The sequence below is a fragment of the Pseudomonas sp. 313 genome, from assembly GCF_000316965.1.
GTDB classification, from domain to species: Bacteria; Pseudomonadota; Gammaproteobacteria; order Pseudomonadales; family Pseudomonadaceae; genus Chryseomonas; species Chryseomonas benzopyrenica.
This window is the reverse complement of sequence record NZ_ANBZ01000037.1, coordinates 1-56301: the sequence shown is the minus strand read 5'-3', so window position 1 is coordinate 56301 and position 56301 is coordinate 1. Positions and strand designations below refer to the sequence as shown.

Below are 56301 nucleotides of genomic sequence, written 5' to 3'. Positions count from 1 at the left end.
CTGGCCGGACTTTCCGAAATCATCCATTCAAAGAACGATATGGGCGAATTCACACCGGACTTCACGTTTGAGATGAGCGAGTTTTACGGCTCGTACGGCGAGCGAAAGGACGCCCAAGGGAAAGCGTACTACGAGGCGATGAACGTCATGAGGGCAGACAAGGAGGGCCGCAAACGTGCTGCCGCAATGAACTACTCATTCTTCAACGCACCGCATGTCGCGCTGCTGTTCATGCCTTCCTTCGGTGACAATGTCCGCGTGGCTGGAGACATCGGAATGTACGGGCAAACGTTCCTGCTGTCGCTGGCGGCTCGTGGTCTCGGCGGTATTCCACAGACGTCGCTAGGCTTCTTCGCGGGAACAATCCGAGAGTATCTCGGTATCCCGGATGAGCTAAAAATGCTCTTCGGCATTTCCTTCGGCTACCCCGACGAAGAGGCGCCGGGGAATCGTATGAGAATGGACCGTGTCCCCGTTTCCGAGAGCGTCACCTTCCATCGCTGAGTGCTATGTACAGAGTCGCTTTTTGAGGGATGTCGTCTATTCCGAGCACCGGCAAAAAGTCCGAAACCAGTCACCACTATCACGAGGATAATCACTGTGAAGATCGGCATTCTGGGTACTGGCCATATAGGGAAAACACTGGTCCAAAAGCTGAGCGCGGTAGGTCATGACGTAAAGGTGGCCAACTCACGCGGACCTGAGACGGTAGATCCTGAACTGCTTGCATGTGGTGCCCGCGCCGCCACCTCGACCGGGGCGGTCGCTGACGTAGACGTCGTCATCCTGTCGATACCTCTCGCCGCGATCCCGAAGATTGCTTCGTTAGTATCGCGGCTTCCTGACGAAACTGTCGTAATCGACACGTCCAACTATTATCCGTTCCGAGACGAAAAGATCGAGGCTATCGAGGGCGGTCAGGTTGAAAGCGTCTGGGTTGCCGAACAGCTCGGTCGACCAATTGCCAAGGCATGGAATGCAATTGGCTCAGCTTCCTTCGCCAAGAAGAGCAAGCCGGAGGGAGCCTCTCACCGAATTGCGATCCCTGTTGCAGCTGACAGGGACAGGGATCGCGCCATCGCCATGGCCCTGGTTAATGATAGTGGCCTGGATGCCTACGACGCGGGCTCGCTCGCAGACTCCTGGCGTCAGCAGCCGGGCGCGCCGGTCTATTGTACGGACCTGACGCTTCCTGAGTTACGCCCGGCTCTAGACGCTGCCGAACGCGAAAGGCTGCCGAAGCGCCGGGACCTCGGAGTTGCCGTAATTCAGGAGCGGCTCGGCGACGGCACTACCAATCCGGATGAGGACTGGGGTGTACGTTTGCTCCGTGCCATCAACATGTAACGATGCCATTAAGGCGACTAGGACACTTTGTCGCCAACGGTAGCCAGATGGCGAGGGCACTGGGCCCCTGCCACCATCCGTGTGTCAGCCTCGCAAGCTGTTGGCGGATCACCCAAGCCGTCCGGCGGCTTCAGGCATCCAAGAGCAGCAAGAAACGACATGACCACTAGACAGATGCTCATCGGAATGGTTTTCGGTAATGGCTATGGCTCTCAGGCGGGAGCTTGGCGGTGGCCGGGCGTTGATGCCACGAACTTCACGAACTTCGATAACTTAGTCCGCTACGCCCAGCAAGCTGAGCGCGGCAAATTTCAGTTCCTGTTCATGCCTGACTTCCCAGCGTTGAAGGCCGACATCGCCACTGACGCGCAGCATGTCCACATGGAGCCTATGATGACGCTCGCAGCGGTCGCGCGCGGGACCGAGCGGATAGGGCTGGTAGCGACAGGATCGACGACTTTCACCGAACCCTTCAACCTTGCGCGTCAGTTCAAGGCACTCGACCTGATGAGCCGCGGGCGGGCGGGCTGGAACGCGGTACCGACGAGCGACCCGATGGTAGCCGCAAATTACGGACGCGACTTGCCGCCGCGTGCGGAAAAATACGAGCGGCTACACGAGGTTATTCAGCTCGTCCAAGCACTGTGGGGCAGCTGGGGTCGTGACGCCTGGCTCCACGACAAGGAGGCTGGCCTATTCGCGAACTTGTCCGAGATTCGGCCGGTTAACCTACGCGGGCAACATGTAAGCTCCACCGGTCCGCTCGTACTCCCTCCGTCCGAACAAGGACAACCGGTAATCTTCCAGGCAGGCGGCGGCGAGCAGGGACAGGAGGTCGCGGGGCGTTATGCCAGCGGTGTGATTGGTGCGGTCTTCACGATCGAGGAAGCACGCGACGAGCGTATGGCGTTGCGAGCAGCGGCCGAACGCGCGGGACGCGATCCTGACGAGGTCAAATTTTTTGCAGGCCTCATGACGACCATCGCAGCAGATCGCCGTGCAGGGCTGAATCGTCGCATCGCAATGAACGGAAACGTTCTTGCACAAAGCCTCGGCTATCTCGGTCGGTTGCTCGGGCTTCCGCTTAAGCATGCTCCCCTTGATGAGCCCCTGTCGCCTGAACAGCTCGCCCAAGCCAAGCCATCACCATATGATCCCCGTTCCGAAAACGCTTTAAAGATCGCCAAAGAAGGCTGGACGCTGCGTGACGTCCTGGCGCACGGTGTCATTGACTACCACCCGACGGTCGTAGGTCCACCGGTTGAAGTCGCCAACCACATGCAAAAGTGGTTCGAGGCCGAAGCTGTAGACGGTTTCTGGTTATGCCCGGACGTCTTTGAAGACGGGTTGCCCCCGCTTGTCGACGAAGTGATACCGCTTCTTCAGGATCGCGGCCTGTTTCATTGGGATTATGAGGGAACTACGCTCCGCGATCATCTTGATGTACCTGGTCAATACGGGCGCGATCCTCGTCTCTAATGCCGCTTGCAGCTACGAGGGAGGCAAGTTCGCTTCAAGACTAGCTGCAAAAATGCCGGGAGCAGAGGTCAGCGAGCTGTGCCCGTTTGACCTTCGGACGTCTGCTTTGGCCGACTTCTGCCAGTGCTGACCGGCAGCTTTGGGTCGGATAGCGACGGCCCCGCAGCCGTCGCCAGGTCATGCGGCTAAACCTCTGTCTGCTCGGCCATCTCCAGAGCGTCGTCTACCTCGATGCCAAGGTACCTGACAGTGCTTTCCAGCTTCGTATGGCCCAGTAAGAGCTGTACGGCCCTGAGGTTCTTGGTCCTGCGGTAGATCAGCGACGCCTTGGTTCGCCTCAGGGTATGGGTTCCGTACAAGGCTGGATCCAGACCAACCGCTGTCACCCAGGCTTTGACGATCCGTGCGCACTGTCGGGTGGACATATGCTCGGAGTGGGCAGGCCTACTTGGGAAGAGGAAGTTCTCGCTTCGAAGCTTGGCACGGCCTATCCAAGCCTCCACAGCTGAGCGTGTCTGCTCTGTGATCTCAAACTGCACCGGAAGGTGAGTTTTTAGCTGCATCACGATAGCTGTCGGTGAGACATGCCCCCGTGGGCTATGTCCCGCACGCGCAGCCTGGTGAGGTCACAGGCGCGCAGCTTGCTATCGATTGCCAGGTCAAATAGAGCCAAGTCCCTGGTTTTCTCCGCAAGCTGGAGTCTGACGCGGATAGCCCAGATATCCCTAATCCGGAGCGGGGCTTTCTGACCAACGAGCTTTCCCTTGTTCCAAGGCTCGTGACTAACGACTGCTATCGCTTTCATGGCTTGTTCTCCTCAGTTAGGGAGTACAAGCATGGGCCCGACCATGGGACGGAGCTATCCGACACATCGGCCGGACGCCGAGGCGGAAACGGCCAAAAAAACGGTCGTCCGATATAGGTGCTTTGCTTGCCAGCAGGACTCTGGGGACAACTCGAAAGGTGAACGGGTCCGCACCTTACCCCGCAACGCCTGCTTTCTAGCTAAGCCTTGTGGGGCAGAGCAATTTACAGCGGTAATCCAGCCTCACTTGCAGCACTAGGCAACGTCCAAATGACTGCGAGCTGTTTGACGCGATCTTGGGTAAGTCTCGTCCAGCATGGGGTTGCAGATTAATTGCCGCTATGACGCGCCAAGTCGGACATTCGAACTACTGCTTTCCGAGAATATGTGTCCGTCGTCGCCAGGTCGTGACCTTGCGTAAAAGACGAGAGAGTTGCTCGACCGAGTAAGGCTTGTTGAGCAGCTCGAAGCCGTACGTGCCATTTTGCGCCAGGACATGGCTGTAGCCGGAGGTAAGCAGCACCGGTAGGTCATGATGGTCCTCGCGGATTCGATGCGCGAGATCGATGCCACTCATGCCCGGCATCACTACATCCGAAAACACGACATCGAATCGCTCAGCATTTTTCCTGAGCTCTGCCAGCGCCTCTTCCGCATTGGCAGCCAATACAGTGACATAACCTAGGTCGGTCAGCGCCTGTACGGCAACGTTGCCTACGTCGGTATTGTCCTCAACGACGAGTACGCGGGTACCCTGACCGTCTACCAGGGCTTCTGGCTCCGCTGTACCGATGGTCGGCAGAAATCCTACTGCGTGAGGAAGATAAAGCGTAAAGGTGGTGCCACGACCTAACTCGCTTTTGACGTCAACCTCACCACCGGACTGCTTGGCAAATCCGAACACCTGAGAGAGACCTAGGCCCGTTCCGTGACCGATCTCCTTGGTAGTAAAGAAGGGCTCGAAGATCTGCGCAAGATGCTCGTCTGCAATGCCGCTACCAGTGTCACTGATCGAGACCGCAACATAGTCACCTTGAACGGATGGATGTCTCCGGATCGCCGGCATCATCTCAACCCTATTTACGCTGATGGTGAGCTGGCCCTCACCGTTCATGGCATCGCGAGCATTCACGACCATGTTGACTAGGGCGGTATCAAACTGGTTTAGGTCAGCGCTGATATAGGAGGTCTGGCCGGGAAGCTCAGTCACGATTCTAATGCGCTGGCCGATGAGGGTTCCCAGCATGCTCGTCAAGGCATGGACGCTGTCGCACACATCAAACATCTCAGGGTTGAGCTTCTGCCGGCGCGCGAACGCCAAGAGCTGGCTGGTCACCTTCGAGGCTCGATCCACCGTCTCCGAGATGGCCGCAATGTAGCGCGCGTTACGGTCAGGCGCGAGATTAGGGCGTTTGAGCAGGTCAGTGGAGGCTCTGATCACGGTAAGCAGGTTATTGAAGTCGTGAGCTACTCCCCCCGTGAGCTGACCTATCGCCTCAATCTTCTGCGATTGGCGTAGCGCTTCCTGGGTAAGTCCTAACTCGGTTTCTGCATGCACGCGCGCCGAGATATCACGGGCGTAGTGAAACGCGCCCAGAATGCGGCCTTGGAGATCACGCAAGGGCGAGTAGGAAAACTCCCAGTGACGTACGCCAAGACGGGCATCACCGAAGACTTCCGTAACCGTATAGGACTCCCCCATCAAAGCGCGTGTCATGAAGCTGCGCATCACCAATGCTTGATCGGGCGGGAGTAGGTCGGGAAACACATCGCCTATCTGCATCCGGTAGCCGAACATGCGATAAAACTCATCACTGTGCGCTTGGTTGAAGGCAATGAGGCGTAGCTCAGTGTCAAACGCACAAATGGGGTCAGTGGATGATTGGATGATGTCCCGTGACAGCTGCAGCTCCGCAGTGCGCTGTCGGACCTGCTGCTCTAGCGTCTCGTTTAGACGGCGCAAAGCTTCATCTGCGCGGACCCGCCCGGTGGCATCGGTGACATGGTGAACGACCGCCACCACTTCACCCTCTTTACCGATAACAGGGGCGTTGACCGGTTCCCACCAGCGCTCTTCGAAGCCTCCTGAATCAAGAGGAACATCGTACTTCTGATCTGGCATCCGATCCGGCGCTTTGGTAGCGATCGCGCGCTCAATAGAGGCGCGCAAGTTCGTGACACCCGTAGCCATGGGATCAGCGGGGTTGTCGGGCATAGCGTCAAACAAGCCGCTACCGACCAGCCTGGCTCGTGTTTGTAGGGTCGCCGCCAAGTAGGCGTCATTGACGTCAATAATGGTGAACCGCGGACTGTCAACGTCCACCACTAGCATGGGGGCCGGTGCTGTTGAGAAGAGCACCTGACGGTCAAGGGCAGCGGTTGAGTCCAGTGGCCCGCTTGGCGAGTAGGCGCTATGTTCAGACATGCTCTTGGCTGTGCTGCGTCGAGGGCATGTCGGTAACTAGGCGATCGACTTGGCGCTCATCGTGCTGCAAAAGCCGAAGGGCTGCCCGGACAACCTCGCTGGCGCTGGCGAATCGGCCAGAATGCAAGCATGCCCGTATCAAGGCATCTTGTTCCGGGGTGATAGAGACGGTGAGGGTTCGACGGATAGGCATTCGTTATCGTGCGTTTTAAGACACTTTCTTACAAGCAGGATATCGAGCGCTGGTCGGGGGAACAGGACCGTACAGCCTGCGACGGAGGAGTGGTGCTTTCGAAACCGTTCAGGCACCCAGATACCCCGTACAACTGATTAAGGCTGACCTCCTCGCCAATGGTGTTTCACGCACCAGCCTCGAAATGATCGCTAGAGATTGTGGGGTCACTCGTGGAGCAGTGTATTGGCATTTCCAAGACAAGGTGCAGCTGGTCCTTGAGATGCTCAATCGCATCCGCATTCCACTCGACGAAGTGACCCAGCAGTTGCATGTGAATGAGGAGGGCGATTGTCTCAGGAGGCTGTATGAACTGAGCGTCGAGTGCATGGAGAAGTTCGTGCAGCCGGGGCGGGAGCGTCGTGTTATGACGATCCTTGTGCACCGATGCGAATTCACTGCGGAACTGCATGAAGTTGAACAGCGTGAGAGTGCCTTGACCCGCGAATTTGTAGCGCTCGTCGAAAGCCTCTTCGACGGCCAACAGCAACGCCTGCAAGCCGGGGTGACGCCGAGAAACGCCAGCCTACAGCTGCATAGCCTGTTTTGCGGCACGCTGGCTAGCATCCTTCGTGACTAAGACATCTTTGCGCCGCTCATGGATGTGCGACTGATCTTCACGCTTTACTTCAGGTCGCTGGTAAAAGACTTGCCATAACGGGTGGCGAGCGGTGCGCCAGTGGCGCAAGCGACCGGCCTTGAAGCCTTGCCACCGCGGGTTGCGTCACCGAACTGCCCTGGAATTTAGTTTTCCGCCTTCGGGGGGCGTTCCAGTAGGGCGATCCCCCTTTTCGGGCAGCGACCCGCACAATTTCGGGACGCTACCGCGTTCAGGCTGGCGCGCTCCCGGTCGCTACTTGAAGCTAGGGGTGTAATATCACCGCCTGGCCGTCGGGTAGGCCACCCACCCCCACTACCGGAACCTGACCCTTGCCCATTCCGGCCTGTTGCAGCGCCATGACGGCGCCGATGGCCATCTCGTCGTTATTGGCGACGATGGCGTAGAAGCGGGTCCCAGCGGTCAACAAATTGCTAGTCAGGTCCATGCCCTTGCTGCGATCCCAATCGGCGTTCTGCTGGGCGACCAGCTTGGTGTCGGGGGAAGGCCTTGAGGGCTTCCTTGAGACCCTCGGAGCGGCCGCGGGTGGCGTTCTGGGTCAGCTCGCCCATGGTCACGGCGATGCTGCCCTTGCCGTTCAGCTGCTTGGCGATAAACTGCCCCTACGACTGCCCCGCCTGCAGATCGTCCGAAGCGACGGCGACCACTCCGGCGGGCAGCTTGGGATCGTCCGGGCGCCGGTTGACGTATACCAGCGGAACCTTCTCGATGGTGGCGGCGCGGGTGATGTTGACGGTGGCGGCGGCGGTGTCCACCGGCAGCACGATCACGGCGTCCACGTTCTGCGCCAGGAAGTTCTGCACTTGGTTCAGCTGGCGGACGACGTCGCCCTGGGCATCGACGAAGGCGCGCATCTCGGCCAGGTACGCGTCGCGCAGCAGTTCGGCGTCGGAGCGCTGGGTGGTCTGGCTGATTCCTGCGACACCGTAGCAGACCAGCTCGCTGGTCCGGGCATCCCCGGCGGTCAGCATCCTCGCGCTGCCGAACACCTCACCGCGCACGTCGCAGCTGTACACCGCTTGGAAGTTGGCCTCGGCGGTGGCAATGGCGCCATTGTCGTAGCGGATGGTGACGACGGCGGTATTCAGTAGGCCCTTGTCGCGGAAGTCCGGGCGCACCAGGGCGTCAGCGACCGCGTACACCTGGGTCGGCCGGGCGCCCGGATTGAAGAAGTTAAGGGTGTCGAAGTCGTGGATCAGGGTTTCCAGGAAGATGGTCGAGGGCTTCACCGCCGCCGGGTTATGGAGCGCCGGATTGCGGGTGAGCGAGCGCAGCAGCTGGGGGGGCCGACACGTCCCTGGGTGATCAGCTCACGGGCGGTTCGCAAGCTGGTGGCGAGTCGCCGGTTGAAACCCACCTGCAGGGCGACGCCAGCTTCAGCGCAGGCGGCGATGGCCCGGTCTGCCTCTTCCAGGATCACGGCCATGGGCTTTTCGCAGAACACCGTCTGGCCGGCCCGGGCGGCGGCCACCACCAGCTCGGTCGAGAGCTTCTACAATGACAGGGTTGTCGAAGACGCAGCATGCAGCCGCTCGATGTCCTGCCGGGGTGGAGCACCAAACAAACGTCGATATTCTCGGCTGAACTGCGACGGGCTTTCATAGCCAACCGCGAACCCTGCCTTGCCTGCTGTCGCGCCCCCTATCAGCATCAGGCGGCGTGCTTCCTGTAATCGCAACTGCTTCTGATATTCGAGGGGCGTCATGCCTGTGATGCCTTTAAAATGCGCGTGAAGCGAAGATGTACTCATGCCAGCCTCGACGGCAATATCTTCAATCCTGATCTGACTGTCGAAGCGCTGCCGAATTGCGCCAATGGCGCGACCTACCTGGTTGACATGGCTGCCGGCCATTGCGACGTGTCGCAGCATCGGCCCATGCGGGCCGATGAGTAGCCGGTAAAGGATCTCACGCTCAATGAGCGGAGCCAGCGCCCGGATTGTCTCAGGCCGGTCGAGGAGTCGAACAAGTCTGCAAACTGCTTCGATAAGATCCGGATCACTTGGGTACACCCCAATTGCTGGTAAGTCGACGCGGGGCGCTGTACCGCTTTCTGCCATCATCAGCTCTGTGAGAAGCGCGGGATCGAATCCGAGTTTGCAGCAGAGGTAGGGCAGGTCTGGACTGGCATCGGTGACGTGACACAACAGAGGCATGTCGACGGAAACCACCAAATAGTGCGCCGCGTCGTAGACCACACTACGCTCGCCCATCGAAACGCGGTTAGACCCTTGGGCTATCAGACATAGCCCGGCCTCATAGACGACAGGTGTCGGAACGCTAGGGCGATCTACATAGACCAACGACAAGCGTGGTATGGCTGTGGCGCAAAGGCCCGTATCAGGGGCATGGCGATAGATTGCCTGCGCGAGTTCCTTCATCCTATCCATGAAGCTACCTCTGAGCTCAAATCGACGCGCTAGCCAGTGCTGCTCGTAATCTTAGAGGATTGTGCAAAGATTTCGTAGGATCGCGCTACCGCGTTCAGAAAACTAAGTGACATTCTGATTCCGTCATTTGAAGACGGAGATAGCGAATCATGACCTCAAAAATCGATAAGGTTGTACTCATCACTGGCGCATCGAGTGGCATCGGCGAGGCTACGACGCGGGAGCTTGCGGCGGCGGGCGCTCGGCTTTTCATTGGTGCGCGTCGTGGCACACGGTTGAAGGCGCTCGCAGACGAGCTTGGGGATAGCGTTGCCTGGCGTGAGCTCGACGTGACTGATGCTGCTGCATTCGACGCGTTCGCCGAAGCCGCAAAGGAGCGCTTCGGTCGGATCGACGCCCTGGTCAACAATGCAGGCGTCATGCCGCTATCGATGCTCGCGGCGCTCAAGAGAGACGAGTGGAAGCGGATGATCGACGTGAATATTCACGGCGTTCTCAACGGCATAGCGGCCGTACTGCCTGGGTTCATCATGCAAAAGAACGGACATATCATTAACGTTGCGTCAGTTGCAGCACGCATGGTGATACCGTCGTCTTCTGTCTATTCCGCGACCAAACATGCTGTACGTGTGATAACCGAAGGGTTGCGCCAAGAGCATGACATGATTCGCACGACGATCATCTCGCCCGGACCTACCGTAACCGAGCTTGGCCATGACGTCACTGACCCCAATATTACCGCAATGATCAAAGCGTCAATGCCGCAGGGACTATCTCCTAATGTAATTGCACGAGCGATCCGCTATGCGCTAGAGCAGCCAGACGACGTCGATGTCAACGAGCTCGTCATACGTCCAACGGCCTGGGCAATGTAGGGTTGGAAAGAGGTTTGGCAGAGATCTTCATGAGTTCCGCCAGCCCACCGTTGTTCCTGACGTCAGGTTCGACGGTGTCTACGATCTGCCGCTCGATGAATCGACCGAAGCCCCGGCAAGTGCAGAGACGCTCGCTAGTGGCGAGGGAGGCGCGTTCGCGTTTGCAGTCTTTTCGATGGCTGTCATATCGAAGGCTTTGAAAATTAGCCCCTGTAAACTGAGATATCCATGCGCCGTACGAAGGAAGACGCTGAGAATATTCGGCAGACCATTCTGGATGCAGCTGAAGCGTTATTTTTCACCAATGGTGTATCGCGCACCAGCCTTGAAATGATCGCCAGAGATTGCGGAGTCACTCGAGGAGCAGTGTATTGGCACTTCAAGGACAAGGCCCAACTTCTCCGTGAGTTATTCGACCGAATCCGCATTCCGCTCGACAAAGTCAACCAGCAATTGCTTGCGGATGGAGAGGGCGACTGCTTGATGAGGCTGTACGAACTGTGCGTCGAATGCATGGAAAAGTTCGTTCAGCCGGGACGGGAGCGTCGGGTCATGACCATCCTTGTGCACCGCTACGAGCTAACTCAGGACATACATGAATTTGAGCAGCGGGAGAATGCCTTGACCCGTGAATTCGTAGCGCTCCTCGAACGCCTCTTCGACGGCCAACAGCAGCGCCTGCAGGTCGGGATCACACCGAGAAGTGCCAGCCTACAGCTGCATAGCTTCTTTTTCGGCACCTTGGCTAGCATCCTTCGTGACCGAGAGGTCTTCGAGCCGCTCCTGGATGTTCGGCTGACCTTCAACCTCTACTTCAGGTCGCTGGTGAAAGACTGGTCTTGAGGGCAAATGGCCGGGGCGACACCGGCCTGGCAGCGGCCGGTGTCGCCCGGTATTAGACAGCCGTAATTGTCGACCTTCCTATTGTTAGAGTCGATGCCGTGGTGTCGCGGGAAGTCTTCTTCCACCTTCTAAGGGCTCTCCTGCGGCGCGATCTGTTGCCGCCACCACCGACGCACATTCACTACCTGTCCGTAGTAAGCCGAGGGCTTCGTCGCGACCGCCCTGCTGCGTAACGGCGTGACGCCCAGCTTCCGCCAGATCGCATTGCCCGACGCCTCCTCGACGCCGGGGCGCTGCCGACCCTGCACGACCGCTACGGCATCTCCACCACCGCGGTCTGCCAGCAGATCAAGGCTTGGTTGTAAGAGGCCTGGTTGCGAGGTCGTCCAAGGCGCCGGCGCACGCCTAGCGGCCTCGCCTCGACGGGCCTTTTCTCCTCATCCAGTGCCTACCTCGGGCGCACTCGATGATGCCTGTGCCCAGCCGGCGAATCGGCATACCGTCGGCGTCGGGTAGGCGGTCCTAGGTGCTCTCCCTCGGCAGCTACAGCCTGCGGCTGACGCCAGAACCTAGACAGTGCCTATCGCTGTTGACGCCCAACTCCAGCAGCCAGAGCAACCTGCTCGGCTTGGCGCTGAATGACATGCCGCCCACTACCCATAGCTGCCGTTGGCGGAGAGCAGCTAGCGGCCAAAAGCGGAGATAGACAAGTGACTGCTACCGATCCTTCACATCCATTCAAATGCCAACGACGTACGTTGGTAAGCTGCCCACCGCTGCCCGAAGCCAGATAGCTGCGCTGCAGCAGTGCGTGCGAAAGGTGTGCTTATCACCGGCGTCTGAGGCTAAAAAAAACCCGCTCCGTGGAGCAACGGGCGGGCAAGAGCATTCGCTAGGTAGCTATGCGGGCTACCGAATGAAGTTATCACACGGCTATCAAACGCTTTCGTGGATGTAAATAGAAATTCACGGGGGATTGGTTTCGCGGGATCTGAAGTGGATTAATCGGTTTGTTCGTCGTCCGGGCCCATATCTATTCATATGGCGATCGCTCAGTTCGCGACGTCGATCACGACCTTGCCGACGTGGTTGCCGCTCTTTAGCCGCTGATAAGCTGCCTGGTAGTCCGCGAACGGGAAGGTCTGATCGAGGACCGGATGCATCTCGTGCAGAGCCATGGCCCGCAGCAGTGCCTCGAAGTTCGCCCTCGGCCCGATCGCCGTTCCCGCTACGTGAAGGCTGCGCGAGAGAATATCGATCGGCGGGAGGCCGCCGCCGAAGCCGCTGGTGAAGCCAACCAGCGTGATGTCGCCGCCCTTGCGGGTTGCCGCCGCCGACTTCACGATCGTCTTCTCGCCTGCGATGTCGATGGTCTTGTCGACGCCTCGGCCGTCTGTGAGGGCGAGGATTTCCTTGTCCCAGTCGGGATGGGTTCGGTAGTTGACCACGGCCGCGGCTCCTAGCGCCTTGAGACGTTCCGCCTTCTCATCGGACGATGTGATCGCGAGGACCTTCGCGCCGAACATCGTCGCCACTTGGAGCGAGAAGAGCGCAACGCCCCCTGTGCCCTGAACCAGCACCGTCTCACCCGCTTGGAGGGGCGACGACAGGTTGAGCCCGGTCCAGGCGGTGACAGCGGCGCACGGTAGAGACGCTGCTTCGGCGTAGGACATGTAGTCCGGCAGGTGAACGATAGCGTTCTCGTGGACCTTGATCTGCTCGGCCAGCCAACCGTCGGTAGTCATGCCGAGGCTGTGGAGCTGATACTCCGGACGCGGGGGTCCGCCGATCCAGTGCGGGTGGCATGAGGCACTGACGCGATCGCCCACCTTCGTGCGCGTCACGGCTTCACCGATCGCGACGACCTCGCCCGCTCCATCCGAAAGGGGCGTGCCGTTCGGCTTGGTCGGCCCGCCATACTCGCCATCAAGGATGGCCTGGTCGCGGTAGTTGAGGGAGGCCGTCTGAACCTTGATCACCACATCATAAGGCCCTGGCGTCGGCACGGCCTCGTCGTGCAGTTCCAGGCCCGGCTTGTCGCCGGATGTCCATCGAACAACCTTCATCGTCCTCGTCATCGTCATCGTCCTCGCTGGTTCGGCGTAGCCGTCCTCGTTCTGAGGGTAGAACGGGCATCAGCTCGTTCGGGCTGTAGCCGCAAAATTGCTTTGGGGGCAAAATTAGAGGTAGCTATAGGTATATGCAAGAACCTACCGATAGGTTTGTTACCCACCAAAAGGTAAGTTAAGTGAAACGAGATTGGAGATGCGAAGACCCTCAGCAGCAGCTCGTATGGGCGGCTGCAACGAGCGAGACCCTGCGGGTTCTTGAGGGAAAGTGGAAGATAGTCATCATCGTCCAGCTCTTCGCAGCTAAGGCGCCGGTGCGATTCTCAGAACTGGAAAAGCGGGTTGAGGGCGTGAGTCAAAAGATGCTGATCCAGCAACTTAAGGAACTGGAGAAAAACGGGATCATCACGCGGACGGTCTACCCGCAAGTTCCACCCAAGGTGGAGTATGCGCTAAGCGAGCTAGGGCTCGCGCTTGGCCCGTCGATCGAGGCGTTGATCGATTGGGCCTTCTTGAAGTGCGAAGCCAGTCGCGGTGCACTGCTGGAAGGATAGATGCCGACCTTTCGGCCCTTGCGTATGGAAGGCTGCTTTCCAACGTTCATCGCTGGTATTTGAATGGCTGTGAAAGATCGGTAGCAGTCGCTTGTCGACGTCCGCTTCTGGCCGGTAGCTGCCCACCGCCAACGACAGCTTTGGGTCGGTAGCGGTCGCTTGTCGACATGCGTTTCTGGCCGCCAGCAGCCATACAATGATCACATCACGGTATTCATTTTCTAGGACCGGTGAACTGAGCGTGTCGCGTAAGCGAGTATGTCTCTATCGGCTTTCCGTAGGCTTCAGGGGTGTAGGGTCAAGCCCATACTCATCGGCCTAACCTAAACTTCTTCAAGCTTCTACATGAAGTGGCATGAGTGCCTACGTAAACCCAAGCGAGGCAAGGTGTTGCGGGATTACAGTTGTGAGCGGACGTGGCTGAACCAGAGATCGCTGCCTGGACAAGAGCCCGCGTCGCACCTGATACCCCTGCGAGTCAAACCGCCAATACCTCAGCCAAATGCTCCCCTTCCAACCAACCCCTGATATCACTCGCCCGCATGGGCTTGGCGAACAGATAACCCTGCGCCCTGGTACAACCAAGATTCTTCAGCGCACCCAGTTCCGCAGCGGTTTCCACCCCTTCCACGATGCATTCCAGCTGCATGTCCTGGCACAGGGCGATCAGGGATTTGACGATCTTGAAGCTGGCCGGGTCGAGGTGGAGGTTGGTGACGAAGGTGCGGTCCACCTTGAGTTTGGTCAGCGGCAGCGCGTGGATCTGGCTCAGGCTGGAATAGCCGGTGCCGAAGTCGTCGAGGGAGATGCCACAGCCCAGTGCGCGAAAGCGGCTGATGGCGCGCTGGGTCTGGGGCAGGTCCTGGATGGCGGCGGTTTCGGTGATTTCCAAGTCGAGGCAGGCCGGGTCGAAGCCGCTGCGCTTGATCAGTTCGACGATCTGCTGGGCCGCGTCTTCCGAGCCGCAGTCGTGGGCGGAGAGGTTGAAGGCCAGGCGGATGCCCGTGGGCCAGCGCACGGCCGCGTTCAGGGCCTTGCTCAGCAGGGGCAGGGTGAGGCGATTGACCATGCCGACGCGCTCGGCGGTGGCGATGAAATCACCCGGTGGCACGTTGCCCAGCTCCGGGCTTTCCCAGCGGGCGAGGGCCTCGAAGGCTACGGTCTGCTTGCTGTGGAGGTCCACGATGGGCTGGAAGACCATGTAGAACTCGCGCTCCAGGTCGGCTCGGCGCAGGGCCTGTTCGGTCAGGCCTTCGCGATTGAGTTGCTGGCGATGGGCGGTGCTGAACAGGCAGGCCGTGCCGGGGCGGTGGCGCTTGCTCTGGTACAGGGCGTAGTCGGCGTGCTCATAGACGTCCGTGGCGGAAAAGGCCTGGTCCGGAAAGGTCGCGAGGCCCAGCGAGCCACTGATCTGGATGGGCAGGTCCACCAGCAGGAAGGGCTCGCGCAGGCTGGCGCAGACCCTTTCGCCAAAGGCCCGCAGCTGCTCATCGTTCAAGACCCCGGTGATGATGAGGCTGAATTCGTCGCCGCCCAGGCGGGCCAGGTGCACGTCCTCGTCGAGCAGTCCGCTCAGGCGCTGGCCGACCTGATAGAGCAGTCGGTCGCCCACGCTGTGGCCATAGAGATCGTTGACCGGCTTGAAGCCGTCCAGATCGATCAGGCCCACGGCGAGACGGGTTCCCTGCGCGCGCGCATCGGCCAGCAGGCTATCGAGGCGGGCAAAGAACTGCCGTCGATTGGCGAGGCCGGTCAGGCTGTCCTGATTGGCCAGTTTGAGGTTTTCCTCGCTGAGCTTGGCTGTTTGCGCCTGCATGTTCACCAGCCGGGTGAAGTCCCCGTACTGCGCCTTGAGGATGACCAGCATGGCGATGGACACCAGCAGGACGTCGATCGCCGTGGCCACGAAGGTGCCGATGGTAGTGGAAGCGAAGAACACCACGAAGGCGGTGTTGACCACGGCGGTGGTGGCCAGGGCCGCTGGCAGCAGGTGCATCATGCAGAAGATGCAGCCGATCACGGTGATCGCCATGTAGAAGCCCACATGCGCCTGGGTATAGCTGTCGCCATAGGGAAACAGCGCCAGCGCCCAGGCGGTGAAGGCCGAGGCCACGATGGGCGCGAGCCTGTTGGTGCGCTTCAGGGCCGAGAGCATCTGCGCCGGATTGCGCGGCTGATTGCGCGTGCGGAACCATTCGGCCGCCCGGATCACGCCGAACAGCGTCATGAGCAACGGGCAATACACCACCAGCCAGCGCGGCGCGACGGCATAGTGGGTGCCGGCCAGCATCAGGGTGTTGGTCAGCAGGATGAAGTACATCATCGGCAGCTGGCGCGACAGCGCGAGGTATTGCGCCTTGACCAGGCCGGGATTGTCCTTGGGCACGGACATCAGGGCGCGCACGCCGAGCAGGACTCTCTTCATCGGGCAATGCTCTGAAAATACGACCAGGTAACCAACTGCACGGAATATCCTTTCCAGCCTGGGCGGCGCAGGGCTAAGGCTGCGCTCATGGGGAGGCTGTCGGCTGGCGCCGGCTTTTCTGCAGTCTTCGCGACTAATGGCACTTGGCCGGAGTTGCGGGCCTTTACCTTTCCAGGGCCGATACATTGCTGTGAAGCCTTTGGCGAAGGCCGGCTTTCCACGCCTGCGCGGTCTTCGCTTACCGTCAGGAAGCTGCACCTTCCTCGCGCGAAGCCCTGGACGCAGCCAATTGCCCGGGTGTTGCAGCGCCGGGTTCCACGGCACGTCTGCGTGGTACCCAGGCGACGACCGCATCGATGAAGGCACGCACCTGAGGCGGCAGGAAGGTACGGTCGGGATAGACCAGCGCGATATGCAGTTCAGTGCCGACGACGTCGGCTAGGACCTGCTGGAGCGCGCCACGCTCCAGGTCTCGCGCTACCAGGTCTTGGGGAAGAAGCGCGATGCCAAGCCCGGCTACGGCAGCCTCGCACAGCAGGGTGATGTCGTTCGAGAAGAAGGTGCCTTCCACATGAAGCTTGCTTCCGGAGGTCATGGGCCAGTGAGTGTCCGGGAGCTCGCCACGCGTGAAGCCGAGCAGGCAGTGGTGATGCTTGAGATCGTGGTGAGTGCGCGGTACGCCGCGAGCGGCCAGGTAAGCAGGCGCCGCAATGGCGATCATTCGGTCGCGCAAGAGGGTGCGGGCGATCAAGCCGGGCTCGAGCTGGCTGCTGGCCCTGAGCGCGACATCGTAGTCACCGCGAAGCAGGTCGACGTGATGGTTTGACGTGTGGATATGGACGCGTAGCTCGGGATAGCGCGCCGCGAATTCGCAGAGCATGGCATGGAAGCCAAAACCCGGGATGGGCGGCGTCGAGACGCGCAGATCACCGCGCACTACGTCGTCTGTCCTGCGCACGCTCTGCTCGGCAAGACGCACCGCCTCGAGTGCGATGCAGGCCTCCCGATAGAACACCTCGCCCACCTCGGTAAGGACCAGACTGCGCGTGGTGCGAAGCAGCAGGCGAGCGCCAAGACGTTCCTCGAGGCGGGCAAGACGTCTGCTCACGGTGGCCCGCGGAATGCACAATTCGGCCGCGGCGCGCGAAAGGGATTTGGCCTCGACCGTCTTGGTGAAGGCGACGAGTTCGGCTGTTTCTATTGGCTCGCTCATATGGATCAAATCATAGCAAGTGATGCCATTTTTTGGAGAGTTGATGCATCGGTCAGCCAAACGCAAGATGGCGTTCGAGTCACCCTGACAAGCGCGCTTGGCATCCGGCTAGGCGCCTGATCAAGATCGAACGAGGTAAAGGATGTCTAGCGAAAAGCAGCTGATCGCCGTATTCGGTGCGAGCGGAAACCAAGGTGGAGGGGTCGTGCGGGCCTTGAGCCAAGGCGGGCAATTCAGGGTGCGTGCGCTCTCGCGTGACCCGGCCAAGTACGAGGGACCCGCTGACGAAGTGGTCGCCGCGGATCTGGAGCGGCCCGAGACGCTTGCCGCGGCGCTCGAAGGGGCCTATGGCGTCTTTCTCGTCACCAACTTCTGGCAAGCCGGCACCGATGAAATCAAGCAGGCCGGGGCGGCGGTCCAGGCCGCCAAAGCCGCCGGCGTGCAGCATCTGATCTGGTCCACCCTGCCGGATGTCGAGGCCATCAGCGGCGGCGAATTCAAGGTGCCTCAGTTCACCGGGAAGGCGAAGGTTGACTCGATCGTCAGGAAGGCTGGGTTTTCGCGGCATACCTTCGTCATTCCACCGGCGTACTACCAGAACTTCGTAGGGCCGTACGGGCCGCAAACGCAGCCGGACGGAAGCCTGGGTTGGACGCTGCCTATCGATCCAGCGGTGCGTTGCCTGCACATGGGTGACATAGACGAGCTGGGCGACATCGTGGCGGGCGCCTTCGCGCATCCGGAAGAAACGGGCGACGGTGCCTACCTTCCGCTGGTGGGCGACTTCATGAGCTTCAACGACCTGGTCGACACCTTCAATGGCCTGGGGCTCAAGGTGACCTTCACCCAGGTTCCTCGCGAGGCCTATGCAGGCTTCTTTCCCGGAGCCGACGCCCTGGGCGAGACGCTGGCCTACTATCAGACCTACACCTACCTTGGACCGGGCTCCCACGACGCCGGGATCGCGCTGGCGAACAGGGTGGCGGGTAAGACACCGATGCCCTTTGCCGTCTGGGCGCGGGACAGGCTCCGCTTCGCCGTCGTGCCCTCGGCCTGAATCCTCGCGTTTCTCGACTGAGGCAGAGGACGGCGATAGCTGGACGCGCGAACTGGTGCTGGCTATTGGCACAGAGCGTACGACTCCGGGCGATAGGGTGCCTCGATGGTGCCAAGGCTTATGCCAGACGTTTGCCGATCAGGAGAACTGGCGTATCGCGGCGGTAGTGGCTGTCGTCCTTATCGCGAGCGGCGTCGTGCCCTCTCGACCGCACCAGAAGCGGCGCCTGCGTGTTGAGCGTCCGGAATCTTCTGGCCGGTTCGATACAGCTGATCGATCCTTGTGGACGATTGATCAGGGGTACGAGCGATTCCCGCGGAGCCTAGAGCCGCACCCGCAAAAGCCCGCCATCAGGCGGACTTTTTCCTGTCCGGGATGCTCAACCCAGCTTGGTCAGCAAGGCATCCGCCGCGGCTTCCGAACTGGCCGGATTCTGGCCGGTGACCAGGTTGCCGTCCTCGACCACGAACTCGCCCCAGTCCGGCCCTTTTTCGTAGCGGGCGCCGAGCTTCTTCAGCTCGTCTTCCACCAGGAAGGGCACCACGTCGGTGAGTTGCACCCCGGCTTCTTCGCTGTTGGTGAAGCCGGTAACGGTGCGACCCTTTACCAGCGGGGTGCCGTCGGCGGCCTTGACGTGGCGCAGCACACCAGGGGCGTGGCAGACCAGGCCGAAGGGCTTGTTGGACTGGGCGAAGGCTTCGAGCAGGGCGATGGAGTCGCGGGATTCGGCGAGGTCCCAGAGCGGGCCGTGGCCGCCGGGATAGAAGAGGCCGTCGTAGTCGTCGGCGTGCACTTCAGCGAGCTTGACGGTGCCAGCCAGCGCCTTTTGCGCCTCGGGATCGGTCTTGAACCGCTCGGTGGACTCGGTCTGGGCGTCGGGGGCGTCGCTCTTGGGATCCAGCGGCGGTTGGCCACCGGCGGGGGAGGCTAGGGTGATCTCGGCACCGGCATCCTTGAACACGTAGTAGGGGGCAGCGAATTCTTCCAGCCAGAAGCCGGTTTTCTTGCCGGTGTCGCCGAGCTGGTCGTGGGAGGTCAGGACCATCAGGATCTTCATCGCGCGTTCCTCGTGTTCGGAAGGGTATCGCTAGACAGACCCTGGGTTCCTGCTGTGAGTGCCCGGCTCTTGTGGTAAGCCACGAATACCTCACAGAAGCAGCCGGCGAGCCGCCCGGTTGGGGCGGCCGTGGCGTTCAGGGGCGATCAACCCCAGCCAAGCGTGCCGCCCGGCTCATAGCGCTCACGAGCGGAAACGGTGCTGGCGACGTCATCGAGGTTATGAACGCCTACCAGTTTGATCAGCGAGTCCAGGTTGTCGACCTGGCCTTCGTAGCCGGCGTCACGGAAGACATAGGTGTCCTGGCCATAGTGGAAGACGGCGGCATTGACCAGACCGGTGGTGGACTGGGTCACGGTGTTGAGCGCGGCGAACAGGCTAGTGGCCTTCGCCAGGGCGGCGTCCTGGATGGTGACCACGGCTTTCTCGTCGTACACCGCGAAGCCGAAGATGATGTGGTCATCGTTCGCGTTGTAGTCGGTGACCGTCACATGGTTGGCGGCCAGGGAACGGTTGGCGGCGGCGCTGCTGCTGCCATCGAAGTTGACCAGACTGGGATCGAGGGTGAGGTAATCGGGCCCTTCGCCCAGGGTAATGGTGGCCCCGTGGCCGTAGCTGCCGCTCAGGTTGGCGTTGTGGGCGGCCACGCCCTTGGTGAACAGCAGGTCGACGTAATCGTTGCCAGCGCCGGCGTTGATGATGACGTCTGCCTGCTGAATATGGGCGCTGATATGGTCGCCACCGGCGCCGGTATCGACGGTGATGGCCTTGACCCGTGAGTGGGCGAGAGAGGTGACGCTTTCCAGTTCCGCGGCGGCGATGGTGCTGACGCTCACCGAGTCACGGCCGCTGCCGGTGATCACGCTCTTCAGGAAGGCGCTCTGGCTGGCATAGGTGTAGTCATGGCCTTCGGTGTAGCCATGCAGGAAGTCAATCGACAGGCCGGCGGTGGACGTGGAACCGTCGAAGGTCTGCAGGCCATCGAAGTTGTCCAGCGTGATGAGATCGCTCTCGTTGAACTGATTGGTCGACACGTCGGTGAGGCTGACGGTGAGCTTGGCGATGGACGAGTCGAGGCTGCTGTCGCTGGCGGTGGCGCCACGGGTATGGCCGTCGAGGCGGGTGACCTGGTCTTCGTAGTGACCGGTCAAGGTCAGCTCGTTCAGGGTCGAGGCGGCCGCGTAGTGGGGGCCCTTGGCATCGAAGGTCTTGGCGAAGCCAACGTATTCGGGCGCGGTATTGATGTCGAGGGTGAGCCGGGGCTGGCTCTGGAAGGCGTAGTAGGTGACGCCGTCAGAGGTACCGGCAGCCTTGGCGGGCGCGGCGGCCAGGGGCGCCTTGGCGAGGGCAGCGGTGAACAGCGGGGCGGTGGTGTCCAGGGGGTTCTTGTAGGTCATGGCGGTCATCCTTAATGCATGTCAGGCCGAGCGCTCGCTGGACACGTTCTCGCGCAGGGCAAGACGTTTCATACAGCTGAACGTCACGCCGACAGTGCCTAGCTTTCCACGTAGCTACAGCGAACCACGCCGCAATTTCATCGGGCCACTAGTGGCACGCCGCCAAACGGTAGTGCGCTAAAAGTTCAATAGACTGACGACTAGAACGACCAACAGCGCGATCAGCACCGGCGACCAGTGGGTCCGCAAGAGCAGCGCCAGGGCCAGTGCGGCGAGGGCGACATCCAGCAGGCCGCGGATGGCCCCCGTCCAGACCGGATCGTAGAGCGCCGCCAGCAGCAGGCCGACCACGCCGGCGTTGAGCCCAGTGAGGGCGCGCTGCCAGCCGGGGTTCTGGCGCAGGGTCTGCCAGAAGGGCAGGGCGGCGAGCAGGACGAGGGCGCCGGGCAGAAAGATCAGCAGGGTCCAGAGCAGGCCGTTGAGCCAGGCGGGCAAGGCTGAGGGCACCAGGGCGCCAAGGTAGGCGGCAAAGGTAAACAAGGGGCCCGGTACCGCTTGGGCCAGGCCATAGCCGGCCATGACCTGGCCATCGCTGACCAGGCCGCTGGGCACCACCACCGCCTGCAGCAGTGGCAACACCACATGGCCACCACCGAAGACCAGGGCGCCGGCGCGATAGACACCCTCGGCCAGGTTGCTCCAGGCGGGCAACAGCAGCAGCGGCAACAGGAACAGCAGCAGGGCGACCACCCCCAGGCGCCGGGAGGTTCCCGTTTGCAGGCCCAGGGCCGGCGGCGTGGCGGTCGGCGCCAGTACCAGGCGACCGACCAGGGCGGCCAGGCCCAGCCCCAGCAGTTGCCCCGCCGAACCGGGCAGCCAGAGCGCCAGGCCGGCGGCGACCAGCGCCAGGACGCGACGCGGGGTATCCGAGCACAGGCTGCGGCCCATGCTCCAGACCGCCTGGGCCACCACCGCCACGGCAAAGACCTTGAGGCCATGCACCGCCGCCGAGTCGGCCAGCCCAGGATAGTGGGCCAGGCCCAGGGCGAAGAGGATCAGCAGCAGGGCCGAAGGCAGGGTGAAGCCGAGCCAAGCTGCCAGTAGGCCCCAGCCCCCGGCGCGGCCCAGGCCCAGGGCCATGCCGACCTGGCTGCTGGTCGGACCGGGCAAGAGCTGGCAGAGCGCGACCAGCTCGGCATAGGCGGGCTCGTCCAGCCATTGGCGGCGGGCGACGAAGGCCTGGCGGAAATAGCCCAGGTGGGCGATGGGGCCGCCAAAGCTGGTGCAGCCCAGGCGCAGAAAGATCAGGAAGACCTGCCAGGCGCTGTCCTTATCGCGGGCAATGTCGCGCATGGCGGCCTCGATCAGCCGCGCGGCGCGGCAGGCGGTATCACTACCTCGCCGTCTTCCTTGACGAAAGGCGCGCGCTGCGGCTCGGGCAGGATCTCCAGCACCTGCTCCGAGGGCCTGCAGAGCCGGGTGCCCAGGGGCGTCACGACGATGGGTCTGTTGATCAGGATGGGATGGCGCAGCATGGCGGCGATCAGCGCCGCGTCGTCCAGTTGCGGATCGTCCAGCCCCAGCTCGGCATAGGGCGTGCCTTTCTGGCGCAGCAGGTCGCGCACGGGCATGCGCAGGTCCGCGATCAGCCGTTCCAGCTGCGCCCGGTTGGGCGGTGTCTCCAGATAGTGGATCACCGTCGGCTCGACGCCGCTGTTGCGAATCAGGCCCAGCACGTTGCGCGAGGTGCCGCAGGCGGGATTGTGATAGATCGTGATGTCGCTGTTCATGGACGGTCTCGACGGGAGGAAAGGGCGCCGCGTTCGTACCAACCGCGTGAGCCGTTCACCAGGCGCACGACCAGCAGCATCAGCGGTACCTCGATGAGGACTCCCACCACGGTAGCCAGGGCGGCGCCCGAGTGGAAGCCGAACAGGCTGATGGCGGCGGCCACCGCCAGTTCGAAGAAGTTGCTGGCGCCGATCAGCGCCGACGGACAGGCGACGCTGTGGCTCTCGCCCACCAGGCGATTCAGCCAATAGGCCAGCGCCGAATTGAACAGCACCTGGATCAGGATGGGCACGGCCAGCAGGGCGATCACCAGCGGCTGCGCCAGGATGGCCTCGCCCTGGAAGGCGAACAGCAGCACCAGGGTGGCCAGCAAGGCGCCCATCGAGAAGGGTCCCAGGCGGGCCAGGGTGCGCTCGAAGGCAGCCTGGCCCTGGCGCAGCAGCGCGCGTCGCCAGAGCTGGGCGAGGATCACCGGCAGCACCAGATAGAGGATCACCGAAAGCAGCAGGGTGGCCCAGGGCACCGCGATCGACGACAGCCCCAGCAGCAGGCCGACGATGGGGGCGAAGGCGAACACCATGAGGGTGTCGTTCAGCGCGACCTGGGACAGGGTGAACAGCGGATCGCCCTGGGTGAGGCGACTCCAGACGAAGACCATGGCGGTGCAGGGCGCCGCCGCCAGCAGGATGAGCCCGGCGATATAGCTATCCAGCTGGTCGCTCGGCAGCCAGGGGGCGAAAACTTCCCGAATGAACAGCCAGGCGAGCAGCGCCATGGAGAAGGGCTTGACCGCCCAGTTGACGAACAGGGTGACGCCGATCCCGCGCCAGTGCTGGCGCACCTGGCCGAGGGCGCTGAAATCCACCTTGAGCAGCATCGGCACGATCATCACCCAGATCAGCAGGCCGACCGGCAGATTGACCTGGGCCACCTCGATCCGGCCGATAGAGCGGAACAGATCCGGCGCCCATTGGCCGAGGGTGATGCCGGCGAGGATGCAGAGCGCCACCCAGAGGCTGAGGTAACGCTCGAAGGTGTTCATGGCGGGTACTGCCGGTGGGCAGGCGTGGGGACTATGCATGGCGGGCCTGGTCTTGCGGTCGGTGGATGGGGGTTGGTCGAGGATCAGCAGGAACAGCGCAAGGGTTCGCTGACCACGCAGTCGCCGCCGGCGCAGCAGTGCTCGGTCAGGTAGCCGAGCAGGGCGTTCATCTGGTCATAGGCCGCGCGATAGATGAGGTTGCGACCCTGCTGTTCCACCGAGACCAGGCCGGCGGTGGCCAGCTCCTTGAGGTGGAAGGAAAGGTTGCTGCGGCTCACTTCGAGCTGGTCGGCCAACTGGCTGGGGGTGAGGCCATCCGTGCCCGCCACCACCAGGGCGCGAAAGACCCTCAGGCGCTGGGCGTGAGCGAGGGCGGCGAGGGCGGATACGGCACTGTCTTCATGCATGATTCGATAATTCAAGGATCGTTGAACCATTGAATGTTAAGGCGTGTTCGTTGCCAAGTCGAGTCTCTCGATCAGCGGCGCAACCGCCGCAGCGCTTCCAGTACCTGCTGCAACGGACGGCTCAGGGGTTTGTCACGGCGCAGCACCAGGGCCAGGGTGCGCGTCAGCGGCGGCGCCAGCGGCTGGACCCTCAGGCCCTGGCGATGGTGTTCGGTGGCCACGGCGATACCGGGCACCAGGCTGTAGCCGAGACCGGCGGCCACCAGTTCCTTGAGGGCTTCGATGCTGCCCAGCTCCATCACCGGTCGGCTGGGCTGGCCCGCGCGGCGAAACCAGTCGTCGATCAGCAGCCGGGTGCTGCTGCCGGTCTCGAAGGCCAGCAGCGGCGCTTCGGCCAGCGCCGCCGGCGCCAGCGCGCCCTTGGGCAGCGGACTGGCAGGTGGGAGCAGGGCGACGAAGGCATCCTCCAGCAGCGGCTCCACCTGCAGGTTGCGGCCACTGGCGGGCAGGGTGACCAGCCCCAGGTCGAGGCGGTTGTCCTCCACCGCGCGCAAGACGTCCAGGGTGTTGCCGGTGCTGACGCGCACATCCAGCTGGGGAAAACGCTGGCGCAACTGGCCCAGCAGCGGCGGCAGGAGATGGATGCAGGCGGTGGCGCCGGTGCCGATGGCGACCCGTCCGCTGACCGTCTCGCCATGGCTGGCCAGGGCCTGCAGGGCCTGGTCCACCGCCGTCTGGATATGGTCGGCGTGTTCCAGCAGCAGACTGCCGGCGGCGGTGGGCTTGAGACCGCGCCCCAGGCGCTCCAGCAACTTGAGCCCCAGGCGCCGCTCCAGCTGGCGAATCTGCAGGCTGACCGCCGGCTGGCTCAGCCCCAGGCGATCGGCCGCGGCGGAAAAGCTGCCGGTGGCGACCACCTGGACGAAGGTCTGCAGTTGGGTGAGGTTGAGGTCGGCCATGCCAAGGTTTCGCTTATACCGGGGATAATCGAGCATAGCTTTATCTTTGGCTGGGCGTCCCGGCATGATCGCCCCATCGACCCCTGGATGGACCGCCCTCGTGAACACCGCCCTGCAATTGCGTGACGCCACCTCCGCCGATCTTCCCGCCATCCAGGCCATCTATGCCCAGCACGTATTGCACAGCTGCGCCAGCTTCGAGCTGGAGCCGCCGGACGTGGCCGAGCTGGAACGGCGCCTGGCGGCGGTGCGTCAGGCCGGGCTGCCCTATCGGGTGGCCGAGCGGGACGGCGAGGTGTTGGGCTATGCCTATGCGGTGCTCTATCGACCGCGCCCGGCCTACCGCCATACCGCGGAAGACTCGGTGTACGTGCGCGACGGCCTGGGTGGCCAGGGGATCGGTCGGCGGCTGCTGGAGGATATCGTCGCAGCCTGCACGGCGGCGGGCTTTCGCCAACTGGTAGCGGTGATCGGCGACAGCGCCAACCAGGGCTCCATCGCCCTGCACCAGCGGCTGGGCTTTCGCACCGTCGGCACCTTCGAGGCGGTGGGCTTCAAGCATGGACGCTGGGTGGACACGGTCCTGATGCAACTCAGCCTGGGCGAGGGCGAGCGTACCCCGGGGACACGCTGATGACGCCGATGCCGAGCGATCGCGCCATCTGGCAGCTGGGGTTGATGCAGTTGCTGGCCTGGGGCCTGGCCTTCTATCTGCCGGGGGTCTATGGCCCGGCGATGGCCGCGGGACTGGGCTGGGATGCGCGCTGGGTCTATGGCGGCTTTTCCCTGGCGATGCTGACCATGGGGCTGGTGTCGCCTTTCAGCGGCGCGGTGATCGAACGCCTGGGTGGCTGCCGCACCCTGCAACTCGGCCTGGTGCTCGACGCCCTCGGTTGCCTGGGCCTTGCCGCGTCCCAGTCGGCGCCGCTGTTCTATCTGGCCTGGGTGACCCTGGGGGTGGGCATGCGGCTGTCGCTGTACGACGCCGCCTTCGCCACCCTGGCGCGCCTGGCCGGCGAACGCTCGCGGGCGGTGATGGTGCGCATCACCCTGCTCGGCGGGCTGGCGTCGGCGGTGTTCTGGCCCCTGGGGCACTGGCTGCTGGAGGCGCTGGGCTGGCGCCTGGGGCTGGTGGTCTATGCCGGCATCGCCCTGGCCGGCCTGCTGCTGCTCCTGCCGCTGCCCAATGTGCGCGGACGCTTGCCCAGTGCCGAGCTACCGCCCACGGCGGGGGGTGGCTCGCCACGCCTCGCCGGCGTGCTGTTCGCCACCGGGATGGCGTTGATCGGCTTTCTTTCGGCGGGGTTGTCGGCGCATCTGCCGGCGCTGCTGGCCGAGCGTGGGGTGCCGGTGGGGGTGGCGGCGCTGTGGGGCATCGGCCAGGTCTGCGCGCGGCTGGCGGAACTGGCCTCCGGACAGCGGCTGTCGGCGCGCCAGCTCAATCTGTTGCTGGGCCTGGGCCTGCCGCTGAGTTTCGCCCTGGCGCTGGCGAGCGAAGGCCACCTGCTGCTGACGGCGGGCTTCGTCTTTTGCTATGGCGCCCTCAACGGCCTGGTGGCGGTGTTGCGGGCCAGCCTGCCGCTGGAATTGTTCGACCGGGCGCTCTACGCACGCCTGACCGGCAAGCTGCTGGCGCCGAGTTTTCTGCTCTCGGCGGCCGCGCCCTGGTGCTATGCCTTGGCGCGGGAGAGTTGGGGCGATCGGGGCCTGCTCGGGCTGTGCCTGCTGGTCAGCCTGGGCGTGACCCTGGCGGCGCTGGGGCTGCTCCGGCGGCGGCGTCCGGCGCCGGCCTGAGGCGGGAGCCGGCCCGCGAGCTAGTTCAGGCGACGGGCGAACTGACCTACGGCGCCCACCACGCGCTGGGCGCCGTCCTGGATCTCGGTGATACGGGTGCCCGCGGCGTTGGCCAGTTGCAGGCCCTGTTCCGCCTGGTGCTTGCTCGCCGCCATGTTGGCAACGGCGGTCTGCGCCAGCTGCTGGTTCTGCTGCACCACGCCAACGATCTCTTCGGTAGCCTTGCTGGTCCGGCCAGCCAATTGGCGGACCTCGTCGGCCACCACGGCGAAACCGCGACCCTGTTCACCGGCGCGTGCGGCTTCGATGGCCGCGTTCAGGGCCAGCAGGTTGGTCTGCTCGGCGATGCCGCTGATGGTCTTGACGATGGTGCTGATGACCAGCGACTGCTCGCCCAGGGCCTCAATGCCATTGGAGGCCACCTGCAGTTCCTCGGCGATCTTGCGCATCACCGAGACGGTGTCCTGTACCACTTCGGCTCCCTGGCGGGCGCTCTCGTCGGTCTGCTGGGAGATGTCGAAGGCCACCTTGGCCGCTTCGGCCACCGCCTGTTCCTGCTCCACCTGCTCGGTGATGACGGTGGCGAATTTCACCATCTTGTACAGCTGGCCACGGGTGTTGAGCACCGGGTTGTAGGAGGCTTCCAGCCAGACGGTGCGGCCGTGGCTGTCGATCCGCTTGAAGCGACCGGCGATGAATTCCCCGCGATTGAGCCGCGCCCAGAACGCCTGGTAGTCGGCGGAGTTGGCTTCTTCGCTGGTACAGAATTGCCGGTGATGCTTGCCCTGGATCTGCTTGAGCAAATAGCCCATGCCCTGCAGGAAGCGGTCGTTGGCGGTGAGCACCTCGCCGGCCAGGTTGAATTCGATGACGGCGGTGGAGCGCAGCAGGGCGTTGATCAGGCCGGAGTGCTCGGTGGAGGTCTCCACCTGCTCGGTACGATCGTTGGCGAAGCAGATGGTCTTGTGGATCCGGCCCTGGGTGTCGCGCAGCGGCTGCCAGGTCGAATAGAGCCAGGCCTCCTGGCCATTGGAACGCAGCAGCCGGTACATGCCGCTGGTCTGGGTGCCCTGGCTGAGCGCGCTCTTGAGGTCGCGATAGCAGGGCAATTGTTTAACGTATTCTGGAATGAAGGCGTCCAGGGGACGCCCCACCACGTTCTCGGAGCGGTAGCCCATCTCGCGGCAGAAGCGCTCGTTCACGCGCTCGATATTGCCGCGGTCATCCACGGTAAGACTCAGCGCCTGGCTTTCGAAGCCGGCGTGCAGCTGACGCAGTTCGGCGACCTCGGCCCGCAGTTGGGCGAGTTCGGTCTTGAGAGGGCGATTGAACATGGCAGGGCACCAAGAAGAGTGAAAGTATGACTTCCACTACTTCGACGGTACCCGGATTTTCTGAAGGGGGAGCCGTGGCGACTTTCGACTAAAGCCGCAGCCTACGCCTGACGACTGGCGATGAAGCGCCGGAAGACGGCCAGAGTGGCCTCGCTGACATGGTGCTCCATGCCTTCGGCGTCGCGGCGCGCGGTATCGGCGTCCACGCCCAGGGTCAGCAGGAAGGTCTCCACCACATGGTGGCGGGCGCGACTGGCTTCGGCCAGAGCCTCGCCTTCAGGGGTGAGGAAGACGCCGCGATAGGGGCGCTGCACGATCAGGCCGGCGGCGGCCAGGCGCTTGAGCATCTTGGCCACGGTCGGCTGGGCCACGCCGATGCGCGCGGCGATGTCCACCTGGCGCGCTTCACCGCCGTCCCGGATGAGATCGGAAATGAGCTCGACATAGTCTTCGATCAGCTCCTGACGATGCGCCTCGCGGACCTGTTGAAAACCTTCCATATGAATGGATGGATCGACCAACCGATTCAGCAGTTCGTCGTCCTTTGTCATGTTGCCCACCTGAATGACCTTCTCCGCAAAGACCTGAGGCGCGTCAAGAGGACGCGTTCGGGCGCCATTTTGACCGAGTTGCGGGCGAATACCAAAGATTCCTTCGCCAATGGGCGTTATCGACGGATGAGATAGAGATTTTTTATTGCTGAATGTGTGAATTTTAGCCTAGGCTAAATTCTCCAAAGGGTATTCCTATTTTGCCGCACGAGTCCGCCATGAAAGAACCCGCCAGCTATGTCGAGCCAGCCTGGCAGGAGTCCGCGCCATCCGCCCGGCCCAGTCTGGGGCGGATGAATGCCAGCGTGCCGGTACCCGAGGGTGGCAGCTGGTTACGCCGGCTGCTGGCCTTCGTCGGCCCGGGCTACATGGTCTCGGTGGGCTACATGGATCCGGGCAACTGGGCCACGGACCTGGCCGGGGGCTCGCAATTCGGCTACCTGCTGTTGTCGGTGATCCTGCTCTCCAACCTCATGGCCATCCTGCTGCAGGCCCTGGCCGCGCGGCTGGGCATCGCCACCGGGCTGGACCTGGCCCAGGCCTGTCGCGCACGTTATTCGCGGCCGGTCAGTCTGCTGCTGTGGATCGCCTGCGAGATCGCCATCATCGCCTGCGACCTGGCCGAGGTGATCGGTACCGCCATCGCCCTCAATCTGCTGTTCGGCATCCCGTTGATGTGGGGCGCCATCCTCACGGCGCTGGACGTCTTTCTCATCCTGCTGCTGATGAATCGCGGGTTTCGCTGGCTGGAAGCCTTCGTCATCGCGCTGCTGACGCTGATCTTCGTCTGCTTTGGCGTACAGATGGTGCTGGCCCAGCCGTCCATCGCCGCGATCGCCGACGGCTTCCTGCCCAAGGCGGAAATCATCACCAATCCGGCCGCGCTCTACCTGGCCATCGGCATCATCGGCGCCACCGTGATGCCCCACAACCTCTATCTGCATTCCTCCATCGTCCAGACCCGCGCCTATCCGCGCACCGAGGAGGGGCGGCGCATGGGCCTGCGCTGGGCGGTGGCCGACAGCACCCTGGCGCTGATGCTGGCGCTGTTCGTCAACGCCGCCATCCTGATCACCGCCGCGGCGGTGTTCCACAGTGCCGGGCGCACCGACGTGGCCGAGATCCAAGACGCCTATCACCTGCTGTCGCCGATGCTGGGCGTGGGTATCGCCTCGCTGCTGTTCGCGGTCGCCCTGCTGGCGTCGGGCATCAATTCTACGGTCACCGCGACCCTGGCTGGCCAGATCGTCATGGAAGGCTTTCTGTCGCTGCGCATCCCCGACTGGGCGCGGCGGCTGATCACCCGCGGTATCGCCGTCATCCCGGTGGTGGTGGTGACCGGTCTCTATGGCGAGAGCGGCACGGCCAAGCTGCTGGTGTTGAGCCAGGTGGTGCTGTCCATGCAGCTGCCCTTCGCGGTGATCCCGCTGGTGCGTTTCGTCTCGGATCGCCAGCTGATGGGTTCTTTCGTGATCGGTCGGGTCACGCAGGTGCTGGCCTGGGCGATTGCCGGACTGATCGTGGTGCTCAATGTGAAGCTGCTGGCCGATATCCTGTTGGGTTAGAGGATGTCTGAGGTCCGATGACCTTCGGTGGCTCTGGCGTGCTGGTTTGGGAACTTGTTAAAGCGGAAGGGTATCCATCCGTTACCACAATAAGTTCTTCCCCTAACCATCCCGGAGCACTCGCCATGTCCTACGACGCCCGCCAAACTCCCGCCTATGCGGCCACCACGGCCACCGCCCCCTTGCTCAAGCGTATCTCCTGGAGCTCGATCATCGCCGGCGTGGTCATCGCCCTGACGGTTTCGTTGCTGCTGAGCCTGCTCGGCACCGCCATCGGCACCGCTTCCATCGATCCGCAGCAGGAAGCCAATCCGCTGGATGGCCTGGGCAAGGGCACCGGTATCTGGGTCGGCGTCAGCGCCGTGGTCTCGGTCTTCATCGGTGCCTGGATCGCCGGTCGCCTGGCCCAGCGCGAAGGCGCCCTGCACGGCATCCTGGTCTGGGCCAGTGTGACCCTGGTCAGCGTCTATCTGGTGTCCAGCGCGGTGAGCGGCGTGGTGCGTACCGGCCTCAACGTGGCGGGCAGCGGTCTGTCGATGATCGGCAGTGGCCTGTCCCAGGCCGCACCGGCGCTGACCAACCAGGTTCAGGATCAACTGCGCCAGCAGGGCATCCAGCTCGACCTGGGCGATCTGCAGAACGAACTGGAAACCGCCTTGCGCCAGACCGGCAAAGCCGAACTGCAGCCGGAGAATCTGCAGCAGCAGGCCCAGGGCGCCGAGCAGGATGCCAAGAACACCGCCCAGAACAGCGCCAACAACCCGCAGCAGACCGATGACCAGCTGACCGCCCTGCTGGACCGTCTCAAGGCCCGTGGCGACCAGGCTTGGAACGCCGCCGACCGTCAGGCCCTGGTCAACCTGATCAAGGCCCGTACCGGCAAGAGCGACGCCGAGGCCAATGCCATCGTCGACAAGGCCCAGCAGACCTACCAGCAGGCCTATGCCAAGTACCAGGAGCTCAAGGCCCAGGCCGAGCAGAAGGCTCGTGAAGCCGCTGACGTGGCCGCCCGCAAGGTCTCCCAGGCCAGCTGGGTGCTGCTGATCAGCCTGGTGATCGGCGGCATCGTCGGCGCCATCGGTGGTGCCCTGGGTCGTCGTACCCAGCCGGCCAACAAGGTGGTCGCTGCCTAAGCGCCCCCTCTGGCGGATCCTTCGGCTTCCGCTGCAAGACTAGATGCCCGGACTGGCGACGGTCCGGGCATCGGCGTTTTTGGGTGATCGCTTTTTCCAGCTGTCTGGCCGCTCGGCACGAACAGGTGGCGATAGGTCAGCGGGGCGATCAGGGCGTGCCTGAGCCTGGCCTGGCCGCGCACCGGACTACTGGCGGCCTGCTAAATGCTGAGCGACCTGGCCTTCTACCGACCGGCCCTGGCGGTGAATACCTGGGCGCTACGCCTGGGGTTGGCGGATGCTGCCGAACTCTACCTGGCCGGGCTCTCCTGCTGGGGCTGCGCAACAGCCTGTCACGCGCCTGCGGCCAGCCCAGCTAGAGCAGGATGTCGCCCGGTCCCTGGATGGCCTGCTCCACCGCCTGGCCTGTGGCGCGCTCTTCGTTGGAAAAGCCGTCATGGTCGCGCAGCGGGCCGAAGTCGATGCCGGTCAGTTGTTCGATGCGCACGACGCTGCACTGGTAGGTACGCAGGCGGCCAAAGGCGATGGACAGCTCGTCCAGCTCCCGGCGCTGGTCGATGAGGTAGGCACTGGCAGAGGGTTTGCCGTCGTCACCGAGAAAGGCCACCACCTTCCAGAAGGCCTCGGGAATCCGGGCGTCGCGATAGACACGGTCGTCCGGGCGCAGCACCGGGCCGCTGAAGACGGTGATGCGTGCCTGCCAGCGGTGGGTGTTGTCGAGAAGATAGTCTTCCAGTTCCAGCCAGGTCCGCTGGTTGAAGGCGGCCATCTGCGGCGCGCAATTGGTGAAGTGAAAGGTGTCACGGTTGGCCTGGGCGGCAGCGGGGCCCCAGTTGGGATCCTGGCGCCGCACCAGGTGGCCCCGGTCGAGCAGGTTGTCGGCATAGAGCGCCTCACCGAGCTGGGCCTCCAGCGGCACTCGACCGTCATAGGCCCAGGCGTCGCGGCTACGCGGCACGTCCCGGTGCTGGCCGCCATCGATATTGACCCCGACCCAAAGCGCCATCCGTCGGCTGCGCGAGAGCGTGACCGAGAAGTGGGTGTAGTCCAGGCGATCGCCCGAGGCGGGCAGGGGATGGACGTCGGTGACCAGGGCGGCGCTCGGGCCTGGCCAGGGGACCTGGAAGTCACCCAGGAAAGCGGCCTGGTAGCCCTGCCGATCCGCCAGGCTGGCGGCGGGCGTGATGCGGGGTTCGGCGCGCAGGCCGGCGGGTTGCGCTGGCAGCAGGGGACGCAGATCGGCGAGGCGCGGACGATAGGCGAGATCGACGGCAAAGGGCTGGCTGGGCATGGTGGACCACGAACGCAAGGGGCGGACCGCCAGCGCAGCACAGGGAGGTTACCGGGCGATGACGACGGTCAGCGAAGTGGTATGCACTGGCGCTAGCTGGCAAACTCGTTCGCGACCTAACGATTCCCAACCGAGATCCGTGAGTGAACCGCCCATGAAGCTATCGCTGTTTTCCCCCTTTGCCCGTCAGCGCGTCTGGCTGCTCGGCGTGCCCGGCCTGCTCCTTACTGGCGCGGCCCTGGCCAGTCAGCAGTCCGATGCCAAGGGCTTCGTCGAAGACGGTGACCTGACTCTGCTGCTGCGCAACTACTACTACCTGCGCCAGAACGAGGGCGACGGCCATGGCGCCGCAGCGCGCAACAGTCGCGATCCGCGCAGCTGGACCCAGGCCTTCTTGCTCAACTACACCTCGGGCTTCACCCAGGGCACCGTGGGGGTCGGGGTGGATGCCTATGGCTACCTGGGCCTCAAGCTGGATGGCGGCGATGGCCACGCCAATACCCCGAACATGCCGGTGGACGGCGACGGCAGCCAGCGCAGCGAATTCAGCAAGGGCGGGGCAGCGGTCAAGCTGCGCGTCTCCAATACCGTGCTCAAGTACGGCGATCAGCAACCCACGGCGCCGGTACTGGCGGCGGGCGGTAACTGGCTGTTTCCCCAGACTGCCCGTGGCTGGAGCCTGGTGAGTCAGGAGGTCGATCACCTGATGCTGGAAGGCGGTCACTTCACCGCCGCCACGGCGCCGCGCACCACCGGCTCGGACGGCGGCATCTTCGCCGGTTACGCCGGCGTGGAAGCGGCCTCGGCCAGCTATGCCGGGGGCGTCTACAAGTTCAGCGATCATCTCAGCGCTTCGCTCTACGCCGGGCACTTCGAAGGCGTCTGGGACCAGTACTACGGCAACCTCAACTATGTGCTGCCGCTGGCCGCCGAGCAGAGTCTGACCTTCGACGCCAACCTCTACCGCACCCTGGACGCCGGCAGCGCCAAGGCCGGCAGCATCGCCAACACCGCCGGCTCGCTGGCCGCCGCCTTCCAGACCGGCGCCCACACCTTCACCCTGATCCACCAGCGCATCCACGGCGACCAGCCCTTCGACTACGCGGTGTTCGGCGCGCCGGTGCCGGGTGCCTTCGGTGATTCCATCCTGCTCGGCAACTCGATGCAGTTCTCCGACTTCAACGGTCCGGGCGAGCGCAGCTGGCAGGCCCGCTATGACCTGGACATGGAAAGCTACGGCGTGCCGGGGCTGAGCCTGATGGTGCGCCATACCCGTGGCAGCGGCATCGACGGCAGCAAGGTAGCGGCGGATTCGGCCTATGCCGGGCTCTATGGCGACGGCGACAAGGAACACGAGACCGATCTGGAGGCCAAGTACGTCCTGCAGAACGGCCCGGCCAAGGACTTGAGCTTCCGCCTGCGTCAGGCCTGGCATTCCGGCAGCCAAAGCACCGGCGGCACCGTGGCCGAGACGCGGCTGATCACCGAGTATCCGCTGAATATTCTTTGATACCGCCGAGTGGTGGGCAAATCGCCGTAGGTTGGCGCTGAGCACAGCGAAGCCCAACGGTGCCGAGGTCAGCGCGGCTTGTTGGGCTTCGGCGATGGAGCCGCCTCAACCCAACCTACGTACCATTCTCGTAGGTTGGCGCTGAGCGCAGCGAAGCCCAACGGTGCCGAGGTCGAGTGCAGATTGTTGGGCTTCGGCGATGGAGCTGCCTCAACCCAACCTACGGCATCAGGCAAACCGCCGTAGGTTGGCGCTGAGCGCAGCGAAGCTCAACGGTGCCGAGGTCGCGCCCGGCTTGTTGGGCTTCGGCGATGGAGCCGCCTCAGCCCAACCTACGGCATGAGGTAAACCACCGTAGGTTGGCGCTGAGCGCAGCGAAGCCCAACAGCCACTCAACCCTTCGCCCGCGATTCTTCCAGCAGCCGCTCGATCTCCCCATGCAACCGCTCGGTCGCCCCGGCGCGGTCGATCCACCATTCGGTGGACCAGACGCGCAGCAGCGTCCAGCCGAGACCCTGGAGGATGGCGCTGCGGGTCTTGTCGCGGTCGCGGGCGGTGGCGGCACTGTGATAGGTGGCGCCGTCGCATTCGATGCCGACGAGATAGTCGCCCGGCCGGTCGGGATGGACGATGCCCAGGTCGATGCGGAAGCGCGAGACGCCGATCTGCGGCACCACCCGCCAGCCCTTGGCCTGCAGCGCCTGGGCCACGGCTTCCTCGAAGGGCGAGTCGTGTCCACCCAGCGAACCCTTGACCGCGGCCGCCAGGGCCTGGGGACCGCGCTGGGCGAATTCCAGGAACAGCTTGAGATCGCGCACCGCGCGGGCATTGGTACGGTTGAGGTCGATCAGCCCCGGATCGAAGGAGGAGAACACCAGCATCTCCCGCCGTGCCCGGGTCACGGCCACGTTGAGGCGGCGCCAGCCACCGTCCTTGTTCAGCGGGCCGAAGTTCATCGACATCGTATTGGCGCCCGGCTCGGTGGGACCGAAGCCGATGCCGAGCATGATCAGATCACGTTCGTCGCCCTGGACCGTTTCCAGGTTCTTGACCACCACTGGCTCGGCCAGGTCCTCGGCGAAGTGCGCCTCGATCTCCGGGTGCTGCTGGCGTGCGCGGTCGAGCAGGTCGGTGACCAGCCGCTGCTGTTCGCTGTTGAGGGTGATGATGCCCAGGCTCAGCCCGGCGAAGGCCGGATCCAGCAAGCGCTTGACCGCCTCGGCGACCATGGCCTGGGCCTCGATGGCATTGTGGCGGCCCTTGCCCTTGGCGTAGACGCCATCGACCCGCCGCCATTCCACCGCGCTCGGACGGATCTCCGGGGCGGGGAAGGTGATGAGCTTGCCGTCGTAGTAGTGGTGGTTGGAAAAGGCGATCAGGCTCTCATGGCGACTGCGGTAGTGCCAGTTGAGGCTGTGGCTGTAGATGCCGGCGCCCAGGCATTCGTCAAGGATGCTTTCCAGGTCCTCGGCGGTGTCGTCCTCGCCGGTGGCGCGGTCGAAGAAGCGCGTTGGCGGCATCTGCCGGGGGTCGCCGGCGATCACCACCTGCACGCCCCGGGCAATGGCACCCACCGCATCCCAGGGGGCGATCTGCGAGGCTTCGTCGAAGATCACCAGGTCGAACAGGCCGCCGTCCGGGGGCAGGTACTGGGCGATGGACAGCGGACTCATCAGCATGCAGGGCGCCAGTCGCGCCAGGGCGTCGCCCATTTCCAGGGCCAGCTGACGCAGCGGTCGGTGCCGACGCTGCTTCTGCAACTCGTGCTTGAGCACGGCGAAGCCGCCACCCTGGCGCGCCGCATCGTTCTTCGGTGGCAGGCCGTGGCAGAGCAGGGCGCGGATATGGCGCACGGCGAGGGTCTGCAGACGGTCGTCCAACCGGCGATAGGCCTGGATGTCGCTCTCGTGCTCGGCCGGGACGAAATCGCGCAGCAGCGGCTCGGCGTCCAGGGCGGTGGCGGCGAACCAGCGGGCATAGGCGGTCTCGAACAGGGTCGGGAGATCGTCGGCCGCGGCGGTCGTGGCGCGGGCGATCAGGGGTGCCAGGCCGAGGGCGTCGGCTTCTTCGCGGACGCGTTGCCAGTCACACCAGGCCTTGAGTCGACCGGGCTGCCGCAGCAGCGCGGCGGCGGTGCGTACCAGCTCGGCGGCGGCGGTATCACCGGCCAGTCCCGCCTGCGCGGCGAATGCCTGGCGAGCGGCTTCGGCTGCATCCAGGGCCTCGGCGAAGGCACTGCTGGCCGGGGCCAGGGTGGTGTCCACCGGCTGATCCTCGGGATGCTGCAACCGCCGCGCTGCCGCCTGGCGTAGGGCCAGCAGCTGCTCGGGCGTTTCCGCCAGGGTTGGCAGCGCCGTGCTCAGCCTTTCCGCCAAGGCGCGGCGGGCGAGCAGGGCGTCGAGGTCGCTGGTGACGCCCTGCCAGCCGGCGATACCGGCAAGGGTGGGCGCCAGATCGTCCAGCTCGGTGAGCAGGGTGCGCTGGCGGCGTAGGCGCGGCAGGTCGGCGGCGACATCGGGTTGGCCCTGGGTTTCGCCCTGGCGGGCGAGGTCCTGGGTGACCTGTCGCTGGGCGCGGCTGGCGAAGATCCAGAAGCGTCGAGCGGCGGCATCCCAGGCGGTTTCCAGCTGGGTCAGGGCGACGCGGCGACAGGCTTCGGCGGCATAGGGCACCGACAGCTCGCGCTCCAGCGCCTGGTAGTCCCGCAGCAACTCCAGGGCACGCCCCAGCTGGCGCTGACGCTCGGCAGCGCCAGGGCCGAAGGCGAAGGCCAGATCCTGGCCGGCGGCGCTCCGCAGCAACTCGGCGAATTCCAGCAGGCGACGGGGCGCCACCTGGTCCGCCAGTGGCAGACCGAGGACATCGCGCAGGCGTTGCCGCGCCTGCTGCAAGGCGTGTTGGGTGTCGCGCAGCCGTTCGGCAGCGGTAACCAAGGCATCCTGCCAGGCGTTGGACCAGGGATGGGCCGGCAAGAGGGCGAAATCCGCCGCCAGACTGCGCCCGGTCTCGGCATGTAGGGCCAGGCGCCGTACCGCGGTGCGTAGTTCGGCCAGGGCCTCGGCGTCGTGGGCATCGGCCTGGGACCATGCCAGGCGTGGAGTATCGGGAGCAGCGTCGCGCAGGACGCGGCCAATGCTCTGCTGCAGGGTCAGGCCATTGGGCCAGCGGCGGTGCAGGCGCTCCACCACGGCGTTGAGACGATCCCGCAGGCGCTCCACCTCGGCGGCCTCGGCCAGCCATTCCTCTTCGTCGAGGCCGTCGCGGGTATCCCAGGCGCGCTCCAGCTGCTTGAGCACCTCGGCCTTGGAGGCCTTGCTCGAATGCAGCTCCAGGCAGAATTCGCCAAGCCCCTGCGCCTCCAGGCGGCGATACACCACGTCCAGGGCCGCGCGCTTCTCGGCGACGAACAGCACCCGCCGGCCAAGCGCCAGGTTGTGGGCGATCATGTTGGCGATGGTCTGGGACTTGCCGGTGCCGGGCGGGCCGTCGAGGACGAAATCCTGGCCACCGGCCGAGGCCAGCACCGCCGCCAGTTGCGAGGAATCCGCCGGCAGCGGGGTGAAGAGTTCGGCCGGGGTTACCTGGCGATCCAGCTCGCGTTCGCGGGGAAAGCTGCCGCCGCTCAGGTAGGCGCCAGATTCGGTGGTGCGCTCCAGCAGGTGCCGCACCAGCGGGCTTTCCATCAGCTGGTCGCTGCGCTCGGTGAGGTCCTTCCACATCAGGTACTTGGCAAAGGAAAACTGGCCGAGCAGCAGCTCGCTGCTGACCTCGAAGCCGGGCAGGTCGCGTACCGCGCGGCGGACCTTGGTCCAGATCCCGTCCACGTCGATGCCGTTGCCATCGCCGGGCAGCGGGCCGTCGAGCCCGGGGATGTCCAGGTCGAAATCGTGGCGCAGCAGTTCCAGCAGGGTGAGGTTGAAGCGCGGCTCGTCCTCGAACAGGTGCAGGGTGATGCCGCTGGCGGCGCTCTGCCGTTCCAGGCGCACCGGCAGCAGGATCAGCGGCGCACGGTAGTGCTTGGGATCGTCGGCGGCCTTTTTCCAGCGCAGGAAGCCCAGCGTCAGGTAGAGGGTATTGGCGCCGCCCTCGTCGAGGTCGCTGCGGGCGCGGCGATAGAGCTCCACCAGCGCCGCGTCCAGCTTGGTCGCATCCAGGGGGGCGACCACCTCGCCACGGGCCAGGGCGCCGCGGGCATATTCGTCTTGCAGATTCTCATGCTCGCGGGCCTCGTGCAGCACCGCGTCTCGCCCGCTCACCGCCAGGTCCGGCAACGGCACCAGGCGCAGCGCCCGGCCCTCGGCCAGGCGATCTTCCAGCGCCGCCGGCTCGGGGCAGAGCAGGGGCACGCTGCGGGCGTTTTCCGGCACGTGCAGCAGGCGATTGCGGGTGGTGAGGTCGAGCAGCTTGCGCTGCCAGAGCGCCAGGCGACCGACCGGGGTGGTGGGCGCGGCCTCGACGTCCACGTCGAAGGCTGGCAGCGGCGGGGCCTCTTCCAGGGCTTCGCCCGGCAGCAGCAGGCCGTCCAGGGGGGTGGCGGGCTGGCCGGGCACCGCCAGCGGGCGGATGCGCTGCAGACGGGCACGGCGGACATCCAGGGCCAGTACGAAACTGTCGTCGTCCAGCTGGCGCTCGGCCAGTTGCACCGCCTGGCTGAAGGACGGCGGCGGGGAAGCGGTGGCCTGGGTGGTCTCGAATACCAGCAGGTCCTTGAGCGCCACCCGCTTGCGTACCGGCTCAGCGTCGTCGGTGAGCAGCTGGGCGAATTCCTGGGGCTGCAGCCAGACCCCGGCGAAGGCATGGCCGCGGGTAATGACCAGCAGCGGATTGAGGCCGGCCTGTTCCAGCGCCGCGCAGGCGAGCAGGGCGAGATCCAGGCAGGTGGCCAGGCCACCGTCGAGGATGGCGCCGGGCGTGCGGATCTTCTGGCCCTGGCGCTCGAAGCTGGCCGGCGGCACCGCGTAGGTCAGCTGCAGGCCGCACAGGGCCGACCAGAGCGCCGAACCGAGCTCCCAGACCCGGCGGCGCGACTCCCCCTCGTAACCATCCAGCGCCGTGGATTTGCCGGCGCGGCGCAGGACCTCGGCGGCTGCCCCCAGCAGGCGATCCACCGCCGGGTCGTTGGGCATGACGAACGCCGCTGCCAGCTCGGGCATGCTGTCCACGCCGCCCCACTGGTTGCGGGCCAGCAGCTCGACCGGATAGCGCCGCGTCTGCAGGATCTCGTCACCCTGGCGCACCGTGAAAGTCAGCTGGGCGACCAGGCTTTCCTGGAGGCTGCCGAGCAGGGCGGCGTCGAATTCGAGGTCGCGATCATCGAGATAGAGGGTGCCCTGGGGATCAAGGCGCTCCAGGTGCCAGGTGCGCGGCACCACGAAAGCCGGCTCGGCGGTCACCGTGAGGCTGAGGTCGGCCAGGGGTTCGGGGCCGCTGTGGGTGAGGCGCAATTCACGCAGCACGGGCACCGCGTTCTGGTGCGCCGCGAAGCCGATCTTGCCGGCCAGCACCAGTTCGACATCCACGCTCATCGCCTACCACCCTTGCTTATTGCCTAAGGTAGATGAATGTACAGTAGTGGGCGGGTCGATGCAGCCCATAGCCCGCCTGGGCAAGCGGAAAAAGTCCTTTGGTGACGGGCGGTTGCGTGGTTTGAGCGGCAGGTCGCGGTTCAGGCGGCCGGGGTCGGGAAGACCAGGCTGAAATGGATGCCCCGCGCATCCTGCTCGACCTCGGCACGCCCACCATGCAGACGCATGATCGCGGCGACGATGGCCAGGCCCAGACCGTTGGAATCATGGGGCTGATGACGCGAGGGATCGGCGCGATAGAAGCGATCGAATAGCCGTCGCAGGTGTTCCGGCGCCAGGGCGGGACCGGCATTGCTGACGCGGATGCGCCCGCCGTCCGCCTGCAGCTGGATCTCGCCATCCGGGTCGGCATAGCGGATGGCATTGGCCACTAGGTTGCTCAAGGCGCGACGGAGCAGGAGCGGATCGGCGATCACCTCACCGCCGCCTGCTACGACCAGGCGCAGGCCGCGCTCGTCGGCCGGCCCTTCGAAATAGTCGGCGATGCGTGCCAGCTCTTCGTCTAGTCGCAACGGTTGCGGGGTCAGCACCGCCTGGGCGTCGTCGGCGCGGGCAAGGAAGAGGATGCTTTCCACCAGGCGCGAGATGCGCTCCAGCTCTTCCAGGTTGGAGGCCAGCAGCGTCTGGTATTCCTCGCTGCTGCGTACCTGGCGCAGAGCGACCTCGGTATGGCCCATGAGGGCATTGATCGGGGTGCGGATCTCGTGGGCGAGGTCAGCGGAAAACTGCACCAGCCGACCATAGCCGTCGGCCAGCCGCGCCAGCATGGCGTTGTAGTTTTCCACCAGCGGTTGCAGCTCGCGCGGAGCATCGGTCAATTCCAGGGGGGCAGCCAACCGGGTTGGAGTGATGCCACCGGCATGGCGGGCGATGCGCCGCAAGGGGGCCAGGCCCCGGCGCAGCAGCAGATAGCCAAGCCCGGCGGTAGCCAGGAAGGCCAGGGTCACAGCGCCGAGCAGCCCCAGCCGGAAATCGGCCAGGGTGGTGTCTTCGTTGCGCAGCACATGGGCGGCGGTCAGTTCCACCGGGCCTTCGGGGGTGTTCACCGCGACCCGCGCCGCGCGCCAGCGGGTGCCGTCGGCCAGGGTGCCTTCCCGTATATCGGCCGGCGTCGGTCGCCGCGTCTGGGGTACCACGGCAAGATCCGGGAGGGCGATATTCAGCGGATTGGAGGCGATCACCGGCTTGGCACCCGGCGCGCCGATGAGAAAGACATCCTGCTCGTTGCCCAGCATGTTGGCGAACAGCTGCGGACTGCGGCCCAGGGTCTCCAGCGACAGGTCGGCGCTGAGCAGGCTGCGAAAATGCGCCAGGCGACCGAGCAGAGCGTAGTCGGCGCGCTCCAGCACCGTCCGTTCCAGGCTGTGGTAGAGAAACAGGCCGGCACCGCCCACGGCGAGCAGCGCCACCAGGGCGAATCCCAGGGTGGCGCGCAGGATCAGCGAGGGTGAGCGCGCACTCAAGGCCGAACCTCGCAGACGTAGCCGATACCACGCACGGTATGGATCAGCTTGACCGGGTAGGGGTTATCGACCTTGGCGCGCAGCCGCTTGATGGCCACGTCCACCACGTTGGTGTCGCTGTCGAAATTCATGTCCCAGACCTCGGCGGCGATCAGGGTGCGCGACAGCACCTCGCCTTCGCGGCGCAGCAGCAGGTGCAGCAGGGCGAATTCCTTGTTGGTCAGCACGATGAGGTCGTCGCCGCGGGTTACCCGTCGCCGCAGAAGATCCAGCTGCAGATCGGCCAGGTGGAAATGCTCGGGCTCGCGCACCACGCCACGGCGCAACAGGGTGCGGATGCGCAGCAGCAATTCGACGAAGGAGAAGGGTTTGACCAGGTAGTCGTCGGCGCCCAGCTCCAGGCCGCGGATGCGATCCTGCAGGCCGTCGCGGGCGGTGAGAAAGAGCACCGGCACGTCGAGCTTCTTGCGCAAGACCTCCATGATCTGCCAATCGTCGATGCCGGGCAGCATGACGTCGAGGATGATCAGGTCGTAACGGCCGTCCAGGGCCAGGTGCAGGCCATCGGCGCCGTGCTGGGTCCAGTCGACCGCGTAGCCGGATTCGCCGAGACCCTTCTTCAGGTACTCGCCGGTCTTCTGGTCGTCTTCGATGAGGAGAATGTGCATGACGTAATGGTAGGGCCTCCGGTCGCTTCGCTGGGTGACATTTTTGTCATTCGCCGGTCATCTTGCTGACCCCCCACGCGTCGCACTGTGGCGGGGCGATTCCCTATCCCAGGAGGCTTCATGCGTACCCAGACTCTGCTCCGCGGTTCCCTTGCCCTGCTGCTCGCCAGCAGCGCCCTGCTGGCCCAGGCCGCGCCCATGCCCACCGTCAAGCCCATGCGCGGCACCGTGGACAGCGTCCAGGGCGACACCCTGGCCTTCACCACCCGCAACGGTGCCCACCAGACGCTGATGCTGGACGACAAGACCAGCTACCGCGCCGTATCCAAGGCCAACCTGGATCGCATCGAAGCCAACAGCTTCATCGGCTCCGCCGCCACCCCTCAGCCCGATGGCACCCTCAAGGCGCTGGAGGTGACCGTGTTCGAGGCCAGCCTGCGCGGCTCCGGTGAAGGCCACTACGGCTGGGAAAACGCTGACGGCAGCACCGGCACCATGACCAACGGTACCGTGGGCGAACTCAAGAAGGCCAATGGCCGTACCCTGACCGTGCAGTACAAAGGCGGCGAGAAGCAGCTGGTGGTACCGGAAGACGTGCCCATCGCCTATGTCGAGAAGGGCGACCGCAGCCTGCTCAAGCCCGGCGCCAAGGTGGTGCTGTTCCCCGCCGAAGACGGCAAGCACGCCAAGGGCGTGGCCGTAGGTAAGGACGGTTTCACCCCGCCCATGTAAGACCCCCCCCCCCGCGGTCGCCTGATTGGGATGGCGACCGCCCCCATCTCGCGGTGAAGAGGGACAGATCATGACCACCTCGCGACGGCGTCTGGTGCACCGCTGGCCGGTGCGCCTCACCCATTGGCTCAACGCCCTGGCGATGCCCTGCATGTTCATGAGCGGCTGGGCGATCTACAACGCCTCGCCGCTGTTCCCCTTCACCTTTCCCGCCTGGGCGACCCTTGGCGGTTGGCTGGGCGGCGCCATCGCCTGGCACCTGGCGGTCTTCTGGCTGCTGCTGGCGAACGGCCTGATCTATCTGCTCTATGGCCTGTTCAGCGGCCACTTCCGGCGGGATTTCCTGCCGCTGTCACCGCGCGCCATCGGCCGTGATTTCGCCGCGGCCGTGCGCCTGCGTCTGGGTCATCACCTCGGCACCTACAACGCCGTGCAGCGCCTGCTCTACTGGGGCGTACTGGCCCTCGGCGTGCTGGTGGTGCTCTCCGGCCTGGCGATCTGGAAACCGGTGCAATTGCAGGGGCTGGCGGCCCTGCTCGGTGGCTTCGACACCGCTCGCTACGTGCATTTCTTCGCCATGGCCGGCATCGGCGCCTTCGTCGTCGTGCACCTGGCCCTGGTCATCCTGGTCCCCCGCACCCTGCCGCCGATGATCACCGGTCGGGCGCACGAGGAGGTTAACGATGAGTCGGCGTGAACGCCTGCGCCTGGAACCGGCGCAACAGCGGCAGGTGGAGAATCTGCAGCGACGCCTGCTGCTCAAGCAGGGCCTGACGGTGGGCGCCCTGGCCATGCTCAGCGGCTGCAACCTGCAGGACGGCGACAGCGTCGACAAGGTGCTCTGGTCCATGTCGCGCTTCAACGACCGGGTGCAGGCCTGGCTGTTCGGTCGCGAACGCCTGGCGCCGACCTATGCCGCCAGCCAGATCACCGATCCCTTTCCCTTCAACGCCTTCTACCCCGAATACAACGTTCCGGAAGTCGACCTGAGCGATTACCGCCTGGAGGTCTCCGGCCTGGTCGCCAACAAACAGGCCTGGACCCTGGAAGACCTGCGCCGCCTGCCGCAGCGCGCCGACATCACCCGCTTCATCTGCATCGAGGGCTGGAGCGCCATCGGCCAGTGGGGTGGGGTGCCCCTGCGTACCTTCCTCGAACGCATCGGCGCCGACACCACGGCCAAGTACGTCGGCTTCAAGTGCGCCGACCGCTACTACTCAAGCATCGACATGGCCTCGGCGCTGCACCCCCAGACCCTGCTGGCGCTGGACTTCGGCCAGGTCGCGCTGCCGCCGGACTACGGCTATCCGCTACGCCTGCGGGTGCCCACCAAGCTCGGCTTCAAGAATCCCAAGCACATCCAGGCGCTGTTCGTGACCAACGACTATCCTGGTGGGTACTGGGAGGACCAGGGCTACAACTGGTTCAGCGGGATCTAGGGCAACGTCTGCTGCGTGTCGGCCAAACTGCGTTGAAAAGACCTTCGGAATGCTCATTTACCACTCGTAAACTGCGCTTCCTCAGGTCTTTTCGCCTTGTTTGGCTCTAGCTCGCGAGACTTTGCCTAAGCTTTTGATGGCGGAACCCCGGCCCGGAGGTAGAGTCGAGATACCACCATCCTCTACCGGGAGCTCCCCTCATGTCCGCTCATCCCTCGATCGGTTTCATCGGCTTTGGCGCCATGGCCCAGCGCATGGGTGCCAACCTGCGCGAGGCCGGTTATCCGGTCCGCGCCTACGCCGAACACCAGCAGGACGGCGAGCGCCACGGCACGCCCATGGAGCCCCTGGCGACCCTGCTGCCCCAGGCGGAAGTGGTGATCGTTTCTCTGCCCAATGACGCCATCCTCGAACAGGTGCTGCTCGGTGCCGACGGCGTCCTCGCCCGTCTGGAAAGCGGGCGCCTGCTGATCAATACCAGCACCAATTCGCCCGCGCTGTCGCTGCGCCTGGAAGCGGCCGGTCGCGCCCGTGGCATCGCCGTGGTCGAGGCACCGGTGTCCGGCAGCACCCCCGAGGCGGAACAGGCGCAACTGGTGGTCCTGGCCGGCGGCGAACCCGAGGCGGTGGAGCGTGCGCGGCCGATCCTCGAAACCCTGGGCAAGACCGTGCATCACGTCGGGCCGACCGGGCAGGGCGCGGCCATCAAGCTGGCCATCAACGGCCTGATGGGCGCGGGTCTCGCCGCCCTGGCCGAAGCCCTGGCCTATGCCACCCGTGCCGGTCTCGATGCCGAGGTGCTGTTCGAGGTGTTCGGTGACCTGGCGGTGCTCTCGCCCCACCACCAGCGCAAGCTGGCCGCCCTGCGCGAGGGCGACTTCGCCGCGCAATTCCCGGCGGCGCTGATGCACAAGGACATGGGCCTCCTGCTGGCCGAACTCAATGCCACCTTCCAGGGCGCGCCGACCCTGGCCGCCGCCGCGCAGCAACTGGCCCTGGGCGCCGAGCTGCATCCCGACGCCGACTACGTCATCACCGCCGATATCCTGTTGGAAGAAGCCGAAGACGCCGCTACCCGGTAAGGGGGATGGCCGCATGCCCGTGCATGCGGCCAAGGAGCCTCACACGTCGGCGATCCCCAAGACCTTGGCGGTCTCGGCGCGACTCTGCCGGCAGGCTGCCGCGTCGGTCTTCAAGTCGAGGCCGTAGGTCGGCAGGATGCGCCGCAACGCCGGCAGCCAGGCGTCTTCGGTGAGACGCTCCGGGAAGCAGGTTTCCAGCACCTCCAGAGCGATGGCTGCGGCTGTCGAAGCACCCGGTGAGGCGCCGAGCAGCGCGGCGATGGAGCGATCCGCGGCGCTCACCAGTTCAGTGCCGAATTCCAGTTCGCCCTTCTTGCTCAGCAGGCCATGCTGGCCGGTGGGCTTGATGGTCTGCACCCGTTGCCCGGCCACCGCTTCCTGCCAGTCGCGCTTCTTCGCCAGGGGGAAGAACTGCTGCAGCATGGCGAATTGCTGGCTGGAGCTCTGGAAGATCTGCCCGATCAGGTATTCGGTCAGGTCCAGGTTGTCCTTGGCCACGTTCAGCAGCGGCAGGATGTTGTCATGACGCAGCGAGGTGAAGAGATCGGTCAGGGCGCCGTGTTTGAGGAAGCGCGAGGAAAAGCCCGCATAGGGTCCGAACAGCAGCGAGCGCTGGCCGCCGACGATGCGGGTGTCCAGGTGTGGGACCGACATGGGCGGCGAACCCGAGGGCGCCTTGCCATAGACCTTGGCCTGATGCCGTTCGGCCAGCGCCGGGACGTCGCAGCGCAGCCAGATGCCGGAGATGGGAAAACCGCCGAAACCGTGCCCTTCGGGGATGCCGGACTTCTGCAGTAACGGCAGCGAGCCGCCACCGGCACCGATGAAGACGAACTTGGCGGTGACCTCCGTGCGCCCACCGTGCTCGACGTCCTCCACCGTCACCCGCCAGTGACCACTGTCGGTACGCGCCAAGTCCACCACCCGTTGGTGATAGTGCACGGCGAAGCCCGATTGCTGGCTGAGCTGACGCACCAGCAGGTGGGTGAGGGCGCCATAGTCGACGTCGGTGCCGGTCACCATGCGCGTGGCGGCAACCGGTTCGTCGGCACCGCGTCCTTCCATGATCAGCGGTGCCCACTGAGCGATCTGCGTGCGGTCCTCGCTGTATTCCATGCCGTGATAGCAGTGATGGGCGCTCATCGTCCGATAGCGTTCGCGGAGGAAGGCGACGTTGTCCGCACCCCAGACGAAGCTCATATGGGGGCAGGCGTGGATGAAAGCCTGCGGGTCCGGGATCGCACCCTTGCGGACCAGGTAGGCCCAGAGCTGGCGCGAGAGATCGAACTGGGTATTCACCTTGAGCGCCTTGGCGATGTCGACGCTGCCGTCATTGCGCTGCGGCGTGTAGTTCAGCTCGCAGTTGGCGGCATGGCCGGTACCGGCGTTGTTCCAGCCCTGGGAACTCTCCTGGGCGCAATCGTGCAGGCTCTCGAACAGCGTCACGCTGAGGCTGGGGTCGAGTTCCTTGAGTAGGGTACCCAGGGTAGCGCTCATGATGCCGGCGCCGATCAACACGACGTCGGGCGAATCCGTGGAAGACAATGACGACATGACAGTTTCCTCAGGCATTACGCCGGCTGGTTGGGAACGAAGCGCAGGTTCGCGTTGGGCTCGTAGATGACGTAGGCACGCCGCCAGGGCTCGTCGCCGAGCAGCTTCCAGCGGTGCCCGGAGCCAGTGTCGTCCTGGGCCAGCAGGACGTCGCCGGGCCGCAGCACGAAGGTCTTGCCCGACTTGACCTCGAACTCCAGGGTGCCGCTCAGGGTGATGACGAACTGGGGCTGCGGGTCTTGGTGCCATTCGAAGGCACCTCCCGCCGTGGTTTCCTGGAAGGACAGCTCGTTTACCGCGATGGGCAGGCCTGAGGCCTTGCCATGCAGGCCTTCGCCCAGTTCCAACTGCCCTTCCTCGAACAACGAATTACCGTCGTTGCCGGTCCAGAGCCGTACACATCGAATGGCCATTTCTGTCTCCTGAAACATCGGTAGGTTGCTTGCGGCGCGGGTTTCACCAAGGCAACGGGGCACCCGCCGGGCCCCGGTTCACGTGAGGGCCGGCCTCTTACAGGCTGGCCGCCAGTACGATGCCCAGGGCTATTCCGGGAATGGCGAGCAGGGTGCTGAACAACACGCTGCGCGCTGCTTCCTCGGCATAGACGCCCTGGGCCATGGCCAGGCTGGGCGCCGCGGTGGCCGATGGCAGCAGGCCGAGCAGGAACACCTGCTGGAGCAGCTCGCCGTGCAGGCCCAGCGCCAGACCCATACCCAGCAGCACTAGCGGCTGCAGCAGATTCTTCAGCAGCAGGTTGCCGAGGATGTCCCGGTCGAAGCTTGGGCGGATGCTGGCCAGGATCAGGCCCAGGGTGAACAGGGCGACGCCGCCTGCCGCCCGGCCGATTTCGTCCGTCGCCGCCACCAGCAATGCCGGGGGCCGCAGGCCGAGCAGGGCGCAGGCCAGTCCCAGCAAGGGCAGCAGCACCAGCGGCTGGCGCACGGCCTTGGCGAGCGCCTGGGCGGCCCCGCCACTGCTCAAGAGCACCAGCGACAAGGGAATGATCACCAGGGTGACGATCAGGTTGCCGACGATCACCGCCAACAGGGCGGACGGGCCGACCGCCGCGAGCAGGACCGGCGGCCCGCAGTAGGCCATGTTGGGAAAGGCCACGGTGATGCCACGCAGGGTCGCCTCGCGCCAGTTGTGTCCGCCGCGCACGCGACCCAGCGCCAGGCCCAGTAGCCAGATACCGATCAGGCCGGTTGCCAGGGTCGCCACATAGGGCAGGTTGAGGATCTGTTCGGGCCGGGTCTTGGCGGCAGCGAGAAAGAGGCTGATGGGCAGGGCGAAGGTGACTACGAAGGCGGCGAGGATCTTGCTCGCCTCCGCAGGCATGACTCGCCAGCGACCGGCACACCAGCCGAGGGCGGTGACGAAGACGATGGGCGCAAGGGCCTGGGCGATGATCTCGATCATGGCCGCGCCCTCCCAGGGATGACGAGGGCGCCAGGGGCAGCGGCTGAAGGTGGTTGGCAGGTGAGTCGCGCGGGGATGTCGGCGGTACGACGGTTCATCCGAAACTCCTGAGCTGGGATCGACAAGGTGTCGCTCCAGGCGTGCCCTACGGCGGAGGTGGTGGCCTCGCCTGAAGCGCTCTGGAAGGCGGCTTTGCTCTCCTGTTGACGGTGTTTAGAAACTTTTGTTTACAGATTGTGTGCGGCAAATTGTCGCATCTAGACCTTGGTCGGATTCCCGTGCTTGCCTTCTTGTGATTTCACCTCTCGCTCTTCGCGCGGCTGCGCTTCCGCGCGCAGCGCCGGTCGCATCCTGGATGCGGGAGCGTTGCCCTTCCTCTAAGCTACCGGCTGGATTCCCGGGGCTACCCGGGCACTGGCGGTCCTTGCGGGGAGAAGGATGATGACCACCACCCCGAGTTTCTGGCGCGATCCCGCGCTGCCCTTTCTCGAAGCCCGCTCCATCCAGGACGGTCGCGCGCTCTGCTATGCCCCCCATTCCCACGAGACCTTTTCCATCGGCACCGTGCTGGGCGGGCGCAGCCGCTATCACAATGGCCCGACCCGCGAACTGGTGGGGGCGGGTACGCTGGTGCTGATGAATCCCGGCGACGTCCATGCCTGCAATCCCCAGGGTGAGGCGGCCTGGCGCTATCGCATGCTGCACGTGGACGCCGGCTGGCTGGCCGAGCTGCAGCGCCCGGGTGCCGACGACTTCCAGCCGCTGGCCGTGCAGCTGTCCCAGGACGACCAGCTGTACGCCGGATTGGAGGCACTGCATGCCTGCCTGGTCGATCCCGATAGCCTTACCCTGCAGCGCCAGAGCCAGGCGCTGCTGTATTTCGAATCCGTGCTGGCCCGACTGGGGCGCACGCCCATCGCTGCCGCGCGGGAGCGTGAGGATCGCCGCTTGCGCCGGGCCGCCGAGTTTCTCGATGCCCACTGCGGCGAGGGCGTCAGCCTGGACCAGCTCAGTCAGGTGGCGGATCTCTCGCCCACTCAGCTGATTCGCAGCTTTCGCCGGCGCTATGGCCTGACGCCCCACGCCTATCTGATCGACCGCCGCATCCGGCTGGCGCGGCAACGACTGCGCCAGGGCGAGGAGTTGGCGGAGGTCGCCCTGGCCACCGGCTTCGCCGACCAGGCGCATCTGCAGCGCACCTTCAAGCGCCTGGTGGCAGCTACCCCTGGCCAGTACCGCGCCGCTTCAACCCTCCCACAGCAGTGAGGCGGCGCACAGCACCAGCAGCACCGCCAGGCCGCGATTGAGCAGGCGCAGGCGGGGCGCCGCCAGGGCGCGACCGCGCAGCCATTCGCCGGCCACCGCCCAGCAGGCGAGCGAGGCGAAGCAGATCACCAGATAGAGGACGGCGAATAGCGCCAGGCGCCCGCGATCCTCGCCGACGAACAGGGCCACCCCGGCCGCGGCGGCGAGCCAGGCCTTGGGATTGAGCCACTGCAACAAGGCACATCACGAAAGCCCGGACAGTGCCGCAGCTGGCCGGTGCCCAGGTCCCCGGAGGCCCTCGCCAGTTTCCACGCCAGGTACAGCAGAAAGAGCGCGCCGGCCGCGCGCAAGACCCAGAGCAGCATCGGCCAGGCCGCCAGCACCCCATGCAGGCCAAGGCCGACCGCCACCAGCAACACCACGAAGCCAAGGGTGGCGCCCGCGACATGCCACAGGGCCGGGCGCCAGCCATGGGTCAGGCCGGTGTTGAAGCCCACCAGGTTGACCGGGCCGGGCGAAAGGGAAGCCACCAGGGCAAAGGTGGCCATGGACAGGATCAGGGTCAGGGTCATCGCTAGGTCTCGTCGATTGCGCAGACCTGACCCTAGCGAGCGTGACCGTCCGCCGTATTGAAGAAAATGACTCTTCGAGCCCGACGAAAGGCAGGAATTCGCGGCGTTGCATTGACGTCCATTACAGCGAGCCGAGCGCTCCCCCGGTGGTTTCAACGTCGCTGTCGGCCACCGGGGCTTTCTTCTTTCACGTCCTGACGGCTAGGGCGCGATGGGCAGGGTGAAGGTGAAGGTACTGCCCTCGCCCAGGGTACTGGTGACGCTCAGCTCGCCACCATGGGCCTCGACGATGCCCTTGGCGATATACAGCCCCAGCCCATGGCCGGTGGGGTTGTCTTCCTGCACATGCCAGAAACGCTCGAAGACCCGCGCCTGCTGCGCCTGGCTCATGCCACGACCGTTGTCGCTCACACTGATCTGGGCCATGGGACCGACCCGCTGCATGCTCAGTTGGACCAGACCACCCGGCGCGGTGAATTTGATGGCATTGCCCAGCAGATTCATCAGCACCTGGAAGATGCGCTCGGCTTCCACCAGCACCTGAATATCCTGATCGGCCGCGTATTCCAGGCTGATGTTCTTGATCTCCGCCAGCGGTCGCGACAGCAGGATGGGTTGCGCACAGACGTCGGCCAGACGCGCCTGCTTCAGATCCAGCGCCAGGCGATCGGATTCGATCTTCGACAGGTCCAGCAGGTCGCTGATCAAGGCATTCATGCGGTTGGCCGCGGTCTCTATCACCTCCAGCGAACTGGGCAGGCGGTCATCGCCCAGCGCCAGCTTTTCCAGCTGGCGCTGCAGCATCCCGACCTTCATCAGGATAATGGTGATGGGGCTGCGCAGGTCGTGGGAGACCGCCGCGACGATCTCGTCGCGCAGGCGTACCGCCTGGCGCTCACGCTCGACCTGACGCGCCAGGTCCAGCTCGATGGCCGAACGGCGCAGGTCCTTGGCGGCGAACAGGTCGGATGGCCGCCAGCGCTGGGAGCGCAGCTGTACCAGTTCCTTCCAGGCGTCGAAGGAGCGCCGTGGATGGGGATAGTTGAGGCCAGGACCCGAGACGGGCGCCGTGGGCTCCAGCTTGGCCGGATTACCGCTCCAGACCACGGTGGTCACGATCTCCGGGCGGAACCAGAGCACCAGGTTACGTACCGGTTTGGGGAGCGCCAGCGCCAGGACGCCGCTGGCCCGGTCGCTGTAGCGACGGGCATCGGGCAGTTCGTCGGCCAGGCAGCGCGTCGCATAGATGCCCGAGGCGTCCATCTCGGTGGTGACCCAGGCGGCGAGGATACGGATGTCTTCCGCGCTGGGGCATTCGCCCAGGCTGCAGAGCTCGTCCTCCACCAGCACCGCGACACCGGTGGCATCCACCAGCTCCAGCAGATCCGTGGCCCGCTCGCACAGGCCGCTGAGCACCTCGCCGCGGCTGTCGCACATCCCCTGGATCAGCGCGGCCAATTGCGCCTCGCGGGCATCAATCTCGCGCTGGACCTGGCGATTCTCCAGCGCGCGGATCATCAGGGACACCAGCACCCCGACCGAGCGGCAGGCCATCCGGGTGCGATAGGGCAGGTACAGCGGCTCGCGATGGCCACAGCTGATCAGCCCCCAGAGCTTGTCGTCGCTGATCAGCGAAACGCTCATGGAGGCACGCAGACCCTGGTTGCGCACGTACTGGCAATGGATGGGCGACACGCTGCGCAGCACGGCGTGGGTCAGGTCGATCGGATCCTGCTCGCTGCCGTGTAGAAAGGCCGGCACCAGGGGCACTGCCTGGTACTGGGCGTCGGGAATGTTGCGGATCCAGTTCTCATGATAGAGCGCCCGCGCCTGGGCAGGAATGTCGGCTGCTGGGAAGTGCATGCCCAGATAGCTGTCGATATCCTCGACGCGGTCCTCGGCCACCACCTGACCATCGCCACCGTCGTCGAAACGATAGACCACCACCCGGTCGAAGCCGGTCAGTGCCCGCACTTCCCGTACCGCGCCTTCGCACAGCTCGGGCAGGGTGCGCGCCTGTTGCAGACGCGCCAGGGCGCGGGCCAGGCCCGCCGGCTCGACACCGCCGTGGTCATCCGGCTCGAATTCCAGGAACACCAGCCCATGATTGCGATGCAGGATCACGTCCATGTCGCGAATCGGGCGCGTCCAGCTCAACGGATTGGCTTCTTCCAGATGTTCCAGCGTCAGCGCCTGTCGCACCTGTTCCAACAGATCGACGGGCAGGACCTGCTGCAGCGGCCGACCCAGCAACTCCACCTGCGGCTTGCCCAGCAACTCGGGCAGGTTGTGACTGACATGCTTGACCAGCCCCTCCACCTCCTCGAAAGCGATGAGATAGCCATGTGCCTGGATAGCGCCTGGAATGCGGATCGGCTCGCTTTCGCAGCTTTGCAGCGACTGACCGGAAGGTGCAGCAATCATGCGACTGTCTCAAATGAACTCTTGAATAGGACCGCTCCAGGGCGATCCTGTTAAAGCTTTAGCACCGAATGGCTGTGAATGTGATGCCGGTCACGCAGTTTCAGCATCCGTTGCACTAGTTTCGCATTCGCAGTAGCCGATAACGATTATTGCGCTTCTCTTTCGGACGAAGGGTTCTTGGACTGACCTAAGATGTCCTGGCTGGCCTCCCTGCCTGACGGCGGTATCATGGGCTTTTGCCCAGAGTCCCGACATGGCCCGCTTCCGTCCCTTGCCCATCATCGACCGCAGCCGGGATGACCTATTCATGCGTGAGGCCCTGGCCCTGGCGGAGCAGGGCGCCGGGCAGGGCGAGGTGCCGGTCGGGGCCGTGGTGGTACTCGACGGCGAGGTCGTCGGCCGCGGTTTCAATCGGCCCATCGGTGCCCACGATCCCAGCGCCCATGCCGAGATGGAGGCCATTCGCGATGCCGCCGCGCGTCTGGCCAACTACCGGCTGCCGGGGGCGACCCTCTATGTGACGCTTGAACCCTGCAGCATGTGCGCCGGCCTCATCGTCCACAGTCGCATCCAGCGGCTGGTCTATGGCGCCAGCGAGCCGCGCGCCGGCATGGCCCAGAGTCGCGGGCGCTTCTTCGAGCAGGACTTTCTCAATCACCGAGTCCTGGTGGAAGGCGGGGTGCTGGCCGAGGCCTGTGGCCAGGTGCTGACCGAATTCTTCCGCGTGCGGCGCAATCCCGCGGTCAGCGAAGGCTAGGCCGCCAGTTCGCGCATCCGCGTGAGCACGGCGTTCAGGCCGTTGCTGCGCGATTGCGACAGCTGCCGTTCCAGTCCGAGTTCGCCCAGCCAGCCGTGGATGTCGAGGCGACCCAGTTCTTCGCGGGTCAGGCCGTTGGCGCGCACCAGCACCACGGCGAGCAGCCCCTTGAGCACCCGGGATTCGCTGCTGGCGCGAAAGAAGTGGCGATCACCCTGGGCTTCATGGGTCAGCCGCACCCGACTCTCGCAGCCCTGTACCAGATCCTCGTCGCGTTCTTCGCGTACCGCCGGCAGGCGCTCGGCCCACTGCAGCAGCAGGCGCGAGCGCGCTTCCCAGCCCTTGGCGATGACGAAGGCGCGGCGGGCTTCCGCTGCATCGGGAAGCAGATTCATCGCAAGAGCTCCAGAGCGTTGTCGAGTGCCGTGAAAAAGCGCTGCAGATCTTCGGCATCGTTGTACAGGCCCAGGGACACCCGCAATGCACCCGGCGTCTGCAGGGTCTGGAACAGCGGCATGGCGCAGTGCTGACCGGCACGCACCGCGATGCCCTGTTCACCCAGCAGGTGGGAAAGATCGCCGACATCGACGCCAGCTACCTGGAAACTGGCCAGGGCGATCTGCGGCTCGCCCAGTACCCGGACACCCTCGCAGGCGGCCAGCCCGGCCAGCAGCTTCAGGCTCAGGGCCTGCTCGTGACCGCGGATCAGCGTCTCGTCCTGGCCCTGCAGCCAGTCAACCGCCGCGCCCAGGGCGATGGCCGCGCCTATGGGCGGCGTCCCCGCCTCGAAGCCCATGGGCACGGCGTGGAAGCGGGCGTCGGTGAAGGTGGTGTGCTGCACCATCTCGCCGCCGAATTGCCAGGGCTTGAGGTGCGCCAGGCACTCGGCCTTGCCCCAGAGCACGCCGATGGCCTCCGGGGCATAGAGCTTGTGGCCGGAGAACACATAGAAATCGGCGTCGAAGTCGGCCGGGCGATGCCGCCCATGGACCGCGCCCTGGGCGCCATCCACCACCAGCCAGGCCGGCGAGCGTGCCCGGATCAAGACCGCGAGCTCCGCCAGCGGCTGCCAGGTGCCAAGGACATTGGACAGCTGGCTGACTGCGACCACGCGCGTTCTCGGCCCCAGCAACCGCTCGGCGGCTTCCAGATCCAGATGACCGCTCGGGGTCAGGGGGATAACCCTGAGCTGCAGTCCCTTGCGCCGGGCCAACTGCTGCCAGGGCAGCAGGTTGGCGTGATGTTCCAGGGCACTGATGAGGATCTCATCCCCGGCGGCAAGGGCGTCTTCCAGACCATAGGCCAGCAGGTTGAGCGCCTCGGTGGCACCGCGGGTCAGCACCACCTCGTGCGGCGAGGCGGCGCCCAGCCAGGCGGCGATCCGCCCCCGGGCGCCTTCGTAGGCAGCGGTGGTACGCTCGGCCGCCCAGTGCTGAGCCCGGTGCACATTGGCCGCGCCCAAGCGGTAGCTGGCCAGCAGGGCATCCAGCACCACCTGGGGCTTCTGCGCCGTGGCGGCGCTGTCGAGATAGGTGATGCCATCGGCGGCGAACGCGGTGAAAGCCGGAAATTCGGCTCTCCAAGGGGAGGGTAGCGACATGGCGACAGCTCCGGGGTAGCCCGCATGGCGCGGGCTGCCCGGTTGTGGACTCAGTTGTGCGCGTGCAGCGCTTCGTTGAGTTCGATGGCGGTCTTGTTGGTCTTGCATTCGACCGCGCCGGTTTCCGAATTGCGGCGCAGCAGCAGATCGCTCTGACCGGCCAATTCGCGGGCCTTGACCACCCGCACCAGCTGGTTCTGGTCGTCCAGCACCGCCACCTTGGTCCCGGCGGTGACATAGAGACCGGATTCCACGGTGCAGCGATCGCCCAGTGGGATGCCGATGCCGGCGTTGGCGCCGATCAGGCAGCCTTCGCCGACGCTGATGATGATGTTGCCACCACCCGACAGGGTGCCCATGGTGGAGCAGCCACCACCCAGGTCCGAGCCCTTGCCGACGAAGACGCCCGCGGAAACGCGGCCTTCGATCATGCCGGGGCCGGCGGTACCGGCGTTGAAGTTGACGAAGCCTTCGTGCATCACGGTGGTGCCTTCACCCACATAGGCACCCAGACGCACGCGGGCGGTATCGGCGATGCGCACGCCGGCCGGCACCACGTAGTCGGTCATCTTGGGGAACTTGTCCACCGAGAAGACTTCCAGCAACTTGCCGCGCAGACGCGCTTCCAACTGCTCGGCCGGCAGCTCGGCCAGGTCCACGGCGCCCTGGTTGGTCCAGGCCACGTTGGGCAGCAGGGCGAAGATGCCGCTGAGGTTCAGGCCATGGGGTTTGACCAGGCGATGGGACAGCAGGTGCAGCTTCAGGTAGGCCTCGGGAGTGGAGGCGGGCGCGGCGTCTTCGGCCAGCAGGGTGGCCACCAGCGGCTTGGTGCTTTCCGCCAGACGGGTCAGCAGCGCCGATTGCACGGCATCGATGCCCTTGAGGGCTTCGGCCAGACCGCGCGCCTGGGCCGGGGCGAAGGTGATAGCCTGGTTGCCGCCCTGGTAGTCCAGCAGCGGCGCGACCGCCTCGACCAGCGCCGCCGGGGGATTCAGCAGGGGCTGTGCATAGAAGACTTCCAGCCAGGCGTCCTGGCGATTCTGGGTGCCGACACCGAAGGCGATACTGAAGAGGGCATTCGACATGAGACTGTTCCTTTGCAGAGGCACCGATCCGGTCGGTGCGAGATGTTCGGTAGTAGGGGCGGTGGCCGCGGGGTTCAGTTCAGGGCCGCGGCATAGAACTCGGGCTTGAAGCCCAGCAGGGTACGGTCGCCGAGATCGAGCACGGGTCGCTTGATCATCGAAGGCTGCGCCAGCATCAGATCGATGGCCCTGGCGGTGTCGAGGTCGGCCTTCTGGGCGTCGTCGAGTTTGCGGAAGGTGGTGCCGGCGCGATTGAGCACCTTGTCCCAGCCATGTTCCGCGCACCAGGCCGCCAGCCGCTCGCGGTCGATGCCGCTCTGCTTGTAGTCATGGAAGTGATAGGCCTGGCCGTGCTCGTCGAGCCATTGGCGGGCCTTCTTCATGGTGTCACAGGCCTTGATGCCGTAGAGGCTCAGGCCACTGGCCGCTGCGGGCATGGTGTTCTCCTGCGAAAGACTAAGAGCCTGCTCAAAGTCTGCTGCGCGTCGGCCA

General features: G+C 64.8%; 46 protein-coding genes and 8 pseudogenes (1 of these 54 only partly in view). 21 read left to right on the top strand and 33 right to left on the bottom strand.

Annotated elements, in window-relative coordinates:
• The 3 genes from C722_RS0108230 to C722_RS0108220 form a co-directional block, all read left to right on the top strand.
• A protein-coding gene (locus tag C722_RS0108230) for a nitroreductase (protein WP_017640047.1) crosses the window boundary here: on the top strand, positions 1-504 show its 3' portion. The gene continues 210 nt to the left of window position 1, outside the view; the window shows 504 of its 714 coding nt (coding positions 211-714); its start codon lies beyond the left edge, outside the window; it ends in the stop codon at positions 502-504.
• Positions 505-1347 carry an NADPH-dependent F420 reductase gene (locus tag C722_RS0108225; protein ID WP_256204531.1) on the top strand — a complete coding sequence of 281 codons (843 nt, stop codon included), beginning with the start codon at positions 505-507 and terminating at the stop codon, positions 1345-1347.
• A 159-nt stretch (positions 1348-1506) separates the two neighbouring features.
• Positions 1507-2826, top strand: coding sequence for an NtaA/DmoA family FMN-dependent monooxygenase (locus tag C722_RS0108220; protein WP_017640045.1), 1320 nt, complete (start codon positions 1507-1509; stop codon positions 2824-2826).
• Between the two features lie 185 nt (positions 2827-3011).
• Here C722_RS0108220 and C722_RS24765 read toward each other — a convergent pair.
• From C722_RS24765 to C722_RS26995, 3 genes and pseudogenes are all read right to left on the bottom strand, one after another.
• Positions 3012-3631 (bottom strand): annotated as a pseudogene (locus C722_RS24765) (tyrosine-type recombinase/integrase).
• Between the two features lie 367 nt (positions 3632-3998).
• The gene (locus C722_RS25710; protein WP_157225817.1) at positions 3999-6056 is read right to left on the bottom strand and encodes a PAS domain-containing sensor histidine kinase; all 2058 of its coding nucleotides are present in this window, start codon (positions 6054-6056) and stop codon (positions 3999-4001) included.
• Positions 6049-6249, bottom strand: a complete 201-nt coding sequence (locus C722_RS26995; protein ID WP_081594578.1) for a type II toxin-antitoxin system ParD family antitoxin — start codon at positions 6247-6249, stop codon at positions 6049-6051. The genes C722_RS25710 and C722_RS26995 overlap by 8 nt, the downstream gene beginning before the upstream one ends.
• A gap of 49 nt (positions 6250-6298) precedes the next feature.
• Between C722_RS26995 and C722_RS26990 the strand changes: the two are divergent.
• Together C722_RS26990 and C722_RS24755 are read left to right on the top strand one after the other, a co-directional pair.
• Positions 6299-6502: pseudogene (locus C722_RS26990) on the top strand (TetR family transcriptional regulator); the annotation flags it as partial.
• Between the two features lie 9 nt (positions 6503-6511).
• Positions 6512-6868, top strand: coding sequence for a hypothetical protein (locus C722_RS24755; RefSeq protein WP_242455188.1), 357 nt, complete (start codon positions 6512-6514; stop codon positions 6866-6868).
• Positions 6869-7163: 295 nt separating this feature from the next.
• On the opposite strand, the pseudogene C722_RS25700 reads toward C722_RS24755, so the two are convergent.
• From C722_RS25700 to C722_RS0108190, 3 genes and pseudogenes are all read right to left on the bottom strand, one after another.
• A pseudogene (locus C722_RS25700) lies at positions 7164-7752 on the bottom strand (substrate-binding domain-containing protein); the annotation flags it as partial.
• Positions 7744-8387, bottom strand: a pseudogene (locus C722_RS26695) (Gfo/Idh/MocA family oxidoreductase); the annotation flags it as partial. The pseudogenes C722_RS25700 and C722_RS26695, both read right to left, overlap by 9 nt.
• Before the next feature lie 12 nt (positions 8388-8399).
• Complete coding sequence (locus C722_RS0108190) at positions 8400-9287, bottom strand: AraC family transcriptional regulator (protein ID WP_256204530.1); 888 nt, start codon at positions 9285-9287, stop codon at positions 8400-8402.
• A 158-nt stretch (positions 9288-9445) separates the two neighbouring features.
• Between C722_RS0108190 and C722_RS0108185 the strand changes: the two genes are divergently transcribed.
• Positions 9446-10171, top strand: a complete 726-nt coding sequence (locus C722_RS0108185) for an SDR family oxidoreductase (RefSeq protein WP_017640039.1) — start codon at positions 9446-9448, stop codon at positions 10169-10171.
• Here the strand turns inward: C722_RS0108185 and C722_RS26985 are convergent.
• A complete protein-coding gene (locus C722_RS26985) occupies positions 10143-10397 on the bottom strand; it encodes an enolase C-terminal domain-like protein (RefSeq protein WP_371099777.1) in 255 nt (84 codons plus the stop codon). The genes C722_RS0108185 and C722_RS26985 overlap by 29 nt on opposite strands.
• A 2-nt stretch (positions 10398-10399) precedes the next feature.
• Here C722_RS26985 and C722_RS0108180 point away from each other — a divergent pair, with 2 nt between their 5' ends.
• Both C722_RS0108180 and C722_RS26150 read left to right on the top strand, forming a co-directional pair.
• A complete protein-coding gene (locus C722_RS0108180; RefSeq protein ID WP_017640038.1) occupies positions 10400-11014 on the top strand; it encodes a TetR family transcriptional regulator in 615 nt (204 codons plus the stop codon).
• Between the two features lie 210 nt (positions 11015-11224).
• Positions 11225-11379: pseudogene (locus C722_RS26150) on the top strand (transketolase family protein); the annotation flags it as partial.
• A gap of 687 nt (positions 11380-12066) precedes the next feature.
• Here the strand turns inward: C722_RS26150 and C722_RS0108175 are convergent.
• Positions 12067-13092, bottom strand: coding sequence for an NAD(P)-dependent alcohol dehydrogenase (locus C722_RS0108175; RefSeq protein WP_017640037.1), 1026 nt, complete (start codon positions 13090-13092; stop codon positions 12067-12069).
• Positions 13093-13262: 170 nt separating this feature from the next.
• Between C722_RS0108175 and C722_RS0108170 the strand changes: the two genes are divergently transcribed.
• A complete protein-coding gene (locus tag C722_RS0108170; protein ID WP_017640036.1) occupies positions 13263-13637 on the top strand; it encodes a helix-turn-helix domain-containing protein in 375 nt (124 codons plus the stop codon).
• Between the two features lie 478 nt (positions 13638-14115).
• On the opposite strand, the gene C722_RS0108165 is transcribed toward C722_RS0108170, so the two are convergent.
• Together C722_RS0108165 and C722_RS0108160 are read right to left on the bottom strand one after the other, a co-directional pair.
• Complete coding sequence (locus tag C722_RS0108165) at positions 14116-16062, bottom strand: bifunctional diguanylate cyclase/phosphodiesterase (protein WP_017640035.1); 1947 nt, start codon at positions 16060-16062, stop codon at positions 14116-14118.
• Between the two features lie 244 nt (positions 16063-16306).
• Positions 16307-17341 carry a LysR family transcriptional regulator gene (locus tag C722_RS0108160; RefSeq protein ID WP_256204529.1) on the bottom strand — a complete coding sequence of 345 codons (1035 nt, stop codon included), beginning with the start codon at positions 17339-17341 and terminating at the stop codon, positions 16307-16309.
• A 76-nt stretch (positions 17342-17417) separates the two neighbouring features.
• Between C722_RS0108160 and C722_RS0108155 the strand changes: the two genes are divergently transcribed.
• Positions 17418-18332: an NmrA/HSCARG family protein gene (locus tag C722_RS0108155; RefSeq protein ID WP_017640033.1), complete on the top strand. Its 915-nt coding sequence runs from the start codon at positions 17418-17420 to the stop codon at positions 18330-18332.
• Between the two features lie 379 nt (positions 18333-18711).
• On the opposite strand, the gene C722_RS0108150 is transcribed toward C722_RS0108155, so the two are convergent.
• The 7 genes from C722_RS0108150 to C722_RS0108120 all read right to left on the bottom strand — a co-directional run bounded on the left by C722_RS0108150 (position 18712) and on the right by C722_RS0108120 (position 25021).
• Positions 18712-19389 carry a type 1 glutamine amidotransferase domain-containing protein gene (locus C722_RS0108150; RefSeq protein ID WP_017640032.1) on the bottom strand — a complete coding sequence of 226 codons (678 nt, stop codon included), beginning with the start codon at positions 19387-19389 and terminating at the stop codon, positions 18712-18714.
• A 146-nt stretch (positions 19390-19535) separates the two neighbouring features.
• On the bottom strand, positions 19536-20786 hold the full coding sequence (locus C722_RS0108145; RefSeq protein ID WP_017640031.1) for a hypothetical protein: 1251 nt from the start codon (positions 20784-20786) through the stop codon (positions 19536-19538).
• A 177-nt stretch (positions 20787-20963) separates the two neighbouring features.
• A complete protein-coding gene (gene chrA / locus C722_RS0108140; protein WP_017640030.1) occupies positions 20964-22139 on the bottom strand; it encodes a chromate efflux transporter in 1176 nt (391 codons plus the stop codon).
• Between the two features lie 11 nt (positions 22140-22150).
• Positions 22151-22576, bottom strand: a complete 426-nt coding sequence (gene arsC / locus C722_RS0108135; RefSeq protein WP_017640029.1) for an arsenate reductase (glutaredoxin) — start codon at positions 22574-22576, stop codon at positions 22151-22153.
• Positions 22573-23619 (bottom strand): ACR3 family arsenite efflux transporter, encoded by a 1047-nt coding sequence (gene arsB, locus C722_RS0108130; protein WP_017640028.1) that lies wholly within the window; start codon positions 23617-23619, stop codon positions 22573-22575. Before arsB ends, arsC begins: the two co-directional genes overlap by 4 nt.
• Before the next feature lie 83 nt (positions 23620-23702).
• Positions 23703-24026: a helix-turn-helix transcriptional regulator gene (locus C722_RS0108125; protein WP_017640027.1), complete on the bottom strand. Its 324-nt coding sequence runs from the start codon at positions 24024-24026 to the stop codon at positions 23703-23705.
• A 71-nt stretch (positions 24027-24097) separates the two neighbouring features.
• The gene (locus C722_RS0108120) at positions 24098-25021 is read right to left on the bottom strand and encodes a LysR family transcriptional regulator (RefSeq protein ID WP_017640026.1); all 924 of its coding nucleotides are present in this window, start codon (positions 25019-25021) and stop codon (positions 24098-24100) included.
• Positions 25022-25085: 64 nt separating this feature from the next.
• Between C722_RS0108120 and C722_RS0108115 the strand changes: the two genes are divergently transcribed.
• Both C722_RS0108115 and C722_RS0108110 read left to right on the top strand, forming a co-directional pair.
• The gene (locus tag C722_RS0108115) at positions 25086-25619 is read left to right on the top strand and encodes a GNAT family N-acetyltransferase (RefSeq protein WP_017640025.1); all 534 of its coding nucleotides are present in this window, start codon (positions 25086-25088) and stop codon (positions 25617-25619) included.
• On the top strand, positions 25619-26779 hold the full coding sequence (locus C722_RS0108110; RefSeq protein WP_017640024.1) for an MFS transporter: 1161 nt from the start codon (positions 25619-25621) through the stop codon (positions 26777-26779). Before C722_RS0108115 ends, C722_RS0108110 begins: the two co-directional genes overlap by 1 nt.
• Before the next feature lie 20 nt (positions 26780-26799).
• Here C722_RS0108110 and C722_RS26980 read toward each other — a convergent pair.
• The 3 genes and pseudogenes from C722_RS26980 to mntR form a co-directional block, all read right to left on the bottom strand.
• Positions 26800-27237 (bottom strand): annotated as a pseudogene (locus C722_RS26980) (methyl-accepting chemotaxis protein); the annotation flags it as partial.
• 99 nt (positions 27238-27336) lie between these two features.
• Positions 27337-28113: pseudogene (locus tag C722_RS26975) on the bottom strand (PAS domain-containing protein); the annotation flags it as partial.
• 101 nt (positions 28114-28214) lie between these two features.
• The gene (gene mntR, locus C722_RS0108100; RefSeq protein ID WP_017640022.1) at positions 28215-28664 is read right to left on the bottom strand and encodes a manganese-binding transcriptional regulator MntR; all 450 of its coding nucleotides are present in this window, start codon (positions 28662-28664) and stop codon (positions 28215-28217) included.
• A 218-nt stretch (positions 28665-28882) separates the two neighbouring features.
• Between mntR and C722_RS0108095 the strand changes: the two genes are divergently transcribed.
• Positions 28883-30229, top strand: coding sequence for an Nramp family divalent metal transporter (locus tag C722_RS0108095; protein WP_026083725.1), 1347 nt, complete (start codon positions 28883-28885; stop codon positions 30227-30229).
• A 125-nt stretch (positions 30230-30354) separates the two neighbouring features.
• Entirely contained in the window at positions 30355-31362 is a 1008-nt protein-coding gene (locus tag C722_RS0108090; protein WP_017640020.1) for a YrzE family protein, read from the top strand.
• 355 nt (positions 31363-31717) lie between these two features.
• Here C722_RS0108090 and C722_RS0108085 read toward each other — a convergent pair whose 3' ends face one another.
• Positions 31718-32653 (bottom strand): DNA/RNA non-specific endonuclease, encoded by a 936-nt coding sequence (locus C722_RS0108085; RefSeq protein WP_017640019.1) that lies wholly within the window; start codon positions 32651-32653, stop codon positions 31718-31720.
• Between the two features lie 154 nt (positions 32654-32807).
• Between C722_RS0108085 and C722_RS0108080 the strand changes: the two genes are divergently transcribed.
• Positions 32808-34163 carry an OprD family porin gene (locus C722_RS0108080; RefSeq protein WP_017640018.1) on the top strand — a complete coding sequence of 452 codons (1356 nt, stop codon included), beginning with the start codon at positions 32808-32810 and terminating at the stop codon, positions 34161-34163.
• Positions 34164-34555: 392 nt separating this feature from the next.
• Here C722_RS0108080 and C722_RS0108075 read toward each other — a convergent pair whose 3' ends face one another.
• From C722_RS0108075 to C722_RS0108065, 3 genes are all read right to left on the bottom strand, one after another.
• Complete coding sequence (locus C722_RS0108075; protein ID WP_017640017.1) at positions 34556-39688, bottom strand: DUF4011 domain-containing protein; 5133 nt, start codon at positions 39686-39688, stop codon at positions 34556-34558.
• Positions 39689-39828: 140 nt separating this feature from the next.
• Positions 39829-41211 (bottom strand): heavy metal sensor histidine kinase, encoded by a 1383-nt coding sequence (locus tag C722_RS0108070; protein WP_017640016.1) that lies wholly within the window; start codon positions 41209-41211, stop codon positions 39829-39831.
• Positions 41208-41879, bottom strand: a complete 672-nt coding sequence (locus C722_RS0108065) for a heavy metal response regulator transcription factor (protein WP_017640015.1) — start codon at positions 41877-41879, stop codon at positions 41208-41210. The genes C722_RS0108070 and C722_RS0108065 overlap by 4 nt, the downstream gene beginning before the upstream one ends.
• Positions 41880-41999: 120 nt before the next feature.
• Between C722_RS0108065 and C722_RS0108060 the strand changes: the two genes are divergently transcribed.
• The 4 genes from C722_RS0108060 to C722_RS0108045 all read left to right on the top strand — a co-directional run bounded on the left by C722_RS0108060 (position 42000) and on the right by C722_RS0108045 (position 45132).
• Positions 42000-42611, top strand: coding sequence for a hypothetical protein (locus C722_RS0108060; protein WP_017640014.1), 612 nt, complete (start codon positions 42000-42002; stop codon positions 42609-42611).
• A gap of 70 nt (positions 42612-42681) precedes the next feature.
• Positions 42682-43308 carry a cytochrome b/b6 domain-containing protein gene (locus C722_RS0108055; protein WP_017640013.1) on the top strand — a complete coding sequence of 209 codons (627 nt, stop codon included), beginning with the start codon at positions 42682-42684 and terminating at the stop codon, positions 43306-43308.
• Entirely contained in the window at positions 43295-44050 is a 756-nt protein-coding gene (locus C722_RS0108050) for a molybdopterin-dependent oxidoreductase (RefSeq protein WP_017640012.1), read from the top strand. Before C722_RS0108055 ends, C722_RS0108050 begins: the two co-directional genes overlap by 14 nt.
• A gap of 200 nt (positions 44051-44250) precedes the next feature.
• The gene (locus C722_RS0108045; protein ID WP_017640011.1) at positions 44251-45132 is read left to right on the top strand and encodes an NAD(P)-dependent oxidoreductase; all 882 of its coding nucleotides are present in this window, start codon (positions 44251-44253) and stop codon (positions 45130-45132) included.
• Positions 45133-45171: 39 nt separating this feature from the next.
• Here C722_RS0108045 and mqo read toward each other — a convergent pair whose 3' ends face one another.
• The 3 genes from mqo to C722_RS0108030 form a co-directional block, all read right to left on the bottom strand.
• Positions 45172-46677 (bottom strand): malate dehydrogenase (quinone), encoded by a 1506-nt coding sequence (gene mqo, locus C722_RS0108040; protein ID WP_371099776.1) that lies wholly within the window; start codon positions 46675-46677, stop codon positions 45172-45174.
• Between the two features lie 26 nt (positions 46678-46703).
• Positions 46704-47099, bottom strand: coding sequence for a cupin domain-containing protein (locus tag C722_RS0108035; RefSeq protein WP_017640009.1), 396 nt, complete (start codon positions 47097-47099; stop codon positions 46704-46706).
• Between the two features lie 97 nt (positions 47100-47196).
• Positions 47197-48105, bottom strand: coding sequence for an AEC family transporter (locus tag C722_RS0108030; RefSeq protein ID WP_017640008.1), 909 nt, complete (start codon positions 48103-48105; stop codon positions 47197-47199).
• Between the two features lie 441 nt (positions 48106-48546).
• On the opposite strand from C722_RS0108030, the gene C722_RS0108025 reads away from it, so the two are divergent.
• Positions 48547-49371 (top strand): AraC family transcriptional regulator, encoded by an 825-nt coding sequence (locus tag C722_RS0108025; protein ID WP_017640007.1) that lies wholly within the window; start codon positions 48547-48549, stop codon positions 49369-49371.
• Here the strand turns inward: C722_RS0108025 and C722_RS24740 are convergent.
• Together C722_RS24740 and C722_RS0108015 are read right to left on the bottom strand one after the other, a co-directional pair.
• Positions 49351-49937, bottom strand: a pseudogene (locus tag C722_RS24740) (LysE family translocator). The gene C722_RS0108025 and the pseudogene C722_RS24740 sit on opposite strands and share 21 nt — an antisense overlap.
• A 207-nt stretch (positions 49938-50144) precedes the next feature.
• Complete coding sequence (locus tag C722_RS0108015) at positions 50145-52367, bottom strand: ATP-binding protein (RefSeq protein WP_017640005.1); 2223 nt, start codon at positions 52365-52367, stop codon at positions 50145-50147.
• 253 nt (positions 52368-52620) lie between these two features.
• Between C722_RS0108015 and tadA the strand changes: the two genes are divergently transcribed.
• Positions 52621-53124 carry a tRNA adenosine(34) deaminase TadA gene (tadA, locus tag C722_RS0108010; RefSeq protein ID WP_017640004.1) on the top strand — a complete coding sequence of 168 codons (504 nt, stop codon included), beginning with the start codon at positions 52621-52623 and terminating at the stop codon, positions 53122-53124.
• Here the strand turns inward: tadA and C722_RS0108005 are convergent.
• From C722_RS0108005 to C722_RS0107990, 4 genes are all read right to left on the bottom strand, one after another.
• A complete protein-coding gene (locus tag C722_RS0108005; protein ID WP_017640003.1) occupies positions 53121-53519 on the bottom strand; it encodes a SufE family protein in 399 nt (132 codons plus the stop codon). The genes tadA and C722_RS0108005 overlap by 4 nt on opposite strands.
• Positions 53516-54724, bottom strand: a complete 1209-nt coding sequence (locus C722_RS0108000; protein ID WP_017640002.1) for an aminotransferase class V-fold PLP-dependent enzyme — start codon at positions 54722-54724, stop codon at positions 53516-53518. The genes C722_RS0108005 and C722_RS0108000 overlap by 4 nt, the downstream gene beginning before the upstream one ends.
• Positions 54725-54774: 50 nt before the next feature.
• Positions 54775-55809, bottom strand: a complete 1035-nt coding sequence (dapD, locus tag C722_RS0107995; RefSeq protein ID WP_017640001.1) for a 2,3,4,5-tetrahydropyridine-2,6-dicarboxylate N-succinyltransferase — start codon at positions 55807-55809, stop codon at positions 54775-54777.
• A gap of 74 nt (positions 55810-55883) precedes the next feature.
• Positions 55884-56246: an ArsC family reductase gene (locus C722_RS0107990; protein ID WP_017640000.1), complete on the bottom strand. Its 363-nt coding sequence runs from the start codon at positions 56244-56246 to the stop codon at positions 55884-55886.
• Positions 56247-56301: the final 55 nt, after the last annotated feature.

Excerpts from the sequence above, each read along its gene's own strand:
- C722_RS0108220 (WP_017640045.1), top strand. The coding sequence starts at position 1,507 with ATGACCACTAGACAGATGCTCATCGGAATGGTTTTCGGTAATGGCTAT.
- C722_RS25710 (WP_157225817.1), bottom strand. The coding sequence starts at position 6,056 with ATGTCTGAACATAGCGCCTACTCGCCAAGCGGGCCACTGGACTCAACC.
- C722_RS26995 (WP_081594578.1), bottom strand. The coding sequence starts at position 6,249 with ATGCCTATCCGTCGAACCCTCACCGTCTCTATCACCCCGGAACAAGAT.
- C722_RS24755 (WP_242455188.1), top strand. The coding sequence starts at position 6,512 with ATGCTCAATCGCATCCGCATTCCACTCGACGAAGTGACCCAGCAGTTG.
- C722_RS0108190 (WP_256204530.1), bottom strand. The coding sequence starts at position 9,287 with ATGAAGGAACTCGCGCAGGCAATCTATCGCCATGCCCCTGATACGGGC.
- C722_RS0108185 (WP_017640039.1), top strand. The coding sequence starts at position 9,446 with ATGACCTCAAAAATCGATAAGGTTGTACTCATCACTGGCGCATCGAGT.
- C722_RS0108180 (WP_017640038.1), top strand. The coding sequence starts at position 10,400 with ATGCGCCGTACGAAGGAAGACGCTGAGAATATTCGGCAGACCATTCTG.
- C722_RS0108175 (WP_017640037.1), bottom strand. The coding sequence starts at position 13,092 with ATGACGAGGACGATGAAGGTTGTTCGATGGACATCCGGCGACAAGCCG.
- C722_RS0108165 (WP_017640035.1), bottom strand. The coding sequence starts at position 16,062 with ATGAAGAGAGTCCTGCTCGGCGTGCGCGCCCTGATGTCCGTGCCCAAG.
- C722_RS0108155 (WP_017640033.1), top strand. The coding sequence starts at position 17,418 with ATGTCTAGCGAAAAGCAGCTGATCGCCGTATTCGGTGCGAGCGGAAAC.
- C722_RS0108150 (WP_017640032.1), bottom strand. The coding sequence starts at position 19,389 with ATGAAGATCCTGATGGTCCTGACCTCCCACGACCAGCTCGGCGACACC.
- C722_RS0108145 (WP_017640031.1), bottom strand. The coding sequence starts at position 20,786 with ATGACCTACAAGAACCCCCTGGACACCACCGCCCCGCTGTTCACCGCT.
- chrA (WP_017640030.1), bottom strand. The coding sequence starts at position 22,139 with ATGCGCGACATTGCCCGCGATAAGGACAGCGCCTGGCAGGTCTTCCTG.
- arsC (WP_017640029.1), bottom strand. The coding sequence starts at position 22,576 with ATGAACAGCGACATCACGATCTATCACAATCCCGCCTGCGGCACCTCG.
- arsB (WP_017640028.1), bottom strand. The coding sequence starts at position 23,619 with ATGAACACCTTCGAGCGTTACCTCAGCCTCTGGGTGGCGCTCTGCATC.
- C722_RS0108125 (WP_017640027.1), bottom strand. The coding sequence starts at position 24,026 with ATGCATGAAGACAGTGCCGTATCCGCCCTCGCCGCCCTCGCTCACGCC.
- C722_RS0108120 (WP_017640026.1), bottom strand. The coding sequence starts at position 25,021 with ATGCTCGATTATCCCCGGTATAAGCGAAACCTTGGCATGGCCGACCTC.
- C722_RS0108110 (WP_017640024.1), top strand. The coding sequence starts at position 25,619 with ATGACGCCGATGCCGAGCGATCGCGCCATCTGGCAGCTGGGGTTGATG.
- mntR (WP_017640022.1), bottom strand. The coding sequence starts at position 28,664 with ATGACAAAGGACGACGAACTGCTGAATCGGTTGGTCGATCCATCCATT.
- C722_RS0108095 (WP_026083725.1), top strand. The coding sequence starts at position 28,883 with ATGAAAGAACCCGCCAGCTATGTCGAGCCAGCCTGGCAGGAGTCCGCG.
- C722_RS0108090 (WP_017640020.1), top strand. The coding sequence starts at position 30,355 with ATGTCCTACGACGCCCGCCAAACTCCCGCCTATGCGGCCACCACGGCC.
- C722_RS0108085 (WP_017640019.1), bottom strand. The coding sequence starts at position 32,653 with ATGCCCAGCCAGCCCTTTGCCGTCGATCTCGCCTATCGTCCGCGCCTC.
- C722_RS0108080 (WP_017640018.1), top strand. The coding sequence starts at position 32,808 with ATGAAGCTATCGCTGTTTTCCCCCTTTGCCCGTCAGCGCGTCTGGCTG.
- C722_RS0108075 (WP_017640017.1), bottom strand. The coding sequence starts at position 39,688 with ATGAGCGTGGATGTCGAACTGGTGCTGGCCGGCAAGATCGGCTTCGCG.
- C722_RS0108065 (WP_017640015.1), bottom strand. The coding sequence starts at position 41,879 with ATGCACATTCTCCTCATCGAAGACGACCAGAAGACCGGCGAGTACCTG.
- C722_RS0108060 (WP_017640014.1), top strand. The coding sequence starts at position 42,000 with ATGCGTACCCAGACTCTGCTCCGCGGTTCCCTTGCCCTGCTGCTCGCC.
- C722_RS0108055 (WP_017640013.1), top strand. The coding sequence starts at position 42,682 with ATGACCACCTCGCGACGGCGTCTGGTGCACCGCTGGCCGGTGCGCCTC.
- C722_RS0108050 (WP_017640012.1), top strand. The coding sequence starts at position 43,295 with ATGAGTCGGCGTGAACGCCTGCGCCTGGAACCGGCGCAACAGCGGCAG.
- C722_RS0108045 (WP_017640011.1), top strand. The coding sequence starts at position 44,251 with ATGTCCGCTCATCCCTCGATCGGTTTCATCGGCTTTGGCGCCATGGCC.
- C722_RS0108035 (WP_017640009.1), bottom strand. The coding sequence starts at position 47,099 with ATGGCCATTCGATGTGTACGGCTCTGGACCGGCAACGACGGTAATTCG.
- C722_RS0108030 (WP_017640008.1), bottom strand. The coding sequence starts at position 48,105 with ATGATCGAGATCATCGCCCAGGCCCTTGCGCCCATCGTCTTCGTCACC.
- C722_RS0108025 (WP_017640007.1), top strand. The coding sequence starts at position 48,547 with ATGACCACCACCCCGAGTTTCTGGCGCGATCCCGCGCTGCCCTTTCTC.
- C722_RS0108015 (WP_017640005.1), bottom strand. The coding sequence starts at position 52,367 with ATGATTGCTGCACCTTCCGGTCAGTCGCTGCAAAGCTGCGAAAGCGAG.
- tadA (WP_017640004.1), top strand. The coding sequence starts at position 52,621 with ATGGCCCGCTTCCGTCCCTTGCCCATCATCGACCGCAGCCGGGATGAC.
- C722_RS0108005 (WP_017640003.1), bottom strand. The coding sequence starts at position 53,519 with ATGAATCTGCTTCCCGATGCAGCGGAAGCCCGCCGCGCCTTCGTCATC.
- C722_RS0108000 (WP_017640002.1), bottom strand. The coding sequence starts at position 54,724 with ATGTCGCTACCCTCCCCTTGGAGAGCCGAATTTCCGGCTTTCACCGCG.
- dapD (WP_017640001.1), bottom strand. The coding sequence starts at position 55,809 with ATGTCGAATGCCCTCTTCAGTATCGCCTTCGGTGTCGGCACCCAGAAT.
- C722_RS0107990 (WP_017640000.1), bottom strand. The coding sequence starts at position 56,246 with ATGCCCGCAGCGGCCAGTGGCCTGAGCCTCTACGGCATCAAGGCCTGT.